Raw genomic sequence first — 46,929 nt, 5'->3', positions numbered from 1 at the left:
AGCGACAGGTTCACCGCCTCGCCTGTCTCCGTGTCGGTCAACCCGGAAGCTCCGGCCACCACGTCCAGCGCATAGGTCAGGGTGCCGGCGCCATCGGCGCCAAACGCCGAATTGAAGTTGGCGGCAAAGTTCTGGGTGTCATTGGTCGCCAGCACCGTTTCGTCCACTGTCAGCGTCGGCTCCGTGCCGGTGGTATTGATGCTCGGCCCGTCGTCCTTGAACACCAGGTTCTGCCCGATGTTGAGGGTCGCCTGGGCGCTGTCGCCGTCCCCGTCGGTCGTGGTCGCCGTCAGCGTCACCAGGTCGTCCGAGGTCAAACTCGTCGAGTCATCCGGATTGGTTGGGTCGGGATGCACCACGGCGCGGAGCTGGTCGAGGGTGACATCACCATTGGCGGCCACGCTGACCGTGAACACCAGCAGGTTGCCGAGGGCCGTGCGGCCTTCGACCACTGCACCGTTGAGCGACAGGTTCACCGCCTCGCCTGTCTCCGTGTCGGTCAACCCGGAAGCTCCGGCCACCACGTCCAGCGCATAGGTCTGCGTGCCGGCCCCATCGGCGCCAAACGCCGAGTTGAAGTTGGCGGCAAAGCTCTGGGTGTCGTTGGTCGCCAGTACCGTCTCGTCCACCGTCAGCGTCGGCTCCGTGCCGGTGGTGCTGATGCTCGGCCCGTCGTCGTCGAAGATCATCTTGGAGCCGATTTCGGTGGTCGTAACAGAGGCTTTGACCAGCGTGAAACCACCGATATCAAAGTCGGCGTGGTCATTGCCCTTGGCAGTGACGGCCGCACCGTTCTCGATAAGCACGCGGTTGTGATCCGCCGTAGTGGTGTATTCAATCTGGTAGCCGGCTTTAATGCCGGTGAGGGTCGCGACCCCTGCAGCAAAGCTGATGGTAATGGCCGGATCATTCACCGATCCGTCTGAATTCTCGATCACCAGCCCGGTGCTATTGTTGATCACGCGAACATTGGTGATGGCCACCGACGAATCGCCTGCGTATCCATTGATGAAATTCACGCCAGGTTCAGCCGCGGTGCTGAATGCGCTGATTTTTACGATAGCGCTCTTGCCGCTTTGCAATTGCACGACGTCGAAATTGGCCGACTTCGTGTTGTAGACGTCGGTAAAGTCGACGTTGGATTCAAGGTCGGCTTCGTTCTGATCCAGGTTGGGAATGGTCACATTCTGCCTGGCACCTGTGACGAACGAAAAGCGGATGCCCTCTTGCTCAACAATCATCTGATTGTTGGTGCCGAAGGTGGTCGGGCCACCCGCCTGGCTGGTATTGATCGTGTCGCCAGTGTTTATGTTGACGCCGCTTGACTGGTCAGCAGGGTCCTTGCCGGTGGCAATGATGGTGGGATCCGTGATCCGCATCACACCGCCGTCATCGACAACGTTCGGGTCCGCCTTCGTGAACATCAGGAACAGGTTCTGACCGGAGGGCGCATTGGCCAGGCTGAACACCAAATCCTCACTGGCTCCGATGAAAACCTTATTCAGCAGATTGAGCGAGTCATCGGCATTCGTCATATCGGGATGCTTGAGCGGTTGGTACTCCACGGTCCAAATCTTGCCGCCCGTGACCGGCGAACCGGTTTCTTCAATGTAGGCAGCGAACACGATCGCACCGGCCGGGCCCCCGGCTCGGCCCACGACGATGTTGTTGTCGTTCGTATCGGTATAGAGAAGGATGCTGGTGCCATCGAGGGTATCGAGTCCGCTGTCCAGGCCATCGAGCGGTGCACCTGAGCTGTCGGTAAAGCTGATATCGGTAATGGTTCCTCCGGGCGCGGCGGTGACGGTGAATGCATCGCTGCCCGTGTTGTCCGCGGCACCGGTATAGCCGCTCAAGGCCGCACCCGTGGCGGTGCCTGCCCCCAGTCCGGCCAAACGGTTAGCGAAGGTCGTGGGCAGGGACGCCACCAGGATGTCGTTGTCGTCAGCGTCCCCCACAGGGGTTGGCGTGGCAGTGGCGTTCTGCAACCCCGCCGTTTCATCCAGGGTCACGTCCTCGCCGGTCGCCACGACGCCCAAAGCGCTGGCTGTAACCGATGTTGTCACCAATGACTCGTTGAGGTCAGTGGTGAGGGGCTGGGTGAATAGAGCGATCTGATCGTTCGTTGACGATGAGTTTTTTTTCTGAGTAGCCATGACATTCTCCAAAGCAATTGCAGTCACCAAGGCCGGACCGCGGACCTTTTTTTGGTACATGCCACAACTATGGATAAACGCCGGGCGATATACATCGGCCGATACTCCCAGACGAGGCAGGAGATTCAGACTACTGGGAAGGGGAGACGGGATGACGCGAAGGAACGGAGTCGAATATTCCGCTTGTGAATGAGGGCATGGTGCGGGTGTTCAAGGTTGCCGGGGCTTTAACCTCCAGCGTGTCGAACTGAGGCTGAACCAGCCTGTCGAACTACATCCGCTCCCTGAAGCTGGGGAAAATGATGAAGTACGAATACGTGCCCGCGTTCCAAAGTGCGCTCTACGCGCCGAAGCCGTTAGCAGCACTGGCTAACGCGTACTGATTCAACGATCCGGCAAAAAAACCTGTCAGACCTCACAATCCTGACAGATGACGTTTTACTTGGACGACGCAATATCACGGCCGCGTGGTGCTGCCGCCACGCCTTCCTCGCGTAGACGATGCAATAACAGCTGCGTGTTGTCCACGCAACCCATGCCTTCAGGCTTACTTTCAACTCCCTCGATAACCAGAAGAAGTTGCGCTTTATTGAGTGCCAGCCGTTGCTGCAGGACTTCGATTTCCTCAACCTTGCGCTTGAGTCCACTGAGCAACTCTTCATGCCGCCAACCGTTCGCATTCATCGGCAGTAATTGTCGGATTTCTTCCAGTGAAAACCCCGCCGCCTGGGCGCCCGTGATGATCTCCAAAACCCACTCCGTATCAGGTGCATAGTCCCGATACCCATTGGCTTTGCGCCCGACAGATGTGATCAGGCCGCTCGCTTCGTAAAAGCGAATCCGTGAAGGCGCCAGTCCGCTGATTTTCGCCAGTTCGCCTATTCTCATATTCCACTCCGAAAAACCATTGACCTTAAAGTTGACTTTAAACCTAAAGTTATTTGGCGACCAAGCTGCGCGGATGTAATGCATTGCTAAAACGCCATGGAATTCAGGGGTGGGCGAAAACCAGACCAGGACCATTCCCTCTGAACTGCCTATTGGATGGGCTGCACGTTATTGAACAAGGGCAAGGTTCAACAAGGGGCACGATCAGGACACGATTGGTCATACCCTCCATTTCATTCGGGAGATGCGAACATGGGTTATGTCACTACGCAGGACGGTGTTGAGATCTTTTACAAAGACTGGGGACCACGCGATGCCCAAGTGATCTTTTTTCATCACGGATGGCCACTCAGTGCGGACGACTGGGATGCGCAGATGCTCTTTTTCCTGGCGAACGGCTACCGGGTCATTGCACACGACCGGCGTGGTCACGGGCGATCCAGTCAGGTCTGGGACGGGCACGACATGGATCACTATGCTGATGACGTCGCGGCCGTGGTCAACCATCTTGGGGTACAAGGCGCAGTTCATGTGGGGCACTCCACCGGCGGTGGTGAAGTCATCCATTACATTGCGCGCCACGGCGAAGACCGAGTGTCGAAGGCCGCCATAATCAGCGCCGTGCCACCCTTGATGGTTCAGACACCGAGCAATCCAGGCGGCTTGCCAAAGTCGGTTTTCGATGACTTGCAGGCACAGCTGAAGGCCAACCGCGCACAGTTCTACCATGACGTTCCAGCCGGGCCTTTCTACGGTTATAACCGCCCTGGTGCAAAACCGTCTGAGGGCATCATCCGGAACTGGTGGCGACAAGGCATGATGGGCTGCGCAAAGGCACACTATGACGGGATCGTGGCCTTTTCCCAGACCGACTTTACCGACGATCTAAAGAGCATCACGACCCCCGTGCTGGTGATGCATGGTGATGATGATCAGATCGTGCCTTATGAAAACTCGGGGCTCTTGTCAGCCAAACTGTTGCAAAACAGCACGCTGAAAACCTACTCGGGCTTCCCGCACGGAATGCCTACGACGAACGCCGATACAATCAACGCCGATTTGCTCGCTTTCCTGCGTGGTTAGTTAACTGGGGGGTGGGTAAAAAACTGCCCCCCAGTTTCTTCAAAGCCAAAAAATCGATGCGTTGAAGATTCGACTAAGTGGCTGAAAACTGAGCTGACCGAGTGTCCGCTTGCGACTCACTTCGTCTATGTTTCCTGTTCCTCACTGGACTAAAAAAATGGGGCTGTTAATCAATTAATTATTTGCCCTGTTCAGGCTGCCCAGCGTAGTCCGGCGACGCTCAGCAGGATCATGGGCAACCCGAAGCGTGAATTCCAGGATGGCGGCATTTAGGGCGGGTAGGGCGAGATTTGGGTTGATTTTGAAACGCAGGCATCGCTCTGGGTGCTCCGGCCTGAAGGTTCGCTGTTTTGGTAATTCACATCACTCAATGCTCATGGGCATGCGAATGGATGGAAAGGGCACCAGGGACCTTGGTGCGTTCGAGCCCCCCACGTTCCAGCCACCGAAGGGTCTGCTCATAGGCACGCTGCAGCAAAGACTCGGTCTGGTCAAAGTTGAAAACCGAGACATCCACCGGGCACAAGGGCGGGACGATGTGCAGACTGGTGACAGTGCGGAAGTGTTCGATGTCGCTCACCAGCTGGCGCATGCTCATCAGATTGACGGTGTGCAGGGCCAAGGCGACCAGTCCTCGGGGAGGTTGCGTCAGGTCGCAACTCACTCCGGTGGGGATTACCACGACGTTGGTGGCTCCCAAGGCTACGGCAGTCGAAATAGGTGTATTGCTTGCCACGCCGCCATCAACCAGAAACTGATCGGCGATTTGTACGCAGGGGAACACCAGCGGAATGGCAGCGCTGGCCAGTAACGCCTGCTCGAGTTCGCCACTGGACAGAACCGTCTCGGCACCACTGAGCAGGTTGGTGGTGACGATGTACAGGGGCAGCACCGCATCCTCAATGCGGTGAATGGGCAGTGCCTGACCCAGCAGCCGATTCAAGGCCGACGGCTGTAACAGATAGCCACGCCGTTTGATCAATCCTCTACAGGTATCGAACCAAGAGAGGGGGAAAATGTCAGTTTTACTCAGCCCGCGCCAGAATCCGGCGAGCGCCTGGACGCCATCGGAATCGGGTCTTGCGGCAAAGTAGGCACCGTTGATAGCGCCTACCGAAGCACCAATCACCATGTCAAACCGAACATTGGCTTCGACCAGAGCCCGCAACATTCCTACCTGCACCGCCCCCAAACTGCCACCGCCAGCGAATACGATTGCGGTTTTGGTCGTCATGGCGGAAGTCTCTGTGCGGAAATGTATCGAATGAGTGTAGCTGGCGGGGCGGCATGACTTCCGGCAGCCCGCCATATGCATTCAGTGCGCGACCTATGAAGCGGCGCTCGCCTCATTGGTAGAATTCAAATAGCAGGCCATCTCCCGTTCGACAACGTCGATCTCATTTAGCCCCCAGTTTGTAAGGGGCGCGGAAAGTTTGCCGGTCGACGCAAAACTCGCCGCCAGCAGACGGGTCATCAGCGTCTTTGCCAAGTCCAGTTGCTCCTGAAGCTCCTGAACCGCGCGATCAGCCTTGTCCAGGCGCTGTCGCAGGGCATCGCGCCCGGCAGTGATCTGTCCGGCACTGGCCATCGTTTCATGTAGGTCGACCATCAATGCCGCTTTTTCTTCCAAAGATTTATCACTCATCAATGTGCTCGTTCGCTCAGGTTCAAGGTCAGGCACGCGCAGGCCTTGCCTCAGTGATATCGGCACGAGAGTTTATTCCTATAGTTTTCTATCGCACTGCTGCGCAAGGTGCCGACCAACGGCAGCGGAACCCATCAGTACCCCCGACCCGAAACGCCTGCTGAACGATTTAGCCTATTTGTTGCGTTGGCCGGTTGAATCCACAACCCATAGCTGACGGTCGGCTTGGCTCAGATTCAGGTTGAGCAAGCCGGTCTCTCGAATCAACACTTCGTAAAAAACGAACAATTCGCAACGAATAAACGATTTTTACTGATGCTACATGCCCGTTAGCATGACCTCTTCCAGCCCATTTACTTCATGCAGAGACAGTCATGCAGAAGGCCATCCAATGCCGCGGTTTCGAGATTACTTCAGCAAGCGCCTGGCCTACCGCTTAAGTCACTGCGCCGCCCGCATTGGGGCGGGTGATCGTGCGGCGCTATATGAGTATCGGCCAACCTTGGATAGTTAAATGACCACCATTAGCGTCGGCCAATCTTGGATGTGGGCCGCCTTTATCGGGTTCGTCCTCGCCATGCTGGCGCTGGATCTTTTCGTTTTCGGCGGGCGCAAGGCGCATCGTGTTTCGGTACGCGAAGCGCTGGCCTGGGTCATCGCCTGGACCAGTTTGGCGTTGGTCTTCTCCTTCCTGCTCTGGTGGTATCTGCGCAGCATGTTCGGCGCCGAAGTGGCCCAGCGTACAACGCTCGAATTCCTGACGGGCTACCTGATCGAGCAGTCGCTGTCGATCGACAACATGTTCGTTTTCGTGATGATCTTCGGCTATTTCGCCGTGCCGCCAGAGTTGCAGCGCCGCGTCCTGCTCTATGGCGTGCTCGGCGCCATCATCATGCGCGCCGGTATGATTTTCGCCGGTGTCTGGCTGGTGCAGGAGTTTGCCTGGCTGCTCTATGTCTTTGGCGCTTTCCTCCTCATCACCGGCGTCAAGATGCTGATCTTCGCCAACCAGCAGCCAGAGCTCGAAAAGAACCCTTTGCTGCGCTGGTTGCGTAGCCATCTTCGCATCACCGACGGTTTTCACGGCGAGCGCTTCTTCGTGCGCCAGAACGGCCTGCGCTGGGCGACGCCGCTGTTCCCGGTGCTGGTGCTGATCGAGGCCAGCGACCTGGTGTTCGCGGTCGACAGCATCCCGGCTATCTTCGCCGTCACCACCGACCCCTTCATCGTGTTCACCTCCAACATCTTCGCCATCATGGGCATGCGCGCACTGTATTTTCTACTTGCCGACATGGCCTACCGTTTCCACTTGCTCAAATATGGTCTGGCCATCGTACTGGTGTTCATCGGCGGCAAGATGCTGGTCGCGCCGTGGTGGCACATGCCGATCCAATGGTCGCTGACCACGGTCGGCGGCATCATCTTGATTTCGGTACTGTTGAGCCTGACTTTGACGAAGAGCAAAACACGGGTTACGGGAGAATAAGGATGAATTTGAGACAAGAACGGGCGATGGCGGCACCGACGCTAGCTGAGCGCGACAGTGATGGTCGACTGATCGGCGTAGTCATCGACCGGTTGAATCTACAACCCAAAGCAGACGGTGGCGACAGGCAAAAGTCGGCCAATAGCGGCCTACCTGAAAATCAAGCTTTCAACAAAGCATCCGCGATTGTTCCTGAAAAAGTCGTCTCTACCGGCCCGGTGAGAAAAACTGATCCCACACCATCCCATTGAACCGTTACAGCTCCGCCGTCACATTCGACCTCAACGCAATTGTCTAACAAGCCACGACGAATTCCGTTAACCGCGGCGCCACAAGAGCAGGAGCCTGAACCCAGAGGGATACCACCCCCGCGCTCCCAAATTCGCAACCGGATGTGCTTTCGGTCAATGATCTGGACGAAATGCACGTTCGTCCTGAGGGGAAACAAGGGGTTGGTTTCAACTCCCGGTCCAATCGTCGCAATCTCAACGGCTGTCAGATCATCCACAAAATAAGTGCAGTGCGGATTTCCCATGCTGCAAGCTGTTGGGTGACCGGCAAGTGGCATCACTAAAGTGTCCATTTCCAAAGCCAGAGGAACATCCGACCAGCCCAAAAGTGGCTTTCCCATGTTTACAGAAATGGCGCCGGTTGAAGTTCGTTCGCAAGTCAGCAGGCCACGGTTGGTTCGCAGTGCTGCCGAAGTCATATTGGATTCACGCATCAGCATATCAGCGGCCCCGCGCGTTGCGCTGCCACAAGCGTCCAGCGTTGAGCCATCTGCATTCCAGAACATCAAACGCGCATCTGCATCATCGCAATCAAACACCACCGCGAGTTGGTTGAAGCCGATTCCTCGGTTCCGATCTCCCATTAGACGAGCCATATTGCTGGTGATTGGATTCGGTGATTTTCGCGAGTCGACGATAACGAAATCATCGCCATTGGCGTGCATTTTATGAAAGCTGAGCGGCATAAATAGACCTGGCAGCAAGACATGTGGTGAGTTGACGTTTTAAAGCGATCTATCCCTATTCGCATGACTTTTGCAAGCTACGTGAAAACTCATGAGGCGAATGTGTTTGGCAGACTGGACACATCGTTGTGTTTGATTCATCACCGGCAGCTTTTGGCCGAATTAGGTCAGTTTCGACAGGCGAAGACTGACCCGATGCAGGGAGTCTCTTTCACTTTTCGAGACTCTCGGTATGGCTGACAGCTACCTGCCGCCCGCGCTCCAGGTTGACGCCGGCCAGGATCAGCAGGCCGACAACGAAATAGCTGCCGGTAATCAGCATCGCCAGGCGGTGATCGCCTCCGGACAGCCAACTGGTCAGGCCGTAAGTCATGGGGCCGAGGATTGCCGACAGTTTGACGGCCAGCCCCCAGAGGCCGAAGAACTCCGCCAGCCGCGTCGGCGGCGCGAGCAGACCGACTATCGCACGTCCGGCCGATTGGCTGGCGCCCATGCACAGACCGGCGAGGTTGGCCGCCAGCCAGAACAGCCCGGGGCCGCGCGCGACCCAGACCAGACCGACCATGCCGAGCCAGCCCAGCAGGGTCAGCGCCAGCGTGGTGCGATGGCCGAGGCGATCCTGCAGCCAACCGAACAGCACGGCACCGATGGAGGCCGTGATATTCACCACGAAGATCAGCAGCAGCGTGTCCTGGGTACTGAAGCCCATGACCTGATTGGCATAGATGGCAGCCAGGGTGATCACCGCCGAGATTCCGGCCTGGTAGCAGACGGTGCAGGCAAGGAAGCGCAGCAGGTCACGATAGCGGTCGGCTTCGCGCAGTGTCTGCGCGAAGCGCGCCAGCGCCGCTTGCGGGATAGGCCTGTCGCTGCTCCCTGTCTGCGGCAGGCTGCGTTCACGCAAGAACAGGAAGGTCGGTACGCTGGCCAACGCGAACAAGACCGCAGTGATCAGCATGCACACCGGCACGAACTGCGCCGCCGTCTGGCCTTGCGCCTGGGCCCAGCTGACGAAGGCCAGGCAGGCACCCAGGCTGACCAGGCCGCCTATATAGCCAAACCCCCAGCCCCAGCCGGACACCTTGCCCAAGGCATCCGCACGGGCGAGTTGGGGCAGGAAGGCGGCAATCAGGTTCTCGCCGCTGCCGAAGCAGTAGTTGGATAGCACGATGAACAGAATCGCAACGCCGAGCTCCCCCGGCCCGGCCAACGCCAGTCCAGCGGTAAAGGTGACGCAACCGATCGTGCTGAACAGCAGCAGGCGTTTCTTGCAGGCGAACGCGTCGGCGTAGGCACCGATCAGCGGAGCGGTCAGGATGATCAGGGCGTAAGAGAGGGATATGGCGCTGGTCCAGGCCAGCGTGCCCCAGGCTTCGCCCTTGGCGACCACGGCGACGAAGTAGGCGTTGAACACGGCGGTGATCACCACGGTCGTGTAGCCGGAGTTGGCGAAATCGAACATCGCCCAGGCCCAGATTTCTCGGCGTGTCACTCCGGGGGCAAGGTTGGCTGGCATGGCAGATCTCTCTGCAGGGGCTGCGTTCTTCAGAAGCCTAGCCCCGGCTCACCCATCCTGCGAGCGCTGCAGCTGATGATGGCATTCCCAGTCGTCTCAGTAGGCGCATAATGGCAATTGGCAAGGATCTACACACAGATTGTTCTGTCATGAGGGGCTGCCGATGCCTCGTCCGCCTCCAGAAACCCGTGCCGTTCCCCGTTGCGATGGGGACGCGGAAAAATTGCTCGAAATTGTCCGGCGCACCGTGGTCGAGCTGCGCCCGCAAGCGGCAGAAGGTTTGCAAGTCACCTTGCACAGCGTGCTGGATCGGGATCTGGGCGTAGACAGCCTGGCTCGAGTCGAGCTCTGGTCACGTATCGAGCACGAATTCGGTGTGCGCTTGCCAGAAAACCTGTTCGCCTCGGCAGACACCCCCACCGACATACTGCGCGTGCTGCACAGCAGGCATGGCGCCGAGGCCGTACGTCCATTGCCCTCCAGCAGCTCCAGCGAGACCCTGATAGCAACAGGGCAGACGCCAGACGCCGCGCGGACCTTGATCGAGGTACTGGACTGGCATGTGCGCCAGCAGCCGCAGCATCTCCACGTGCGCCTACTAGGTGAAAGTGACCAGCAGGAAGATATCAGCTATGGCGCCTTGCACCAGGGGGCCTTGGCCGTTGCCGCAGGGCTGCAACGCAGTGGCTTGCACGCCGGTCAGACCGTGGCCCTGATGCTGCCCACAGGCCGCGACTTTCTCCAGGGCTTTTTTGGCATCCTGCTGGCCGGTGGTGTGCCGGTGCCCATCTACCCACCGCTGCGCCTGTCGCAGATAGAGGATCATCTGCGTCGCCAGGCCGGCATTCTGCGCAACGCCGAGGCCAAAGTGCTGATTACCGTGACGCAAGCGAAGCTGCTCGCCCGGTTGCTCCAGCCGCAGGTCCCGAGCCTGACGCGCATTGCCAGCGTGGCCGAGCTTACAGGCGAGGGGGGCGAGTGTGTCACACCGCCGCGGAAACCGGATGACATCGCCTTCCTGCAGTACACCTCGGGCAGTACTGGCCAGCCCAAGGGTGTGATGGTCAGCCACGCCAATCTGCTGGCCAATCTGCGCGCCATGGGGAGGGCTCTGAAGGTGGGGCCGCAAGACGTGTTCGTCAGCTGGCTGCCCATGTACCACGACATGGGATTGATCGGTGCCTGGCTGGGCAGCCTGTACTACGGCTACAGCCTGATGCTGATGTCGCCGCTGGCTTTCCTGGCACGGCCGGCGCGTTGGCTATGGGCCATCGACCGCTTCCGCGGCACGTTGTCGGCGGCGCCCAACTTTGCCTACGAACTGTGCCTGAACAAACTTGCTGACGACGATCTCGAGGGTCTGGACCTGAGCAGTTGGCGCCTGGCCTTCAACGGTGCCGAACCGGTCAGCCCGCAGACCTTGCAGCGCTTCGCCGAACGTTTCGTTCGCTACGGCTTGGCCCCTACCGCGTTGGCGCCGGTCTATGGGTTGGCCGAGGCTACGCTGGGCGTGGCCTTTCCTCCCCTGGACCGAGGACCGCTGATCGACCGGGTACAGCGCGACGCGTTCCAGGCCCGTGGCAATGCACTGCCCGCCGAAGCGGATGCCAGCGCAACGCTGCGCTTCGTCTCCAGCGGTCGACCACTGCCGGGCCATCAGATTCGTATTGTCGATGGCAGTGGAATCGAACTGCCCGAACGCAGCGAAGGGCACCTGCAATTTCGCGGGCCGTCTACCTCGGCAGGCTACTACCGCAACCCCGAAGAGACCCGCCGGGTGCTGCGCGATGGCTGGTTCGACTCGCTCGATTTCGCCTACATGGCCGGCGGCGAGGTCTACCTGACCGGCCGCGCCAAGGACTTGATCATCCGTGCCGGGCGCAACATCTACCCCTACGATGTCGAAGCAGCGGTCGGCAATCTGCCCGGGCTGCGCAAAGGCTGCATCGCGGTGTTCGGCAGTCCGGAGCCGGCCACCGGCACCGAGCGCCTGGTGGTGTTGGCGGAAAGCTACGAGAAGGACGCTGCTGCGCGGCAACAGCTGCAGCAGGAGGTCAACCGTATCGTGTTCGACCTCACCGGTGTGGCGCCCGACGATATCGTTCTGGCGCCACCGCATAGCGTACTGAAAACCTCCAGCGGAAAGCTTCGCCGTGCTGCCAGTCGTGAACTGTATGAGCGCGGCGAAGTGGGGCGGCCGCACCTGGCCGTTTGGCGCCAGCTGCTGCGCCTGGTGTTGCAGGCCTTGCGCGGGCATTTCGGTCGCAGTTGGCAGACCTGCCGCGCCGCGTTGTATGCCACTTACATCTGGCTGCTGTTCTGGCTGGTCACACCGCTGACCTGGCTGGTCGTTGCGATCCTGCCACGCCAGCGTTGGTGTCGCAGCTTTACCCGTACGGCCTCCCGGCTGTTTCTGCGCCTGGCGGGTGTTCCGTTCAGTGTCACGGGACTCGAGCGCCTGCCTTCCTCCTCGGTGAGCGTGCTGGCTGCAAACCATGCCAGCTACCTCGATGGTGTCATTCTCAGCGCGGCCCTACCGCCGCAGTTCAGCTTCGTTGCCAAGCGCGAATTGGCTGGCCAGTGGATCGCCGGCCGGTTCCTGCGCAAGCTCGGTGCCCGCTTTGTCGAACGCTTCGACCTGCAGCGCAGCGCCGCAGACACCGAGCCCCTGGCCGAGGCGCTGCAGGCTGGCCAGCCCCTGGTGTTCTTCCCCGAGGGTACCTTCACCCGCGAGCCAGGATTGCGAACGTTCCACATGGGCGCCTTCGTGCTAGCTGCGCGTGCCGGCGTGCCGCTGCTGCCGGTCGCAATTTGCGGCACGCGCAAGGTGCTGCGCGACGGTCAGTGGTACCCGCGCCACGGTGCAATCCACGTCAACGTCTGTCCTCCGCTGTTGGCAGACGGGCCGGACTGGATGGAGGCAATCAAGCTGCGGGATGCGACGATAGCGGTGCTGCTAGAGCACCTGGATGAATCGGAACGAGCCCAGCGCCCAGGTTAGGCGACTACTTTGCTGCCGTCGTTTTTCCAGAGCCGTTTATAGAGTGGGCACACGTCAAAATCTAAATCCGCTGTGAGCGCCCGCTTTTGGCTGACTGCTGCCTGTCGCGAAGGGCCGAAAACGACTCAGTCACTCTTGTGCCATCATCACCACAAGTGTCATCTTGATGAATTCTTCAATCTTATCGATGGCTTCCAGGGCACCGCGTACGTTGTTAGCGACACCGGCTGACCCAAACTGCTCGACCCAGCCAGGCGCTATAGCGGAGGGCGGGCCTGCACCCGGCCCAGGGCGGTTTCATGCTCTGGGCGCAGCTGCTGGAATATTTCGACACACTGCTTGAAACGGGCTTTACTGGAACAAGTCGTGCGGATTATCGAGGGCTGCATGTGCTCGGCAGCCAGTACTGGCTGGATGTTGAGTTCAAAAACTACACCCGTTGTGGTTGAGGAGCAGTCCTTGCCCATGTCCCGGTTTCTCTGCGCCATGCTGTTCGCGCTGCTGCTCGTCGGCTGCGCCACCACGCGCTTGCCTCACGAATTCAGCGAGGCGATACCCGCCAGCGATTCGGTGTTCGGGCGCTCGATCCAGGCTCAGGCCGCCGCGCATGAGGGGCGCTCGGGTTTTCGCTTGCTGCCCAACAGCAGTGAAGCATTCCGGGCGCGCGCGGAGTTGATCCGCAATGCGCAGAAAGCCGTCGATCTGCAGTACTACATCGTGCATAACGGTTTCAGCACTCGGGCGCTGGTGCATGAAATACTGCTGGCAGCAGATCGCGGCGTACGGGTACGCATCTTGCTCGATGACACTGCCAGCGACGGCCAGGAAGAAGTCATCGCTACCCTGGCGGTGCACCCGAACATCCATATCCGCGTCTTCAACCCTTTGCATCTGGGGCGCAGCACCGTGGTCACTCGAACCATGGGCCGCCTGCTTGATCTTTCCCAACAACACCGACGCATGCACAACAAACTGTGGCTGGCCGACAACAGCGCAGCTGTCGTCGGCGGACGCAACCTGGGGGATGAATATTTCGACGCCAGGCCCGATCTCAACTTCACCGACATGGACCTGCTGGGCATCGGCCCGGTCGCCGAGCAATTGGGACACAGCTTCGATCAGTACTGGAACAGCGCCTTGAGCCAGTCGATCAGTGACTTCCAGCTCAACAAGCCAACAGCGCAAGACTTGCTCGAAAGCCGCCAACGCCTGGAGCAATCGCTCCAGACCTCACGTATCGAGAGCAAGGCGTTGTACAACCATCTCATGACCTACCAGACTCAACCGCAACTCGAGACCTGGCGCAAGCAGCTGATCTGGGCCCATAGCAAGGCGATGTGGGACGCTCCAAGCAAGGTCCTGGCCAGCGGCGAACCGGCACGCGCGCTATTGATGGCCACACAGCTGCGGCCTGAACTCGATAGCGTCAATAGCGAGCTGATCATGATCTCGGCCTATTTCGTCCCGCAAAAGCCGGGCATGGACTATCTCCTGGGTCGTGCCGATGCCGGCGTTGATGTGCGCCTGCTGACCAATTCACTGGAGGCCACCGATGTGCCGGCGGTGCATGGCGGCTATGCACCGTATCGCAAGACTCTGCTCGAACATGGCGTGAAACTCTATGAGCTGCGGCGCCAGCCGGACGATCCCGGTCTTGGCTCCTCGTTTGGTTTCAGTGGTGGCTCTGACTCCAGCCTGCACACCAAGGCCATGATCCTGGACAGACAGAAAGTGTTCGTCGGCTCGTACAATTTCGATCCGCGTTCAGTGTTCTGGAACACTGAAGTCGGGGTGCTGGTCGATAGTCCCGAACTGGCCGGCTACGTACGCCAGCTGGCGCTTGAGGGCATGGCGCCGGCCCTGAGTTACCAGGCCCGACTGGAAAACGGCGAAATTGTCTGGCTCACCGAGGACGACGACCGCCTGCATACGTTGCGCAAGGAGCCCGGCGGCAAGTGGCGCAGCTTCAAGGCCTGGCTCAGCGACAAGATCGGCCTGGAGAAAATGCTCTAGATCGAAACCCGGAGTACACCCACTGACCTCACGCCCACGTGTGAGCATTCAATCAGTGCGCAGGGCTTGCGTCAGGCCGCCGTGCAATAGGGACTTACAAAGAAGCCTCTCGATAAGGGTGACGCGATCAAGCTGGATGTCTTCTGACGTTTTTGTCTTCACCTGCATGACTCAGGCGCCTTGCAGCAAACGGAGGGTACCTTATGCCCTTATTTTTGAGGGTAATGAATGAAACAAGGACAGGTTCTGCTGTTGGCTTTGTTGATGCTGTTTTTAACGGGGTGCACGACTACACCGCCAAAAGACCAAGGCAATCTCTGCAGTATTTACCGTGAGTATCCCGACTGGTATGAGGACTCGCTGCAAATGCAGAGTGAATATGGGACGCCTCTGCATGTGGCCATGGCGATCATGAAGCAGGAAAGCAGTTACGTGGCGGACGCATTGCCGCCTCGTGACTACCTGCTCTGGGTGATCCCCTGGGGGCGAGTCAGTTCGGCCTACGGTTATGCGCAGGCTCAAGACCCGGTGTGGGGTGAGTACAAGGACAATACTGGCAACGGTGGTTCGCGTGACAGTTTTGACGACGCGATCATGTTTATCGGTTGGTACACCACTGGCACCCAACGTCAGCTCGGAATCTCCAAATGGGACACCTACAATCAGTACCTGGCCTATCACGAGGGGCGTGGGGGCTTTAGCCGCAATACCTATCGCAGTAAACCCTGGCTGATGCAGGTTGCCCAGAAAGTGCAAAAGCAGTCAGAGATTTACAACGCTCAACTTAAAGTGTGTCGCCAAGAGCTGGAAGATGAACGTAGCGGGTGGTTTTAACGCATTTACGAAAAAAAACCCCGCACCTCCTGGGGGAAGATGCGGGGAAAAGTATTGCACATGGTGAGGAAGGTCGGCCTCCTCGAAAGCAGACTGGCTGTATTCGAAGCGTCCGTTAAAGGTGTCACCTGTAAACCTCACCTTGGCCAACGCCCCCTCGACGCATATTTAAAGTCGAGGGAGAGGGGCGAGCGAAATCAATAATTATCAAAGACAGATTAATAAATACGGATATGACGTCGTGGATAGCCTCATCGGTGATGGCGTCGCGAGGTCAAGCCTGTTCCAAAAGAAGTCTGGCGGTGCTGATAGGCAAGGGGTGAGGTGCATTGATCCGGCCTTCCAATCTGATCACGAACGCCAAGGCCTCTGCGTAGCTGCGAAACTCAACGCACCACGCGTTCATCCATACATTCCAGCCTTCCGGTTTGCTCGCTTTCTCGATTTTTATCAGCATCCTGGAATCCCTCCATGTGGTGGTTTAGCCTGGTCTCGAACCGGGGAAAACCGAAGTGCGGTATGTGAATGTTTGTCTGCGTGGCCTGGGTGACGACGCAGGACAAAACAGTAAATCTGCTCAGGAAAGTCAGCCTCTGCAAATGCGGTTTTGATGGCAGTCGAAGCTTTCGTCAAAAACGTCACCTGCGGGCCCTACCATGGCTAACCCTCCTCCTGGCACATTTAAAGCCGATAGAGGGGAGTGTTTGGAAATTAATAATTATCAAAAATGGATTTACGGCGGCGGGGGGGATTCAGACGTTGGAACCGTGTTTGCGTTCGATTGGGCATTCTCTAAAGCAAGGGCTTGCAAGCGAAAGCGGATGCAAGCCCTTGTTTTTTTCTATTCCATTATTTCTATCTTGATCGTGATTGCCTGATGCTTTTCAGGACGTCGGGTCTGCCTTGCGGCGATCGCTGCCGGCCGGGTTGCCGGTATCGATCAGCCTTCTTTCCAGCAGTACGTTTTCCAGGGCCTGGCGGTCTGACGGGTTCATCTGATGTTCTCGCTCCTTGAGTTCCAACAGGATCGGGGTCGACCACTGGCGGTAGGTTTGTTCAGCACTACGATTGAGTGACATGGGTTCCTCCTTGATCAGGCTCCTGCCAATAAAGGCGCCGCACTTCGATACGCCAAAAAACCCTAGTCGACGAAGCCTGTTCCCGCCACTGCTTTACGTCGGACGGCCATTGCCCCAGATGCCCGTAGCGGCAGTGCGCCGTACGTAGTCGCCAAAGTCGCGCGCCGGCCGGCCCAGCGCCCGCTGTACACCATCGGCCACGGGTGTGTTGCGCCCGTCCAGCACAGTCGTGAAGAGATACAACACCAGGTCGATCAACGCCGGGGGAAGCTGTTCCTGTTCCATTGCCTGTCGATAGGCGTCCCGAGGTACGGCCACGAATTCGATCTTGCGACCGGTGGCGCAAGCAATCTCGGTCACGGCCTGGGCAAAGGTCAACGCCCGAGGGCCGGTCAGTTCATAGAGCTGGTTGGTGTGTCCGGGTTGGGTCAGTGCCGCGACGGCACACTCGGCGATGTCTTCTGCATCGACAAAGGGCTCGGCGACCTGGCCGACGGGGAGTGCAAGCTCACCTTGCACAATGGGTTCAAGAAAGTGTGCCTCGCTGAAATTCTGGCAGAACCAACTGGCCCGCAGAATCGTCCAGTCAATCCCGCTGTCCTGTACGACGCGTTCGGCCTGTTGCGCTTCAACTTCGCCGCGCCCGGATAACAAGACCAGTTTGCGGACGCCGCTTTTCACCGCCAGGTCGGTGAACGCCTGGATGGTTTCAACGGCACCTGGAACGGCGAGGTCCGGTTGAAAGGAAATGTAGACGCAATGAACGCCATCGATCACGGCGTCCCAGGTCGATCGATCTTCCCAGTCGAAGGGTGGATTGGCATCGCGCGAACCCCGGCGAACGGGCAAGCCGGCAGCCTCGAGCCGTTGTGTGATGCGCCGTCCGGTTTTGCCGGTGGCGCCGAGGATCAGCGTGATGGGTTGGGCCGTTTTCATCGCGTTCATCTCCATCGATTAATGTGAGTGATGCTCATGTTTAAAAGATGATAGATGCTCATGTTTCGCCGTCAACCCATCAGATCGAATTCCCCGACGTGCGGCATCTGTTGTTGGGCGTAGGGAATGGCGATGCTAAGGTGAGTACATGTCACGTTTTTGATCGGGAACTCACTCGTGCGCAAAAAAACCTCTGAAACCCTCGAACAGCCTGCTGCACAAGCGGTTCGACGCAATCCCACGCAACAGCGCAGCCGCGATCGTCAGGAGCGGATTCTGGCCATGGCCACTCAATTGATCGCGGACAAGGGCAGCGATCAACTCAAGATGAGTGAAATCGCCGAGCGATCCGAGATCTCGATCGGTTCTCTTTATCAGTATTTCCCTGACAAGAGTTCCGTGATCCGTACGCTGGCTGAGCGCTATAACGCTGAAAGCCGTCGTTGCATTGCCGAGGCAATGGAGGCTGTCGAGGATGCCCATGGTTTGCGCGCCGCCTATTCGCAGTTGCTCGATCTGTATTACGAGATCGTGATGGCGACACCGGTGATGCGTGACATCTGGTCCGGTATGCAGGCCGACAAGCAGTTGTTGCAGCTGGAACTGGAGGAGAGCCGGGTTGCCGGAGCCCTGCTGGCCCAGGCGATGCTACGCGTGTATCCCGACTGCGACGAGCAACAAGTCGAGGAGTCCGCGTTTTTGATCTGGCACCTGGGTGAGGCGACCATGCGGTTGGCGGTCACTTGTGCACCCGTTGAGGGGCGAGCACTGGTCGAGGCGTTCAAGCGCATGTCCCTGCGCGAGATCATGCAGCCCGCGCGCAGGGACATCGACTCGCCGTAAAAACCTGACAGCTACTTCATGCTCCCTAAACGAAGGGTTGGCCGCCAAAGCCACGGGGCAATCGTTGCAGGCCGGCCATCGCGGTCAGCCGCTCGGTCCAGGCTGAACGCCAGTCATTGGCGGTGTGCACGGCTTTGGCTTTGCGTGCTGCGCGGCGGGCAGCGTTGCGCTCAGCCTTGCGGGCTTCTTTGTAGGCGTCGGTGTTTCGGCAGCTTCGGCATTTCACCCGGTTGAGTTCGCGGGTCGATACGAGGTTGTTGCCGTGGTGACCGCAGGCCAGGTGCCCGCTGACTTTGAAATGAGTGACCATTGGAACGTCTCCTTCGTGACGTGTGAGCGGTTGACTCCACGTGAGCGGGGACGTTCGATTGGTTTTGCGCAACAAAAAATCCCGGTTCCAGGCCGGGTTGTGAGAAGGGATGGAAATCCAGCAGGCAGCCAAGGGTGTGGAGACGTACGGTCACCGATCATGCTGCCCGAATAGGGCCTTTTCCCGCACCGCGAATTCGTGACGGATCATCTGAACCGGGGCAGAGGCCGGTCGACAGGCTTGAGAGACGACAGCGTGTGCCGGATCAGCGGCGTGTCCTTCTCAATGTCGTTCAGGCGATCACGAATTCTGAGGGCGGTGGGGTGTCCGCCTTGATGATCGACCCAGTCGGCGATTTCCTTGCAGGCGGCAGCCAGGCGAGCCTGACGGGAGTCCAGCAAGGTGAGCAGGGTGGTGATGGACTCTTTTTCGGACATGGGAAGCACCTCCGTTCAAGAAACCTGGGTGTGGCAGCAAAAAGCCCGCCTGGGGCGAGCTTTCTGCCGAAAGGGTTACTGATCCTTCAACTATCTCAGTATAGACCCGTTAAAAAATGGTGACGAGCCGTCAACTTGGTCGGGCTGTCACTTGTGATTGAGCATTCAACTGATGGCAAACACTCACAGCGTCTTCTTCGTTATCGTAGCCATCTCCGATGAAGCCTTGGGTGCGGGTATCGGCGATGCGGTACCAGACTGCGGCATCCGGTGGCAGGTGGTCATATTCACCCGCACGGCGACCATGGATGATGATCTTTTTGCAACGCTTCACGACGAAAATGTCTTCCATGGCGTCTCCGCAGCGGATACGTGTTCAGTTCAACTATAGAAGCCATTGGTGATCGTGCAAAAAATAGGCAGGTCAATTCGTCGATTCAGATGCTGCCAGCGTTTTCTGCAGAAAGTTCGCCAGCCCGACTTCCTCGGCCGAGAGTCCCTTGCGCGCTCTCGGCCTGGGCAGTTGCGCCAAAGCGCCCAGAGGGAAGCCATCCAGCACCGCCGGGTGGATATAGCACTTGCGGCACACCGCCGGGGTGTTGCCCAGCTGCCTGGCAACGTCCTTGACCATCTCCACCAGGTGCCGCCTGGCGTCTGTTTCAGGCTCCCAATGCCGCTTGCGCAGTATCGCCAGAGCCAGAACGCTGCCAGCCCAGGTGCGGTAGTCCTTGGCGGTGAAATCGGCGCCGCTGAGCGTTTGCAAATAGCTGTTGATGTCGGATGAAGTGACGGTGTGCCGGTCACCGTTTTCATCCAGATACTGAAACAGGTTCTGCCCGGGTATTTCCTGGCATCGCTTGATGATCCGGGCCAGTCGGCGGTCTTTCACAGTGATCTGGTGTTCGACGCCACTTTTGCCGCGGAACTGGAACAGGATGGCACTGCCGTTGATCTCTACATGGCGGCTGCGGAAGGTCGTCAGGCCGTAGGAACGGTTGTCCCGGGCATATTGGCTGTTGCCGATGCGGATCAGCGTCGAGTCGAGCAGGGTAATGACCGTGGCCATGACTTTGTCGCGACTGAATCCCGGTGCCGCCAATACGGCTTCCAGCCGTTGGCGCAGTTTCGGCAAGGCCAGCCCGAATTCACGCAGGCGCAAGTACTTGTCGGCGTCACGCACCTCCCGCCAGCGGGGGTGATAACGGTATTGCTTGCGACCCCGGGCGTCGTGGCCGGTGGCCTGCAGATGCCCACGTGGATCGGCGCAAATCCACACCTTGGTATAGGCGGGCGGCACCGCGAGGGTGTTGAGGCGTTCGATTGCGTCGGGGTCGGTGATGCGCTGACCGGCCGGGTCGAAATAGGCGAATTTTCCGCGCAGTTTCCTGCGGGTGATGCCCGGCTGGGTGTCATCGACATAATGCAGGTCAGGTGGCAGTCCATCGGACATGACAAGCGTCCTGGGCAAGGAGTTACGGGGCGTTACAGCCATTGACCTCGCCCCGGTGCAGTCGTGCCTTCGGATTTACGCCAGCACCGCGACCGCTTTGATTTGTGCCCACAGTGGCTGGCCGGGATGGATGTTCAGTTGATCACGGGAATAACGCGTGATCCGCGCAAGCAATGGCGTGCCGGCGGCGTCCAGGCGAATCAGCACGTGGGCGGCGTTGTCGGCGCTCATTTCGCTGACCACAGTGACCGGCAGGCGATTGAGAATGCTGCTTTGCCCAGTATTGTCCAGGCTCAGGCTCACATCTCGCGCCTGGACCTTGCAGCGCAGTGCCTGGCCCGCATCCAGTGGCGTATGAGGCACACGGATGTTGAGGGTAGTGTCGGGCAATTGCAGGCTCAGCAATTGATAGTCGGCGTCATAAGCGCTGACGCGACCTTCGATCACCACACCCGCGTCATCCCCCATTGCCAGCGGCAAGTCGAGGCGTGCCAGGGTCTGGCCGATCGGGCCGCTGGCCAGTGCCCTGCCGTTGCTGAGCAACACGATATGGTCGGCCAGCCGCGCAACTTCATCCTGGGAGTGGCTGACGTACAGCACCGGGATGTCGAGTTCGTCGTGCAGGCGTTGCAAGTAGGGCAGGATTTCACCTTTGCGTTGGGCATCCAGCGCCGCCAGAGGTTCGTCCATCAACAACAGTTTCGGGCTGGTGAGCAAGGCGCGGGCGATGCCGACGCGCTGTCGCTCACCGCCTGAAAGGTGTTGCGGGTGCCGGTCCAGCAAATGGCCGATGCCCAGCAACTCGGTGGCGTGGGCCATGTCGACCCGGCGTTGCGGCTTGGGGATGCGCTTGAGGCCGAATGCCAGGTTGGCCAGCACCGACAAATGAGGAAACAGGCTGGCTTCCTGGAACACGTAGCCCAGCGCGCGCTTGTGCGGCGCGACGAAGATCCGGTTGTCGCTGTCTTGCCAGACTTCATCGTTGACCTGGACAAAGCCTTGCTCGGCCCGTTCCAGGCCGGCGATGCAGCGCAGGCAAGTGGTCTTGCCAGAGCCGGAGTGGCCGTAAAGCGCAGTGACGCCACGGCCAGGCACCTGCAGATCGACGTCCAGGGCGAAGCCCGAATAACGTAGTTTCAGACGCATTTGAATCATCGGTCAGCTCCAGCCCGCTTTGGTTTTACGACTGGAATACAGCGCCAGCAGGACGACAAACGAGAACACCAGCATTGCCCCGGCCAGCCAATGGGCCTGGGCATATTCCATGGCTTCGACGTGATCGTAGATCTGCACCGAGACCACGCGGGTCTTCTCGGGAATGTTGCCGCCGATCATCAACACCACGCCGAACTCGCCGACGGTGTGGGCAAAGCCGAGAATGGCCGCGGTAATGAAACCGGGGCGGGCCAGGGGCAGTGTCACGCTGAAAAAGGTATCCCAGGGATTGGCCCGCAAGGTCGCGGCCACTTCGAGCGGGCGCGTGCCAATCGAGGAAAAAGCGTTTTGCAGCGGCTGGACCACAAACGGCATCGAATACAGCACCGAACCGATGACCAGCCCCGCGAAACTGAACGTGAGGGTGCCAAGGCCCAGTGATTGGGTGAGCTGGCCAAGGTACCCGTGAGGGCCGAGGGCCAGCAACAGATAGAAACCAATCACCGTCGGTGGCAACACCAGGGGCAGGGCGACAATCGCCCCGACCGGACCGCGCAACCAGGAGCGGGTGCGCGACAGCCATAACGCAATCGGAGTGCCGACAATCAGCAGGATGACGGTCGTCAGGGACGCCAGTTTCAGGGTCAGCCAGATGGCGGAAAAATCGGCACTCGATAGCGACATTTAAATTTCGTAACCGTAGGACTTGATGACAGCTGCCGCTTTCGGCCCCTTGAGGTAGTCAACCAGTGCCTTGGCGGCCGGGTTGTCCTTGCCCTTGTTGAGAATCACCGCGTCTTGCTTGATCGGGTCGTGCAGGCTGGCGGGAACGATCCAGGCCGAACCGCTGGTGATCTTGCCGTCCTTATAGATCTGCGACAGGGCGACAAATCCCAACTCGGCGTTGCCGGTGGAGACGAACTGGTAGGCCTGGCTGATGTTCTGGCCTTCGACGATCTTGTCCTTGACCTTGTCGGTCAAACCTTCCCTGGCCAGTACCTGGGTCGCCGCCAGGCCATAAGGCGCGGCTTTGGGGTTGGCGATGGACAGGTGCTGGTACTCGTTCTTTTTCAGCACATCGCCCTTGGCATCGACGTAGCCTTCCTTGGCCGACCACAGCGCCAGCGTACCGACGGCGTAGGTGAAGCGCGAACCCTTGACGGAGTCGCCTTCGGCTTCAAGCTTTTTCGGGGTGCTGTCATCTGCCGAGAGGAACACTTCGAACGGCGCGCCGTTTTTGATCTGGGTGTAGAACTGGCCGGTGGCGCCAAAGGAGGCGACCAGTTTATGCCCGGTGTCTTTTTCGAAATCAGCGGCGATGGCCTGGATGGGGGCGGTGAAGTTGGCGGCGACGGCCACCTGGACTTCGTCCGCCTGGGCTGAGCAGAAGGCGAATACGGCGAGAAGGCTCGCCAGGCAGGTCGGGGCAAAACGTGAGGCACGACTGGTCATGAAACGGCTCCGTTAAAGGCAATGGCGGCAGGTTAATCGTTATGTACAAAAATATATAGCGAATTACCTTTAAACGGAATGTGTTGCCGCAAAATTGTATACAATTTTAATGAGAGTGATGCTCAGGGACGACCTAGCAGTCTCGCTAATCCTTCTTCAGCCAGCTTTCTAGTCAGTGCTTCGGTGGTCAATTCGAACCCGAGTGTAAATGCCTGGCCGGCCCAGAGGTTGCTGAAGTCCGCTTCACCTTTGGCCCGCAACGGCATCAGCGCGCCACCGGCAAGGGGGAAGGCGGGGGCCTTGGCGCTCATGGGCCCCAGCTCACGCATCACCCGATTGAGGATGCCCCGGGCCGGGCGGCCGGTGAACACGTTGGTGACGGCCGTTTCGCTTTCCCGGGCGGTGCGCAAGGCTTTGTGATGGGAAGGGCTGACCTTGGCCTCTGGCGTGAACAGGTACGCCGTACCCACCTGCACCGCCGAAGCACCGAGCATGAAGGCCGCGGCGACGCCTCGTGCGTCAGCGATGCCGCCGGCGGCAATCACCGGCACCTTCACCGCATCGACGACTTGGGGCACCAGGGCGAAAGTCCCCACCTGACTGCTCAGGTCATCGCTGAGAAACATTCCGCGATGGCCCCCGGCTTCGTAGCCCATGGCAATGATTGCATCACAACCATGCTGTTCCAGCCACACGGCTTCTGCGACCGTGGTGGCCGAGGACAGCACCTTCGCGCCGGTGGCCTTGACCCGGTCGAGCAGGGATTTTTCCGGCAGGCCAAAGTGGAAACTCACCACTTCAGGGCGAAACGCTTCGACCACTTCGCAGGCCGCATTATCGAACGGCGCCCGGTTGGACACCGGCGTCGGCGCATCGAAGTCGGCGCCGAGTTCCTGGTAGTAAGGTTGCAACAGGTTTTTCCAGTCCTGCGCGCGTTGCTCATCCGGAGCCGGTGGCCGATGACAGAAGAAGTTGACGTTGATCGGGCGCCGGGTGTGTTGGCGGATGGTTTTGAGCTCTTCGCGCAGTTGATCCGTGCTGAGCATCGCCGCTGGCATCGAGCCCAGGCCGCCGGCATTGCAGGTTGCAATCACCATGGAAGAGTTTGTGGCACCGGCCATCGGCCCCTGAATGATCGGCAGTTCGATCCCGAGCAGGTCAAGAATGCGGGTATCTGGCCATTGGTTCATGTGCTGTGTTCTCCGACGTTGAATCCGGGTAGGGGCGGTAGAACAGGATTTGTAACGCAACGACTGGCGCAAGGCCAGTCGTCATTTCGGCGGGTGAGGCTTATGTGTTATTTCAATTGCACCACCCACAGACTGATTCCATTGAGAGGCCGTAATGTTCAAAGGCATTTTGATCGACAAAGACGACAGCGGTTACCGGGCCACACTGCAAGAGATCCAGGACGATCAGTTACCCGAGGGCAATGTCACGGTGCGTGTGGCCTACAGCACGCTGAACTTCAAGGATGGCCTGGCGATTACCGGCAACAGTCCGGTGGTGCGCAAATTCCCGATGGTGCCGGGGATCGACCTGGCCGGTGTCGTCGAAGTCAGCGGGCATCCGGACTACAAGGTCGGTGACCAGGTCCTGCTCAATGGCTGGGGCGTGGGTGAAGGGCATTGGGGTGGATTGGCGCAGAAGGCTCGCCTGAACGGTGACTGGCTGATCCCGCTGCCCAAGGCGTTTACCGCGGCTCAGGCGATGGCCATCGGTACGGCGGGCTACACGGCCATGCTGTGCATCCTGGCACTGGAGCACAACGGCGTGAAGCCCGGGCAGGGCGAAATTCTGGTGACTGGCGCCAACGGTGGCGTCGGCAGTTTTGCCATCGCCTTGCTGAGCAGGCTCGGCTACCGGGTGGTCGCGTCCACCGGACGGACCTCGGAGCACGACTACCTGACGCAACTGGGCGCCAGCGAAATCATCGATCGCGCCTCCTTGTCCGTGCCGGGCAAGCCGTTGGCCAAGGAGCGCTGGGCGGCCGTCATCGACTCGGTCGGCAGCCACACCCTGGCCAATGCGTGTGCCAGCACCCAGGCCAACGGCACCGTCGCGGCCTGCGGTCTGGCCCAGGGCATGGACTTTCCCGCATCCGTTGCGCCGTTCATCTTGCGCGGCGTGACCCTGGCTGGCATCAACAGCGTGACCCAGCCCAAAGCCAAGCGCGTGGAAGCCTGGAATCGCCTGGCCCGGGATCTGGACTTCAATCTGTTGCCGCTGATCAGTCACGAAATCGGCTTGAGCGAAGCCATCGAAGCCGCGCCACGCTTGCTTGCCGGGCAGTTGCGCGGGCGCGTGGTGGTGGATGTGAACCGCTGATCACTGCGATTCGCGCTGCAGCAATTGACGTTTGCGCTCGACACCCCAGCGATAGCCCGACAGATTGCCATCGCTGCGCACCACGCGATGGCAAGGGATCGCCACCGCCAGGCTGTTCGCGCCGCAGGCCTGGGCCACGGCGCGAACGGCTTTTGGTTGACCGATGCGCTGGGCGACATCGGCGTAGCTGGCAGTGCTGCCCACGGGAATCTCTCGCAGCGCTTGCCAGACACGCTCCTGAAACGCCGTGCCGCGTACGTCCAGCGGCAAATCAAGGCCAATGGCCGGCGCCTCGATAAAGCCGACGACCTGGGCAATCAATTGCTCGAACTCATGATCGGCACCGATCAGGTTGGCACGGCGGAATTTGTCTTGCAGATCACAGACCAGTTGGTGCGGATCATCGCCCAGCAGGATCGCACAAACCCCACGCTCACTCTGCGCCACCAGAATCGCGCCCAGCGAACACTGGCCGACGGCAAAACGAATGTCGTTGTTTTGACCGGCCGCGCGGTAGTCCCCGGGTTTCATTCCCAGCAGTTGGTCTGCCGCTTCATAAAACCGGCTGTTGGAGTTGAAGCCGGCGTCATACAGGGCATCGGTCACCGAGCCGCCGTCCGCCAGTCGCTCGCGTACCTTGCGTGAACGATGGGCATCGGCGTAGCCCTTGGGCGTCAGGCCGGTGACGGCTTTGAACACGCGATGGAAGTGGAAGCTGCTCAGGCCCGCCGCCTCGGCCAATTCGCCCAGGGCGGGCAGCGTTTGCGCGCTTTCGATCTGGCGGCACGCGGCGGCCACGGTGGCGGCATGTTGCGCGGCGAGTTCGCTCTGATCCTTCGTCGCGCGTTTGCTCGGACGATAACCCGCGGCGCGGGCCTGTTCGGCGCTATCGAAGAATTCGACATTGTGTGGCTTGGGCAAGCGCGCGAGGCTGCTGGGGTTGCAGTAGATGCCTGTGGTCTTCACGGCATAGACAAACTGCCCGTCAGCCTTGGGATCGCGCGCAACCACGGCGGCCCAGCGCGGATCGTTTTCAGTGGCGATTTTGGTCGATCGGGTTGTCATGGCGTCACGTCCATTGAGGGGTTGCCTGCACATTAACCGTGGGGCAGTTGCCACACACTCCGGCGCTTGCGGTCAAATTCGAAGGCTTTATCCGGCGGTACGGAAGGTGAAGTTGATGCGTTGCTCGCCCAGTTTCGGATGATGGCCGTCCTTGATCGGCAACACGCCGTGATAACGCAGGCGATCCACGCCACCCCAGACCACGATGTCGCCATGGAACAGGGGCACGCGCTGACTTTTGTCGCTGCGTGCAAAACCGCCGAACAGGAACATCGCCGGCAAACCCAGGGATACCGAAACGATGGGGGCGGCGTAGGAATGTTCGTCCTTATCCTGATGCAATGACATTTTTGCCCCGGGGATATAACGGTTGATCAGGCAGGAATCCGGCGCAAAACCGGTGAACCCTGCTGCCTGTGCCGCCGCTTGTGCCAGTTGGAAAAACACCTCGGGCATCATTGGCCAGGGCTTTGCGGTGTCTGGATCGAGGCGGGTGTACCGATAACCGCTGCGGTCAGTGGTCCAGCCGAATTGGCCACAACTGCTCAGGGCGACCGACATGGTGAAACCGCCGGGTGTGACCATCTGCCGAAACGGCGCGGCCGCCAGCACTTCTTCCAGGGCAGGCAGCAAACGCTCCAGCCAGGGCAGGGCGAAGCCTCTGAGCACGTAGGACTGTTCGCCGATCTGCTCGCACCTGGGCTGTTGCTCGGGTTCTGCATCGGCAAACAGATCGAAAGTCTGCGGATTCATGGGTTCATGACGCATCGTGAAAGATGATTCCAAGGGTATGCCGTTTACCGCTGTGCAGGCGACTCACGCCGTGACGCAGGGTAACGCGGTAGTAACCGCGAGTGCCTTTGACTGGACGCTGGTTGACCGCAAAGATCAGCCCGTCGCCTTTCTTCAGATCGATGACCATCGGGCGTGACTGCATTCGCGGGCGCTGTTCAGTCAGGACAAATTCGCCGCCGGTGAAGTCTTGATCTGGGTCTGACAGCAGGATCGCCACTTGCAGCGGGAAAACGTGCTCACCATACAGATCCTGATGCAAACAGTTGTAGTCCTGCGGACCATATTGCAGCAACAAGGGTGTCGGACGGTTCTGACCAGCGGCATGGCAGCGATCAAGGAAGGCTGGAAGGGTTTCAGGAAAACGCTCCGGCAAGCCCATCTGTTCATGCCAGCGATTGGCGATGGGCACCAGTCGCGGGTAGAGCGCGCTGCGCAAGCGGGCCACGAGTTCCGGTAAGGGGTAGTTGAAATACTTGTACTCGCCTCGGCCGAACCCGTGGCGAGCCATCACCACGTGGGAGCGAAACAGTTCGGTGCGAGGGTACCAGGCGCTGACCTGCCCGCAAGCCTTGTGACTCAGCAGTGACGGGATGACGGCGCAGCCGTCTTGATCAAGTTGCTGCTCCAGCAGGGGCCAGTCCAGCCTGTCCAGATATTGCTCGCTCATTGCCGGGCCTCTTGTTATGGAGGTGGTCAGTCTGCAAGGCAAAAATAAAACTGGCACTCCGCTGCTTGCGGTCGAACTGCGAGCGGGAGCCGACGTCCATTGTCGCTCCAGATCGTGTTACAACGCTTTGCTGACGCTGATGTCGCTGATGACGTCGTCCTGTCCATGAATGGCGTCCAGCGCCGCCTTGGCTTCTTCCTGGGTGCCGTTTTCAAGCTGGGCAAACTCGAAGCGGCGCTCACCGTTGAGTTTATATTTGATGACGTACTTGGTCGTTTGGGCCACGGTTGTATCTGCCTGTCTTGTGTTTCGGGTTCGCTGATCAGCTCAGTTTCGTGCTGGAGCGGCGAATGATTTTGATCGAGTGCGTCAGGGTGGGTTTGCGCGTCACGCTGATAGCGCGGCGGTTGACGGTGTCGATCGTGATGTTCCAGAAACCGGTGCTCGGGGCTGTGATGCGGGCTGGAAACGTGTCGAATGCACCGCCGTGATAGGTGTGACGACCGCCATTCTTGAAGCTGCGGAAGTTGGCGTCGTTCATCAAGCGGATGTTGCACATTTGGGAGCATTGAATGACGACGATGTCGTCTTCATTGAGGTGCTCGCGCTGATGGATAAATTTCATGAGGCGCCTCCAGAAGGGCTTTTTCTACAAAATCAAAACGATAGCATGGGCGATTGGCGCAGTTTATCAGCCCGAAGGCCTTATTATCCGGCCGCTTCGACAATTAAAAACGCTTATTTCACATTTGATGAGCGATAAAGCAGTTTGTCTCGGAGAAAAATCGCAGTTGCGCTGTCCGAGGGTCTTTAATGGAGGTTTGGTATGAAGTGGGGTTTGTGGTTGTTGCCGATGGCATTGACGATCAGTGGTTGCGCGAACGTCTCGGACATCAACGAGTCCTTGCCGACGATGAACGTGATTTCTGGCAAGAAGCCCCATGAATACGCGCAATGTCTGAGCGAAAAACTGGCCGATAGCCGAGGCGCCTTGCAGATCCAGTCGCACAAGGATGGCTTGCGCGTGATCGTGCCGCTCAAGTTTTCCGTGGGGCCGTCTGCCGTGTTTGACATCGAAGAACGCTCCGGCGGCAGCAGCATCAAGCTGCACGAGAGTATGTCCAATGTCCCGGTGCGGCCAAAGGATGTACAGAAGGCTGCCAACGAGTGCATTTCCGGCTGATAGACTATCGACCATCAGCACCGATGCCGCCAAAGCCCTGCTTTGGCGGCATCGTTATTTCTGGAGTCGAACATGAAGCGAGAGCAGGTCCGGGAGCGGCATGCAGAGGGTTTAATCTCTGCCACCCATGTGATTCAGAATCCGGCGGAGCTGGGGGAATGGATCGTGTTTTTCAAGAAAAGCGCCGGGCGCAGCTATTTCCTGGTGGATGACAATGATGAAGTCGAGTCCTTCAGCCGCCTTGATGATCTGATCGATACCGTGCGCGGGCTTGGAATCAAATTCGCCGAAATCCATATGTAGGGCGTGGCGCGTTACCTGCAGATCACCACGACGTTGCGGCTTTTGTAGTTACCGACGTCGGCGCCGAGGGTCTTTTCGCTCTCCTTGAGCGAGGGGGTGCCATCGGTTCCGACAATCTTGTAGCCGGTGCCCGCGCAGGACGCATCGGCCTTTTCGTAGCACGCCGCCCAAGAGTTGGCTTCCCCGGAGCAGTCAATCGATAGACCTTGCTCTCCGTTGGCCAGGTAGGTTTCTTCCGACGTTGCGCAGCCGCTCAGGGCCAATACCGTCAGCAAAGGCAAAACTTTATTCATGGCTTGATCATCGTCAGGGGGGGTGGGCTAAGGCTGAGACAGCGCCGGATTCAAAAGGTTATAGCCAAAGGCCACTTCTTTTTCGGTATTCATAAAAAAGCCCTGCGCCATGGCAGGGCTTTTTGCATCGGGCGTCGATCAGCTCTTGTCTTTGCCGCGTCGCTTGGGTTCCGGGTGCTCAAGTTCCAGCACCGAGGCCACTTCGATTGCCAGGGCTTCGGAAGGGAACGGCCCGGCGATATTTTCACCGGCGACACTGGCCACCCACCATTGGCCGTCTTTCTCCTGATTGATCAGGAATCCGTTGACGCTTTTTACTGCCGACATCTACTTGCCTCGTTGTCTGGTTCAATCGCGCCATGATACCGCCAAACACACTCAAGGGGTGCCGATGGGCGTATGGTGATGGGTTCCGGGCGTTAGAAGCCGTGCATTTGCGCAAGTCTCTGCTATGCATAAGAGGCTGCGCAGCGACCTGCGCACTCCCGCAGGGAACTATCGGCAAGAATATTTCTCTATGTTGGCATCGGTTAGCCAGCGCGGGGCATTGTAAGGTGCACGCCGCCTGATTAGACTGCGCCGAAACTCGTACACACAGCCCTTTCAAGGACTTATATGATCAAGAAATGCTTGTTCCCAGCAGCCGGTTACGGTACTCGCTTCCTGCCAGCGACTAAAGCCATGCCCAAAGAAATGCTGCCGGTGGTGAACAAGCCACTGATCCAGTACGGCGTCGAAGAAGCACTGGATGCCGGCTTGACCGAAATCTCCATCGTCACCGGTCGCGGCAAGCGCGCCCTGGAAGACCACTTCGACATCAGCTACGAGCTGGAAAACCAGATCAAGGGCACCGACAAGGAGAAATACCTGGTCGGCATCCGCAAGCTGCTCGACGAGTGCTCGTTCTCCTACACCCGCCAGACCGAAATGAAAGGCCTGGGCCACGCGATCCTCACCGGCCGTCCACTGATCGGTGATGAGCCGTTCGCCGTGGTACTGGCGGACGACCTGTGCGTCAACCTCGAAGGCGACGGCGTTCTGACCCAGATGGTCAAGCTGTACAAGCAGTTCCGCTGCTCGATCGTGGCCATCCAGGAAGTCGATCCGTCCGAGACCAACAAGTACGGCGTAATCGCCGGCGAGATGATCCGCGACGACATCTACCGCGTACACAGCATGGTTGAAAAACCAAAGCCGGAAGACGCACCGTCGAACCTGGCCATCATCGGCCGCTACATCCTGACCCCGGACATCTTCGACCTGATCGAACAGACCGAGCCAGGCAAGGGCGGCGAAATCCAGATCACCGACGCCCTGATGAAACAGGCCCAGAACGGCTGCGTGATGGCCTACAAGTTCAAGGGCAAGCGTTTCGACTGCGGCGGCGCCGAAGGCTACATCGACGCGACCAACTTCTGCTTCGAGAACTTCTACAAGACGGGCAAGGCGTACTGATCGCTTTCGACCTGACTGTATTGAAAAGCCACCTTCGGGTGGCTTTTTCATTTTCAGGCCCCATATCGACTGCAGCGCTTGCCCAACAAATGTCTGCGGGTATGCTGGTCACCTGCCGAGGAGATTGAAAATGGCCTACGATTTTGACCTTTATGTGATTGGCGCCGGTTCCGGCGGCGTGCGGGCTGCGCGGTTTGCCGCCGGGTTCGGTGCGAAAGTGGCCGTGGCCGAAAGCCGCTATCTGGGCGGGACCTGTGTGAACGTCGGCTGTGTGCCGAAAAAATTGCTGGTCTACGGTGCGCACTTTGCCGAAGACTTCGAGCAGGCTTCCGGTTTTGGCTGGGGCCTGGATGAGGCGCAGTTCGACTGGCCGACGTTGATCGCCAACAAGGACCGCGAGATCAATCGCCTCAATGGCATTTATCGCAACCTGCTGGTCAACAGCGGCGTGACCTTGCATGAGGGCCACGCGAAGATCGTCGACCCGCATCAGGTCGAGATCAATGGCGAGCGTTTTACCGCCAAGAACATCCTGATCGCCACCGGCGGCTGGCCGCAGATTCCGGAGATTCCGGGGCATGAGCATGCCATCAGTTCCAACCAGGCGTTCTTCCTCAAAGAGTTGCCCAAGCGGGTGCTGGTGGTGGGCGGTGGCTACATTGCGGTCGAGTTCGCCGGGATCTTCCACGGCTTGGGTGCCAAGACCACGCTGCTGTATCGCGGCGAACTGTTCCTGCGCGGCTTCGATGGTTCCGTGCGCAAGCATTTGCAGGAAGAGTTGACCAAGCGCGGCATGGACCTGCAATTCAACGCGGACATCGAGCGCATCGACAAGCTGGCCGATGGCAGCCTGAAAGTCACGCTCAAGGATGGTCGCCAGCTGGAAGTCGATTGCGTGTTCTACGCCACGGGTCGTCGTCCGATGCTGGACAATCTGGGGTTGGAAAACACCGGGGTCAAACTCGACAGGAAAGGCTTTGTCGAGGTCGATGAGCTGTATCAAACTTCCGAGCCGTCGATCCTGGCGCTGGGCGATGTGATCGGCCGTGTTCAGCTGACGCCGGTGGCCCTGGCTGAAGGCATGGCGGTGGCGCGACGCTTGTTCAAGCCAGAGCAGTATCGTCCGGTGGATTACAAGATGATCCCGACGGCGGTGTTCAGCCTGCCGAACATCGGCACTGTCGGTTTGACCGAGGAAGAGGCTCGCGAAGCCGGTCACGAGGTGCAGATCTTCGAAAGCCGCTTCCGGCCGATGAAGCTGACCCTGACCGAATGCCAGGAGCGCACGCTGATGAAACTGGTGGTGGACGCCAACACCGACAAGGTCCTGGGTTGCCACATGGTCGGCCCAGAAGCCGGTGAAATCGTCCAGGGCCTGGCGATTGCCTTGAAGGCCGGCGCCACCAAGCGCGACTTCGACGAAACCATCGGGGTGCACCCGACGGCCGCCGAAGAGTTCGTCACCATGCGTACGCCGGTCGCCGGTTAAGCGTCCTTCGCTGCGTCTGCCGCTGCCGCAAGGGTCGCGGCCAGACGTACGCGTTCTTCCAGATCCGTCCGGGTCTTGGCCAGATCCATTTCCAGTGACCTGTTGAGCTGCGACTGCTCATCGACGTTCTGCTTGAGTGCCTGGCTTTCCAACAGGGCGACGCGCAGGCGTTCCTGGAGGAGGGTGCGCTCACCGTCGACGCGGGTGGCCTGTTCCAGCAACTGATCCTGACGGGTATTGCTTTGCTTGAGCTGTTCTTGCAGCAGGCTCAGTTCGCGCAGCGTGCCGCGGTTTTCAGTCAGCAAGCGTTCGTTGTCGCGGTGCAACTGGGTGATTTCATCCTGGCGTACCAGTGCGCTTTGTTGCGCCTGACGCAGTTCCATCTGTATCTGTTGCACCTGGCCTTCGTGGCGACTCATTTCCTGTTCGCGCTGTTCCTTGACCGCATTGCGGTAGTGCTCCAGTGCGTCGCGAGTGTGCAGGTGCTTTTCTTCAAGGGAGCGGATCTGCTCGTCCTTGTCTTTCAAGCGCAATTCGAAATCGGCTAGCGCCTGATTCAACCCGGCGTTGCGGGTTTGCTCCGTTTGCAGCATGACTCGGGTTTCTTGCAGGGCCTCGGATTCCTGAGTCAGCGCCAGGCTTTGAAACTCGTATTGCTGGTGCAGTTCGCTGTTGTCCTCTTGCGCTTCACCGAGCTGGTTTTCCAGCGCCTTGCGTTGTTCTTCGTACTGCGCGCGCGCCTGGTCGATGGGCTCTTGCGCCTGCTCCTTGAGTCTTTGCGCGAGCCGCGCCACCAGTGCCATCAGTTCGTCGTCGATCGGTTCTGTCGGCGCCTCGACAGGTTCGGCCCGGTCATCGAGCTCCTTGAGGTAGCGATGAATCGTGGTTTTCGAGCCGGTATTGCCCATCTCGATCCGTACGGCATCGATGCTGGGGTTTTCGCCGCGGGCGAGGATCGCCAACCGAGCGGCTTGAACCACCGCTTTATTTACACCGCCGCGTGCCATGAGATCTCCCGGGTTTTGATGATGTGGTACGTACCACGTAAATACACATTGTACCATTCAATAGAAAAAGTTAAATGCTGAATGTGATTAACACGGGATATACTGGTATTACCCCGTGTGATCGAAATTTCTAGGTATTCCTCGCACTGTTTCCGTACTCCAACCCTGTAGGAGCAAGCTTGCTCGCGAAAAACCCGAGAACGCCCCGGGGCACCTGCCAACCAGCGTTATCGTTGACGACCATCGCGAGCGAGCTCGCTCCTACAGCGTTTTGTGTTTTTCGCGCCAGCGGCCGATGCCCCTTGTAGGAGCGAGCCTGCTCGCGAAAAACCCGAGAACGCCGCGGGGCACCTGCCAGCCAGCGTTATCGTTGACGATCATCGCGAGCGAGCTCGCTCCTACAGCGTTTTGTGTTTTTAACGCCAGCGGCCGATACCCCTTGTAGGAGCGAGCTTGCTCGCGAAAAACCCGAGAACGCCGCGGGGCACCTGGCAGCCAGCGTTATCGTTGACGACCATCGCGAGCGAGCTCGCTCCTACAGTCGGTTAAAACAGGTTCATTTCCTATGAGCGATATGGATCGCTATCTGCAAGCAGCGACTCGCGACAACACCCGTCGCAGCTATCGGGCGGCCATCGAGCACTTCGAAGTCACGTGGGGCGGTTTTCTGCCGGCAACCGGCGACAGCGTGGCGCGCTACCTGGTGGCCCATGCCGGCGTGTTGTCGATCAACACGCTGAAACTGCGTTTGTCGGCATTGGCGCAGTGGCACAACAGCCAGGGCTTTGCCGATCCCACCAAGGCGCCGGTGGTGCGCAAAGTTTTCAAGGGTATTCGCGCGCTGCACCCGGCCCAGGAAAAACAGGCAGAACCCTTGCAGCTTCAGCACCTGGAACAGGTGGTCAGTTGTCTGGAGCAAGAAGTGCAGACCGCCAGGGCCACAGGCGACCGACCGGGTTTGCTGCGGGCAAGGCGCGACATGGCCCTGATCCTGTTGGGCTTCTGGCGTGGCTTTCGCAGTGATGAGTTGTGCCGGCTTCAGGTGGAACACGTGCAGGCCAGCGCCGGTTCCGGCATCAGTCTCTATCTGCCACGTAGCAAGAGTGATCGCGATAACCTTGGCAAGACCTATCAGACACCGGCCTTGCAACGGTTGTGTCCGGTGCAGGCTTATATCGACTGGATTACCGAGGCGGCACTGGTGCGTGGGCCGGTGTTCCGTGGCATCGACCGCTGGGGGCATCTGGGCGAGGAGGGATTGCACGCCAACAGCGTGATTCCGTTATTGCGTCAGGCGTTGGCGCGAGCAGGTATCGCCGGTGAACTTTACACCAGTCATTCCTTGCGTCGCGGCTTTGCCACCTGGGCGCATCAAAGTGGCTGGGATTTGAAGTCGCTGATGAGCTATGTGGGCTGGAAGGACATGAAGTCGGCCATGCGCTACATCGAAGCCAGTCCGTTTCTCGGCATGGCGCGTATCACGGAAAAGCCCGTCTCACCCTAGATACCGTTTTCTTCTATTAATACAGCTGGCTAATAGCGAAAGCCAATCAGCAGCATCAGGTTTGCCAATGAGCCTTCCGTTCGTCGAGTGGGTAAAGTTCTTTCCATCAACTTCTTAACCCCCTGACGGAGAGTCAACGATGCCTATCATCAACAGCCAAGTTAAACCGTTCAAAGCTGACGCATTCAAAAATGGCGACTTCGTAAAAGTCTCGGACGCAGACCTGAAAGGCAAGTGGTCTGTGGTGTTCTTCTACCCGGCCGACTTCACCTTCGTCTGCCCGACTGAGCTGGAAGACCTGGCTGACAACTACGACGCGTTCCAGAAGCTGGGCGTCGAGATCTACAGCGTTTCCACCGACACTCATTTCGCCCACGCTGCCTGGCACAACACCTCGCCAGCCATCGGCAAGATCCAGTACACCATGATCGGCGATCCGACCCACGCGATCTCCCGCAACTTCGACGTACTGATCGAAGAAGCAGGCCTGGCTGACCGTGGCACCTTCGTGATCAACCCTGAAGGCCAGATCAAGATCGTTGAACTCAACGACGGCGGTGTAGGCCGTGACGCTTCCGAGCTGCTGCGCAAGATCAAGGCTGCCCAGTACGTCGCTGCTCACCCAGGTCAGGTTTGCCCAGCCAAGTGGAAAGAGGGCGAGGCCACTCTGGCGCCGTCCCTGGACCTGGTCGGCAAGATCTAAGTCTGTGATCGCACCATCAGGGCGGAACTCCGCACCTACTCGGTAAGCTGCACCGCCCAATAAAAACGCCCGGGCGAGATTCGCTCGGGCGTTTTTTTATGCCTGCTCTAAATGAATCAGTCAAAAGGAAATCGCCCGTATGTTGGACGCCAATCTTAAAGCCCAGTTGAAATCGTACCTGGAACGGGTCACCCAGCCGATCGAGATCGTTGCCTCCCTCGACGACGGTGCGAAATCCCAGGAAATGCTTGAATTGCTGAAAGACGTTGCCAGTCTTTCCAGCCAGATTACTTTGCTCGACAACGGTGACGATGCACGCAAACCATCGTTCTCGATCAATCGCCCGGGTGCCGATATCAGCCTGCGTTTCGCCGGCATTCCGATGGGCCACGAATTCACTTCGCTGGTGCTGGCCTTGCTGCAAGTCGGCGGCCACCCTTCGAAGGCCAGTGTCGATGTGATCGAACAGATCCGGTCGCTCAAAGGCGAGTTCAACTTCGAGACTTACTTCTCGCTGTCCTGCCAGAACTGCCCGGACGTGGTCCAGGCGCTGAACCTGATGGCGGTACTGAACCCGAACATTCGCCATGTCGCCATCGACGGCGCGCTGTTCCAGGCTGAAGTCGATGAGCGCCAGATCATGGCGGTCCCCAGCATCTACCTTAACGGTGTGAACTTCGGCCAGGGTCGCATGGGTCTGGAAGAAATCCTCGCCAAGATCGACACCAGCGGCATCGAACGCCAGGCCGAGAAGATCAGCGCCAAAGAAGCCTTTGACGTGCTGGTGGTCGGCGGTGGCCCGGCCGGTGCTTCGGCGGCAATCTACGCGGCCCGTAAAGGCATTCGCACCGGTGTCGCGGCCGAACGTTTTGGTGGCCAGGTGCTGGACACCATGGCCATTGAGAACTTTATCTCGGTGCAGGAAACCGAAGGCCCGAAACTGGCCGTGGCCCTGGAAGAACACGTCAAGCAGTACGACGTGGACATCATGAACCTGCAGCGTGCCGACAAACTGGTACCCGGCAAGAATGGCGAGCTGCACCAGATTCACTTCGCCAGCGGCGCCTCGTTGAAGGCCAGGACCGTGATTCTGGCGACCGGTGCGCGGTGGCGTGAAATGAATGTTCCCGGTGAGCAGCAATACCGCAACAAGGGCGTGGCGTACTGCCCGCATTGCGACGGTCCGTTGTTCAAGGGCAAGCGCGTGGCGGTGATTGGCGGCGGCAACTCCGGCGTCGAAGCGGCCATCGACCTGGCCGGTATCGTGTCCCATGTCACGCTACTGGAGTTCGATGTGCAGTTGCGAGCCGATGCGGTATTGCAGCGCAAGTTGCACAGCCTGCCGAACGTCACCGTGATCACCAGTGCGCAAACCACTGAGGTCACCGGTGATGGCCAGAAGGTCAACGGCCTGCGCTACAAGGATCGTCAGAGCGACGAATTGCGCAGCGTGGAACTGGAAGGGATCTTTGTGCAGATCGGTCTGTTGCCCAACACCGATTGGCTCAAAGGCACCATCGAATTGTCGCCCCGTGGCGAGATCATCGTCGACGCTCGCGGTGAAACGTCGGTGCCGGGTGTGTTCGCTGCCGGTGACGTGACCACGGTGCCGTACAAGCAGATCGTGATCGCAGTGGGCGAGGGTGCCAAGGCTTCCCTGAGCGCTTTCGATCACTTGATCCGGACCTCGGCTCCGGCATAAATCGGACGCTGAAAACAAAAAACCTTGTAGGAACTCGCTCGCGATGGTCGTCAACGATAACGCTGGTTGGCAGGTGCCCCGCGGCGTTCTCGGGTTTATCGCGAGCAGGCTCGCTCCTACAGAGGGGTATCGGCGCCGGCTCTGAAAACACAAAACCCCATGATTGATCATGGGGTTTTGTGTTTCACACATTCCAAATGTGGGATTTGTTGTGCGGGTTACAGCGGTGCTGGCTGAATGATCTCTACCCAATAGGCGTCCGGATCCTTGATGAACGCCAGGCTCTTCATGCGGCCATCGCTCAAGCGTTTCTGGAAATCGCAGCCCAGTGCTTCAAAGCGCTCGCAGGCGGCGACGATGTCCGGCACCGAGATGCAGATGTGGCCAAAACCGCGCGGGTCGGTGTTGCCATTGTGGTAGGCGAAATCCGCATCGTTCTCGGTGCCGTGGTTGTGGGTCAGCTCCAGGATGCCTGGGATCGATTTCATCCACTCGGTGCGCGCGGTGGCGTCGGCCGGGATCTGGTTCTTGTCCACCAGCGCCAGGAAATACAGGCTGAACTCGGCTTCCGGGAAATCGCGTTTTTCCACCAGGGTAAAACCCAGGATGCGTGTGTAGAAATCCAGGGACTTGGTGATGTCCTTGACCCGCAGCATGGTGTGGTTGAAGACAAATTTCTGTGTAGCGGCGTCCGGTTGGGCGGTGACGCCGGGGAAGGTGTTCAATTCGTGCAGGCTCATGGGCCCTCCGGGAAATATGTGGGCTAACGAATGGCGACAATGATACGCAACGGTTCGGACATCACCAAACCCAAACAGTCGGCTATTGCCTGACAGCCGGCCTGGGCCCAGACTTTACGGCTTGAACCTTGAGTGCCCATTGCAATGATTCGATTCCGTAACGTGCTGTTCATCCTGCTAAGCGTGCTTTCGCTGGCTGGCGCTGCTCGCGCCGATGCGCCAGTGGTGACCTGGCCGCAAGGCTGGCAGGTCGAAGACGTGCCTGAATCGGCGTCGGGGGTCAGTCGCCAGCGGGCGGTGAAAAATGATCAGGATGGATCGCCGCTCATGGTGATGGAACTGACCATGAGCCCGGTGCAAAGCGATCACAAGGTAAACCTCGAAGGCGTACTGCTGGAGATGCGCAAGTCGGTTCAAAAAGACTTCTTTCAGGGCGGATATCAAAGTGTCTGCACGCGCATTCATTCGACTACGTTGAGTCGATTGGTCGCGCTGGAAACAACCTGCACCATCACGCAAAACGGCAGGCATGTGCTTTCTCAAACATTGGTGGCTGCGGTGGATGCCGATAAGGCCTATGTTCTTTCCTACGCAGGGCAGGCCGAGGCTTATAAGGCGAGCCAGGATGAAATAGACGCTGCCCGTAACAGCTTGAAACTTTAGTAAGCGCCAGTGCTTTTTCGATGCATGAAAAATATTTTAGATATCCAAATGGATTAAGCACAAAGTTGATGGCAGTTAGTAATTGTCGGGTGCCGGCCCCGGGCATTTAGATAGCCCATGAAAAAGCCCTGCATAAGCAGGGCTTTTTTTGTCGCCGCGAGAGTTAGCCGCGCAACCAGGAATCAACGGTGGCTGCACCGTACTGTTCTTTCCAGGCTTTCAGGCCGCGGTGGTTGCCGCCCTTGGTTTCAATCAGCTCGCCGGTGTGCGGGTTCTGATAAACCTTGACCACACGGGCGCGGCGGGTTTTAGGGGCGGCTGCCTGCAGCAGGCCAGATTTTGCCGGGTTAGGATCGAGAATGGCGATGATGTCGCGCAGGCTCTTGCCATAGGTTTTCATCAAGCCCTGGAGCTTCTCTTCGAATTCGATTTCTTTCTTGAGCCCGGCATCGTTCTTCAGGGATTCCAACTGCTTGAGCTGTTCTTGAAGGGCCTTTTCGGCTGCACGAAATTCAGCGAGTCTGGACAATATCTTTACTCCAATAGTGTGTTTGGTTGATGCCAACCGCAAACAAAGCTATAAGCCAAGAGCCTTGAAGCGACTCGGTGATAGTGGCTCACCTGCCAATTTAGCGCAGGCATCAAAAATTGTAGTAGTTAATTGGCCAAGAGTAAATCCTGTCTTTTTCTTCATGTAACGTCAGAAGTGTTTTGATTCAAATTGGTGCGGCTAATCGTTTGTTTTGGCGATTGAATTCGCGAGTTAATGGTCGCTTAATGCACTAATGAATTCCGCGCCGGGCATGGGTTTGCCGAACAGATAACCTTGCAGGAAGTTGACCTGGTGAACGCTCAGGTAATCACTCTGTTCGCGGGTTTCGACACCTTCGGCCACCAGGGCAAGGTCGAGTTTGACCGCCAGTTCGATGATGCTGTCGAGGATGTGGCTCGACAGTGTGTCGACGCCGATCATGGCGACAAAACTCTGGTCGATTTTCAGAAAATCGACATTGAACTGCCGCAGGTAGCCAAGGCTTGAGTGGCCGGTGCCGAAGTCGTCGATGGCGATTTTCACGCCCAGTTCGCGAAGTTGTTCGAACAGTTGCAGGGTGATGGCCGTGGGCTCGATCAATTCACGTTCGGTCAGTTCCAGTACCAGATGGATCGAACCTGGCTCGAACGCATCGAGAAACTCGCGGCAATCCTTGACCAGTTCCAGGTCCTGGCAATGGCTGGCGGTGATGTTGATGCCAATGTGAAACGGCTTGTTGAAGCTGGCCGATTGCGGTGCGAGCAGGGCGGCGGTTTGTCGCATCAGTGAGCGGGTCATCGGCACGATCAGCCCGGAGTGCTCTGCAAACGGAATGAACAGATCCGGACGCACCAGGCCTTCCTTTGGATGTTGCCAGCGCATCAGCACTTCAGCGCCGGACCAGCTTTTGCTGTCGCCATGCACCACGGGCTGGAAATACGGAATGAACTCTGAAGCTTCCAGTGCCCGCTGCATTTCCTGGGTAGGTGCCGAGGAGCGCTTTTGCAGGACGTGACCAATAGCCCCGGCAATCACACCGAAGAAAATCAGCAGACTGAGCAGCGGCGGATATTCGCTGCGTATGTATCGCCAGATTTCGCCTTTGGGAAAACCGGCTTCCACGGCAAAAGCATAGTGCCCGGAGGTCAAGTGACTTTGCGCAACGGGCAGGTCAGGCGCAGTGCCGGTATGAACCTTGCCATCGGCGGATATCCAGTCCGGGCCAACTTGCAGCACCAGTAAGGTATTGCGACCGATCAGGCGCAGGGTATTAATCAAGTGATAACCATCGAGGGTCGACAGTGCGCCTTTTTTTCCTTCGCTCACCCGGTACACCAGCACGGCGGTGTTGGGCGTTACCGGATTGCCGCTCAAGAGCCATAAGGCGCCCAGGGTGTAGTCACCGGGGTTGACCTTCTCCTGGTAGTCGCCGAACAGAGAGCTGCAATAGAGGTTGTTGTCCCACACCAGATTGGTTGAACGCACGAAGGGGCGGCGAGTGACCTGCTCGCGCAGCGCCAGTGTGACTTCACCGCAACTCTGGCCTGCCAGCGGCAGCAATTCACGAGCAGCCTGGGCGTTGTTGTCGAGCATCAGGTCGAACTGACGAATCGCTTCTTCGGCGGTTTGTTCGGCGTCTTGTTTGAGCGCACGCCCGGCTTGCATGTAAAGAATGGCGGCCCCCAGCAGCACCGGGAGCAAGCCACTGATCAGAGTAACGGCAATTCTTGTGCTGCGACTGCGGGTTTTGGCTTTCAGCGGCATTCGCGAGTCCTGTCACGAAGATGTAAGGCTCTCAATTGATGGCGGGGCAAAACGCCTCCCATGAAGAGTTCGGGTATGGGCCATGATAGTTGGCCGTTGGCGGTTATGCCGCTCAACGCAAATCAAGGCTTTCGGCCAGCCTGATAAAGGCCAGCGTCGCGGGTGATGCCTGGCGTCGATCGAGCACCGCCAGGCCGACCTGGCGCAACACCGCCGGCGACAGAGTTTTTTTCACGCAGCGGCGGTCAATCTGATTAGGCAATGAACCTTCGGCAACCACCGTCACCCCGTCGCCACGAGCGACGACATCCAGGGTGCTGATCAACTGCGAGCAGCGATAACGGATATTGGGCGTCAGTCGGGCCACTGTGAACAGACGTGAAACCAGCTCCGAAGAACCGGCCTCGGTCAGCACGAACGGGAAGTCGCACAGATCCTTCAGGCTCAGGCTGTCGTGAGCCGCCAGCGGATGGTCGGCGGGCAGCAACGCGACCATCTGATCTTCGATCAGCGCGACCGTGTCGAAACGCTCCTCGGGCAATACCACAAAGCCAATGTCGATCCGTCGTTCCTCCAGCCACTGGAGTACCTGACGGTCGGGGCCTTCGTCGATATGCACCTCGATGCCGGGATGGGCGGCGCGGTACTGCTGCAGAATCAACGGCAGCAATTTGATCGATGAAGTCGGGCCGAAGGAGCCGATTCGCAGCGTGCCGCGTTTCATGCCCCTGGCATCGGCCGCTTCCTGGCGCAGGGTGTTGGCCAGGCCGAGCATCGCCCGGGCGCGCAGCAACAACTGCTGGCCAATGTCGCTCAGTTCGACCTGGGTTTGATGCCGGCGCAGCAGTTCGACACCCAACTCCAACTCCAGGGACTTCAAGGCATGGGACACCGCCGATTGGGAAATGCCCAGGCGATTGGCCGCTGCCGTGAAGCCGTGGAGTTCGGCCACGAGGGAGAAAATCTCCAGTTGAGTGAGGGTCATGAGTGTTTGCTCATTTTACGATGACTGGGTATTAACTGAATGATACGGCATCTCTCCGACATCCGGTCCTGGAATCTATGACGATCTGCGAGCAAAGCCTGTCAAAACCATCGGATCTTCCGGTGTATCTGAAACTGGCGGCGGTCACCATGGTGTGGGGTGGCACCTTCGTTGCCGGACGCTATCTGGCCGCTGGCCTCAGCCCGCTACTGGCTGCCAGCCTGCGGTTTCTGCTGGCCAGCGTGGCGTTGCTGCTGTTTATACGCATGGCACGCACACCGCTGGTCCGGCCCAGCCCCCGGCAATGGCTGCAATTGTCATTGCTTGGCTTTTTCGGGATATTTTTTTACAACCTGTGCTTCTTTTATGGCCTGCATTACATCAACGCTTCACGGGCATCCTTGATCGTGGCGCTGAATCCGGCGGTGATCGGCCTGGCTTCCTGGTTGCTGTTCAAGGCGCGTTTGAATCGGGCGAAAGTCGTCGGCATTGCGATCTGCGTGGCGGGCGCGAGCATGGTGATCGTCAGTCGCGACCCGCAACTACTGGCCGGCGGCGCCGATGTCTGGCTCGGCGATTTGCTGATTTTCGGCTGTGTCCTCGGCTGGGGTGTCTACTCGCTGTTTTCCAAAGAGCTGAATCACACCCTGGGTCCGGTGCAAACGGTGACCTATTCGATCCTGCTGGGCACCGTCATGCTCTGGATGACCTGCATCGTGCGCGGCGAGGTGAGTGTCGCCGCGATCGCCCAGCTGGGTGCGCAGCAATGGTTGAGCCTTTTGTACCTGGGCGTGCTGGGGTCGGCGCTGGCGTACATCGGCTACTACGACGGCATTCGCAAAATCGGCGCGACCCGTTCCGGGGTGTTCATTGCCTTGAACCCGTTGACGGCGGTGATCCTTGGCGCACTGCTGCTGGATGAGCCGCTGACGCTGGCCATGTGCCTGGGTGGCGGGCTGATACTGGCGGGGATTTTCCTCTGCAACAAACCCCTTGCGCAGGCATGGAAAAAGGGGATTTGATACAGAAGGCGGACAAACTGATTTACGCTGTGTAGAATCGGGTTACGCATACAATAATAATCGTCTTCTGGCAGCAGAAGCCTCGCCCGCAAGAGCCTTGGGTCGAAAATGAAGATATTCGGGTTTCAACTGATCTACGGTGACTTTCTCGCCCGCAGTGTGCGGGGCATCTCCTGTGCGCCACCCACCGGTCTCAGCATTGCTTACAACTAACCTTTGTTAATTGATAAAAAAATGATGAGGCGCCGACCATGGCAGATTTATACGAAAACCCAATGGGCCTGATGGGCTTTGAATTCATCGAGCTCGCATCGCCGACCCCGAACACCCTGGAGCCGATCTTCGAGATCATGGGCTTCACCAAGGTGGCGACCCACCGTTCCAAGGACGTGCACCTGTATCGCCAGGGCGCGATCAACCTGATCCTCAACAACGAACCCCACAGCGTGGCTTCGTATTTCGCGGCCGAGCATGGTCCGTCGGTGTGCGGCATGGCGTTTCGCGTCAAGGATTCGCAAAAAGCCTACAAGCGTGCCCTGGAACTCGGCGCCCAGCCGATCCACATCGAAACCGGCCCGATGGAACTGAATCTGCCGGCGATCAAAGGCATCGGCGGCGCACCGCTGTACCTGATCGATCGTTTCGGCGAAGGCAACTCGATCTATGACATTGACTTCGTGTTCATCGAAGGTGTCGACCGCCATCCGGTCGGTGCCGGCCTGAAGATCATCGATCACCTGACCCACAACGTGTATCGCGGTCGCATGGCCTACTGGGCCAACTTCTACGAGAAGCTGTTCAACTTCCGCGAAATCCGCTACTTCGACATCAAGGGCGAATACACCGGCCTGACCTCCAAGGCCATGACCGCACCCGATGGCATGATCCGCATCCCGCTGAACGAAGAGTCGTCCAAGGGCGCCGGGCAGATCGAAGAGTTCCTGATGCAGTTCAACGGCGAGGGCATCCAGCACGTTGCGTTCCTGTCCGATGACCTGATCAAGACCTGGGACCACCTGAAAAGCATCGGTATGCGCTTCATGACCGCGCCGCCGGAGACCTACTACGAAATGCTCGAAGGCCGTCTGCCGAACCACGGCGAGCCGGTGGACCAACTGCAGGCGCGGGGCATTTTGCTGGACGGTTCGTCCGAGTCGGGCGACAAGCGTCTGCTGCTGCAGATCTTCTCGGAAACCCTGATGGGGCCGGTGTTCTTCGAGTTCATCCAGCGCAAGGGCGACGACGGTTTCGGCGAAGGCAACTTCAAGGCGCTGTTCGAATCCATCGAGCGTGACCAGGTGCGTCGTGGTGTTCTCTCCACCGACTAAGCCGTTACACCGATAAAAACTGTGGGAGCGAGCTTGCTCGCGATAGCGGTAGTTCATTCAACATTAATGTTGACTGACACACTGCAATCGCGAGCAAGCTCGCTCCCACATTTTGTTTTGCGTGTGCTTAAGGTCTGCGCTGCCGGACCAGATGCTTGAACCCTTCAAACACCAGCACCAGCACGGCCATCCAGATCGGGATGTACGTCAGCCATTCCCCGGCCTTGATGCTTTCTCCCAGCAGCAACGCCACGCCCAGCAGCAACACCGGTTCGACATAGCTCAACAAGCCGAACAGGCTGAATGGCAGCAGGCGGCTGGCAATGATGTAGACCACCAATGCCGATGCGCTGATCACGCCGAGCATCGGGATCAGCAGCGATAACCATGGATGCTGTTCAAACACACCAAAACCTTGCGCGCCGCTCTGGACGAACCAGACTGCCACCGGCAGCGTCAATGCCATGTCCAGCCACAAGCCACCGAGGTTGTCCGCCGCCAGTCGTTTGCGCAGGACGAAGTAGGCCGGATAACCCACGCAGACCAGCAAGGTCGCCCAGGAAAAACCACCGACCTGATACACCTCGTTGACCACCCCCAGGCAGGCGAACACCACCGCGACTTTTTGCAGATAGGACAGGCGCTCGCCGTAGGCCAGGCGACCGGTCAAGACCATGGTCAGCGGCAGCAGGAAATAGCCGAGTGATACGTCGAGGCTGTAGCCGTTCAACGGTGCCCACATGAACAGCCACAATTGCACGCCGAGCAGGGCAGAGGAGGCAATCAGCGCGCCCATCAGTTTCGGATTGGCCATGGCGCGCCGAACGATCTCCAGCACGCGTTTCCACTCCCCGGACACCACCATGAACACGGTCATGCACGGTACGGTCAGCAGCATGCGCCAACCGAAGATCTCCACACCGCTCAAGGGGCTGAGCAGCGATGTGTAGTAATACATGACGGCAAACAGCACCGAGGCTGAAACCGATAGAGCGATACCTTTAGACAAGCTGTCCTCGCGAGGTTGAAGGTGAAACGGGGGGCGGAGGATACGTGGTTTTTGTGCTGAATATTGTCCGGATGATCAATATTTCCAACATCCCCTTGTAGGAGCGAGCCTGCTCGCGATGAACGACCAGACACCGCGGGCAGGCAGGCTCCCCGCGTTATCGTTGACCACCATCGCGAGCAAGCTCGCTCCTACAGTGGTTTATGTTTTTTCAGTTAAACGGTCTGCGGCCGGAGACAAAATGGCTCACATCATTGAACCCCGGTGTCGACGCATGCCCCGGTGTCACCAGCGAATCGATGAACGCCTCATCCTCGGCCGTGATCGTCACCGCCTGCGCCTTAGTGTAGGCATCCCATTGCTCTTGCGTGCGCGGCCCGACAATGGCCGAGGTCACGGCGCTATTGTTCAGCACCCAGGCGATCGCGAACTCGACGATGCCGACGCCGCGCTGCTGGGTGTATTGCTGGAGTTGCTGGGCGATGCGCAGGGATTCGACGCGCCATTCGGTTTCCAGGATGCGTTTGTCCTGGCGTCCGGCACGGCTGTTGGCATCAGGTTTCACATCCGGTGCGTATTTGCCGCTGAGCACGCCGCGCGCCAGCGGGCTGTAGGGCACCACGCCAAGGCCGTAGCTTTGCGCCGCCGTGATCTGCTCGGTTTCTGCCTGACGGTTGACGATGTTGTACAGCGGCTGGCTGATCACCGGCCGGTCAACGCCCAGTTTGTCGGCCACGCGAATGACTTCGGCGATGCGCCAGCCACGGTAGTTGGACAGGCCCCAGTAGCGGATTTTCCCTTGGCGGATCAAGTCACCGATGGCCGATACCGTGACCTCCAGCGGCGTATTGTGGTCTTCGCGGTGCAGGTAATAGATGTCGAGATAGTCGGTGCCCAGGCGCGTCAGGCTGGCATCGATGCCGTTGAACAGGTGCTTGCGGCTCAGGCCGCTGCGGTTGGGAACGCCGTCCACGGGACCGAAGCCGACCTTGGTGGCCAGCACCCATTCATGGCGGCGGCTGGCGATGGCCTCACCGACGATTTCCTCGGAACGGCCGTTGGTGTAGACGTCGGCGGTGTCGATGAAATTGATGCCCTGGTCCCAGGCCTTGTCGATGATCCGCAGGGAATC

Annotated in this window: 50 protein-coding genes and 1 pseudogene (1 of these 51 cut by a window edge); 20 read left to right on the top strand and 31 right to left on the bottom strand. The window is 58.8% G+C overall.

Annotated elements, in window-relative coordinates:
* The coding region (locus tag AC1RP7_RS25075) for a DUF5801 repeats-in-toxin domain-containing protein (RefSeq protein ID WP_493184002.1) at positions 1 to 2,156 on the bottom strand (2,156 nt) is incomplete at its 3' end.
* Between the two features lie 260 nt (positions 2,157 to 2,416).
* Here AC1RP7_RS25075 and AC1RP7_RS25070 point away from each other — a divergent pair.
* Positions 2,417 to 2,539: pseudogene (locus AC1RP7_RS25070) on the top strand (acetoacetate decarboxylase (ADC)); the annotation flags it as partial.
* Between the two features lie 55 nt (positions 2,540 to 2,594).
* Here the strand turns inward: AC1RP7_RS25070 and AC1RP7_RS25065 are convergent.
* Positions 2,595 to 3,044, bottom strand: coding sequence for a MerR family transcriptional regulator (locus tag AC1RP7_RS25065; protein ID WP_218498210.1), 450 nt, complete (start codon positions 3,042 to 3,044; stop codon positions 2,595 to 2,597).
* A 252-nt stretch (positions 3,045 to 3,296) separates the two neighbouring features.
* On the opposite strand from AC1RP7_RS25065, the gene AC1RP7_RS25060 reads away from it, so the two are divergent.
* Positions 3,297 to 4,127, top strand: coding sequence for an alpha/beta fold hydrolase (locus AC1RP7_RS25060; protein ID WP_154947244.1), 831 nt, complete (start codon positions 3,297 to 3,299; stop codon positions 4,125 to 4,127).
* A 367-nt stretch (positions 4,128 to 4,494) separates the two neighbouring features.
* Here AC1RP7_RS25060 and AC1RP7_RS25055 read toward each other — a convergent pair whose 3' ends face one another.
* Both AC1RP7_RS25055 and AC1RP7_RS25050 read right to left on the bottom strand, forming a co-directional pair.
* Positions 4,495 to 5,361, bottom strand: a complete 867-nt coding sequence (locus AC1RP7_RS25055; RefSeq protein ID WP_057714630.1) for a patatin-like phospholipase family protein — start codon at positions 5,359 to 5,361, stop codon at positions 4,495 to 4,497.
* 93 nt (positions 5,362 to 5,454) lie between these two features.
* On the bottom strand, positions 5,455 to 5,772 hold the full coding sequence (locus AC1RP7_RS25050) for a hypothetical protein (protein WP_493181001.1): 318 nt from the start codon (positions 5,770 to 5,772) through the stop codon (positions 5,455 to 5,457).
* A 514-nt stretch (positions 5,773 to 6,286) separates the two neighbouring features.
* On the opposite strand from AC1RP7_RS25050, the gene AC1RP7_RS25045 reads away from it, so the two are divergent.
* The gene (locus AC1RP7_RS25045) at positions 6,287 to 7,258 is read left to right on the top strand and encodes a TerC family protein (protein WP_493181000.1); all 972 of its coding nucleotides are present in this window, start codon (positions 6,287 to 6,289) and stop codon (positions 7,256 to 7,258) included.
* A 160-nt stretch (positions 7,259 to 7,418) separates the two neighbouring features.
* Here the strand turns inward: AC1RP7_RS25045 and dapF are convergent, their stop codons facing one another.
* The gene (dapF, locus tag AC1RP7_RS25040) at positions 7,419 to 8,234 is read right to left on the bottom strand and encodes a diaminopimelate epimerase (protein WP_079246744.1); all 816 of its coding nucleotides are present in this window, start codon (positions 8,232 to 8,234) and stop codon (positions 7,419 to 7,421) included.
* A 211-nt stretch (positions 8,235 to 8,445) separates the two neighbouring features.
* On the bottom strand, positions 8,446 to 9,750 hold the full coding sequence (locus AC1RP7_RS25035; protein ID WP_493180999.1) for an MFS transporter: 1,305 nt from the start codon (positions 9,748 to 9,750) through the stop codon (positions 8,446 to 8,448).
* Between the two features lie 163 nt (positions 9,751 to 9,913).
* Between AC1RP7_RS25035 and AC1RP7_RS25030 the strand changes: the two genes are divergently transcribed.
* The 4 genes from AC1RP7_RS25030 to AC1RP7_RS25015 all read left to right on the top strand — a co-directional run bounded on the left by AC1RP7_RS25030 (position 9,914) and on the right by AC1RP7_RS25015 (position 15,598).
* Positions 9,914 to 12,751, top strand: a complete 2,838-nt coding sequence (locus AC1RP7_RS25030) for an AMP-binding protein (RefSeq protein WP_493180998.1) — start codon at positions 9,914 to 9,916, stop codon at positions 12,749 to 12,751.
* 299 nt (positions 12,752 to 13,050) lie between these two features.
* A complete protein-coding gene (locus AC1RP7_RS25025; protein WP_159390070.1) occupies positions 13,051 to 13,200 on the top strand; it encodes a hypothetical protein in 150 nt (49 codons plus the stop codon).
* 16 nt (positions 13,201 to 13,216) lie between these two features.
* Entirely contained in the window at positions 13,217 to 14,764 is a 1,548-nt protein-coding gene (locus tag AC1RP7_RS25020) for a phospholipase D-like domain-containing protein (RefSeq protein WP_493180997.1), read from the top strand.
* Positions 14,765 to 14,992: 228 nt separating this feature from the next.
* Positions 14,993 to 15,598 (top strand): transglycosylase SLT domain-containing protein, encoded by a 606-nt coding sequence (locus AC1RP7_RS25015; protein ID WP_218498170.1) that lies wholly within the window; start codon positions 14,993 to 14,995, stop codon positions 15,596 to 15,598.
* 274 nt (positions 15,599 to 15,872) lie between these two features.
* Here the strand turns inward: AC1RP7_RS25015 and AC1RP7_RS25010 are convergent, their stop codons facing one another.
* A complete protein-coding gene (locus AC1RP7_RS25010) occupies positions 15,873 to 16,055 on the bottom strand; it encodes a hypothetical protein (protein WP_057714641.1) in 183 nt (60 codons plus the stop codon).
* Between the two features lie 199 nt (positions 16,056 to 16,254).
* On the opposite strand from AC1RP7_RS25010, the gene AC1RP7_RS25005 reads away from it, so the two are divergent.
* Positions 16,255 to 16,476: a hypothetical protein gene (locus tag AC1RP7_RS25005; RefSeq protein WP_131726862.1), complete on the top strand. Its 222-nt coding sequence runs from the start codon at positions 16,255 to 16,257 to the stop codon at positions 16,474 to 16,476.
* A gap of 6 nt (positions 16,477 to 16,482) precedes the next feature.
* Here AC1RP7_RS25005 and AC1RP7_RS25000 read toward each other — a convergent pair whose 3' ends face one another.
* On the bottom strand, positions 16,483 to 16,677 hold the full coding sequence (locus AC1RP7_RS25000; RefSeq protein WP_090455493.1) for a hypothetical protein: 195 nt from the start codon (positions 16,675 to 16,677) through the stop codon (positions 16,483 to 16,485).
* 93 nt (positions 16,678 to 16,770) lie between these two features.
* Positions 16,771 to 17,613, bottom strand: coding sequence for an NAD(P)H-binding protein (locus AC1RP7_RS24995; RefSeq protein WP_493180996.1), 843 nt, complete (start codon positions 17,611 to 17,613; stop codon positions 16,771 to 16,773).
* Positions 17,614 to 17,790: 177 nt separating this feature from the next.
* Here AC1RP7_RS24995 and AC1RP7_RS24990 point away from each other — a divergent pair, with 177 nt between their 5' ends.
* Positions 17,791 to 18,456: a TetR/AcrR family transcriptional regulator gene (locus AC1RP7_RS24990; protein WP_493180995.1), complete on the top strand. Its 666-nt coding sequence runs from the start codon at positions 17,791 to 17,793 to the stop codon at positions 18,454 to 18,456.
* A gap of 25 nt (positions 18,457 to 18,481) precedes the next feature.
* Here AC1RP7_RS24990 and AC1RP7_RS24985 read toward each other — a convergent pair whose 3' ends face one another.
* From AC1RP7_RS24985 to AC1RP7_RS24950, 8 genes are all read right to left on the bottom strand, one after another.
* Complete coding sequence (locus AC1RP7_RS24985; RefSeq protein WP_057714648.1) at positions 18,482 to 18,766, bottom strand: hypothetical protein; 285 nt, start codon at positions 18,764 to 18,766, stop codon at positions 18,482 to 18,484.
* Between the two features lie 206 nt (positions 18,767 to 18,972).
* Entirely contained in the window at positions 18,973 to 19,203 is a 231-nt protein-coding gene (locus AC1RP7_RS24980; RefSeq protein ID WP_057714650.1) for a hypothetical protein, read from the bottom strand.
* A 130-nt stretch (positions 19,204 to 19,333) separates the two neighbouring features.
* Positions 19,334 to 19,555 carry a hypothetical protein gene (locus tag AC1RP7_RS24975; protein WP_493180994.1) on the bottom strand — a complete coding sequence of 74 codons (222 nt, stop codon included), beginning with the start codon at positions 19,553 to 19,555 and terminating at the stop codon, positions 19,334 to 19,336.
* 72 nt (positions 19,556 to 19,627) lie between these two features.
* Entirely contained in the window at positions 19,628 to 20,653 is a 1,026-nt protein-coding gene (locus tag AC1RP7_RS24970; protein ID WP_493180993.1) for a DNA topoisomerase IB, read from the bottom strand.
* A gap of 75 nt (positions 20,654 to 20,728) precedes the next feature.
* Positions 20,729 to 21,808 carry a molybdenum ABC transporter ATP-binding protein gene (gene modC / locus AC1RP7_RS24965; protein ID WP_154909155.1) on the bottom strand — a complete coding sequence of 360 codons (1,080 nt, stop codon included), beginning with the start codon at positions 21,806 to 21,808 and terminating at the stop codon, positions 20,729 to 20,731.
* Between the two features lie 3 nt (positions 21,809 to 21,811).
* Entirely contained in the window at positions 21,812 to 22,492 is a 681-nt protein-coding gene (modB, locus tag AC1RP7_RS24960) for a molybdate ABC transporter permease subunit (protein WP_090455483.1), read from the bottom strand.
* Positions 22,493 to 23,260, bottom strand: a complete 768-nt coding sequence (modA, locus tag AC1RP7_RS24955; RefSeq protein ID WP_493180992.1) for a molybdate ABC transporter substrate-binding protein — start codon at positions 23,258 to 23,260, stop codon at positions 22,493 to 22,495.
* 122 nt (positions 23,261 to 23,382) lie between these two features.
* Positions 23,383 to 24,450 (bottom strand): NAD(P)H-dependent flavin oxidoreductase, encoded by a 1,068-nt coding sequence (locus AC1RP7_RS24950; RefSeq protein WP_493180991.1) that lies wholly within the window; start codon positions 24,448 to 24,450, stop codon positions 23,383 to 23,385.
* Between the two features lie 154 nt (positions 24,451 to 24,604).
* Here AC1RP7_RS24950 and acuI point away from each other — a divergent pair, with 154 nt between their 5' ends.
* A complete protein-coding gene (gene acuI / locus AC1RP7_RS24945; protein ID WP_493180990.1) occupies positions 24,605 to 25,588 on the top strand; it encodes an acrylyl-CoA reductase (NADPH) in 984 nt (327 codons plus the stop codon).
* Here the strand turns inward: acuI and ada are convergent, their stop codons facing one another.
* The 5 genes from ada to AC1RP7_RS24920 form a co-directional block, all read right to left on the bottom strand.
* The gene (gene ada, locus AC1RP7_RS24940) at positions 25,589 to 26,653 is read right to left on the bottom strand and encodes a bifunctional DNA-binding transcriptional regulator/O6-methylguanine-DNA methyltransferase Ada (RefSeq protein ID WP_493180989.1); all 1,065 of its coding nucleotides are present in this window, start codon (positions 26,651 to 26,653) and stop codon (positions 25,589 to 25,591) included. It lies immediately after the preceding gene.
* An 87-nt stretch (positions 26,654 to 26,740) separates the two neighbouring features.
* Positions 26,741 to 27,421, bottom strand: coding sequence for a DNA oxidative demethylase AlkB (gene alkB, locus AC1RP7_RS24935; protein ID WP_429521105.1), 681 nt, complete (start codon positions 27,419 to 27,421; stop codon positions 26,741 to 26,743).
* A complete protein-coding gene (locus AC1RP7_RS24930; RefSeq protein ID WP_493180988.1) occupies positions 27,411 to 28,115 on the bottom strand; it encodes a 2OG-Fe(II) oxygenase in 705 nt (234 codons plus the stop codon). Before AC1RP7_RS24930 ends, alkB begins: the two co-directional genes overlap by 11 nt.
* A gap of 117 nt (positions 28,116 to 28,232) precedes the next feature.
* Positions 28,233 to 28,400, bottom strand: a complete 168-nt coding sequence (locus AC1RP7_RS24925) for a hypothetical protein (protein WP_090455470.1) — start codon at positions 28,398 to 28,400, stop codon at positions 28,233 to 28,235.
* A gap of 37 nt (positions 28,401 to 28,437) precedes the next feature.
* Positions 28,438 to 28,740 (bottom strand): DUF1883 domain-containing protein, encoded by a 303-nt coding sequence (locus AC1RP7_RS24920; RefSeq protein ID WP_007912251.1) that lies wholly within the window; start codon positions 28,738 to 28,740, stop codon positions 28,438 to 28,440.
* A 201-nt stretch (positions 28,741 to 28,941) separates the two neighbouring features.
* Between AC1RP7_RS24920 and AC1RP7_RS24915 the strand changes: the two genes are divergently transcribed.
* The gene (locus AC1RP7_RS24915) at positions 28,942 to 29,298 is read left to right on the top strand and encodes a hypothetical protein (RefSeq protein WP_057714660.1); all 357 of its coding nucleotides are present in this window, start codon (positions 28,942 to 28,944) and stop codon (positions 29,296 to 29,298) included.
* Between the two features lie 72 nt (positions 29,299 to 29,370).
* A complete protein-coding gene (locus AC1RP7_RS24910; protein WP_008053025.1) occupies positions 29,371 to 29,601 on the top strand; it encodes a hypothetical protein in 231 nt (76 codons plus the stop codon).
* An 11-nt stretch (positions 29,602 to 29,612) separates the two neighbouring features.
* Here AC1RP7_RS24910 and AC1RP7_RS24905 read toward each other — a convergent pair whose 3' ends face one another.
* Positions 29,613 to 29,894: a hypothetical protein gene (locus AC1RP7_RS24905; RefSeq protein WP_493180987.1), complete on the bottom strand. Its 282-nt coding sequence runs from the start codon at positions 29,892 to 29,894 to the stop codon at positions 29,613 to 29,615.
* A gap of 138 nt (positions 29,895 to 30,032) precedes the next feature.
* Positions 30,033 to 30,221 (bottom strand): hypothetical protein, encoded by a 189-nt coding sequence (locus AC1RP7_RS24900; RefSeq protein WP_007985505.1) that lies wholly within the window; start codon positions 30,219 to 30,221, stop codon positions 30,033 to 30,035.
* Positions 30,222 to 30,509: 288 nt separating this feature from the next.
* On the opposite strand from AC1RP7_RS24900, the gene galU reads away from it, so the two are divergent.
* Both galU and gorA read left to right on the top strand, forming a co-directional pair.
* A complete protein-coding gene (gene galU / locus AC1RP7_RS24895; protein ID WP_056724500.1) occupies positions 30,510 to 31,349 on the top strand; it encodes a UTP--glucose-1-phosphate uridylyltransferase GalU in 840 nt (279 codons plus the stop codon).
* 130 nt (positions 31,350 to 31,479) lie between these two features.
* Positions 31,480 to 32,838: a glutathione-disulfide reductase gene (gorA, locus tag AC1RP7_RS24890; RefSeq protein WP_493180986.1), complete on the top strand. Its 1,359-nt coding sequence runs from the start codon at positions 31,480 to 31,482 to the stop codon at positions 32,836 to 32,838.
* Here gorA and AC1RP7_RS24885 read toward each other — a convergent pair.
* Positions 32,835 to 33,845, bottom strand: a complete 1,011-nt coding sequence (locus AC1RP7_RS24885; RefSeq protein WP_493180985.1) for a DNA-binding protein — start codon at positions 33,843 to 33,845, stop codon at positions 32,835 to 32,837. The genes gorA and AC1RP7_RS24885 overlap by 4 nt on opposite strands.
* A 565-nt stretch (positions 33,846 to 34,410) precedes the next feature.
* Here AC1RP7_RS24885 and AC1RP7_RS24880 point away from each other — a divergent pair.
* The 3 genes from AC1RP7_RS24880 (at position 34,411) to ahpF (ending at position 37,754) form a co-directional block, all read left to right on the top strand.
* Positions 34,411 to 35,349: a site-specific integrase gene (locus AC1RP7_RS24880; protein WP_492625298.1), complete on the top strand. Its 939-nt coding sequence runs from the start codon at positions 34,411 to 34,413 to the stop codon at positions 35,347 to 35,349.
* A 139-nt stretch (positions 35,350 to 35,488) separates the two neighbouring features.
* Positions 35,489 to 36,052 (top strand): alkyl hydroperoxide reductase subunit C, encoded by a 564-nt coding sequence (gene ahpC / locus AC1RP7_RS24875; RefSeq protein ID WP_007975937.1) that lies wholly within the window; start codon positions 35,489 to 35,491, stop codon positions 36,050 to 36,052.
* Between the two features lie 139 nt (positions 36,053 to 36,191).
* On the top strand, positions 36,192 to 37,754 hold the full coding sequence (gene ahpF, locus AC1RP7_RS24870; protein WP_218498157.1) for an alkyl hydroperoxide reductase subunit F: 1,563 nt from the start codon (positions 36,192 to 36,194) through the stop codon (positions 37,752 to 37,754).
* Positions 37,755 to 37,972: 218 nt separating this feature from the next.
* Here ahpF and gloA read toward each other — a convergent pair whose 3' ends face one another.
* On the bottom strand, positions 37,973 to 38,494 hold the full coding sequence (gene gloA, locus AC1RP7_RS24865; protein ID WP_057714666.1) for a lactoylglutathione lyase: 522 nt from the start codon (positions 38,492 to 38,494) through the stop codon (positions 37,973 to 37,975).
* A 144-nt stretch (positions 38,495 to 38,638) separates the two neighbouring features.
* Here gloA and AC1RP7_RS24860 point away from each other — a divergent pair, with 144 nt between their 5' ends.
* Positions 38,639 to 39,157: a DUF4946 domain-containing protein gene (locus tag AC1RP7_RS24860; protein ID WP_493180984.1), complete on the top strand. Its 519-nt coding sequence runs from the start codon at positions 38,639 to 38,641 to the stop codon at positions 39,155 to 39,157.
* Positions 39,158 to 39,320: 163 nt separating this feature from the next.
* Here AC1RP7_RS24860 and AC1RP7_RS24855 read toward each other — a convergent pair whose 3' ends face one another.
* From AC1RP7_RS24855 to AC1RP7_RS24845, 3 genes are all read right to left on the bottom strand, one after another.
* Complete coding sequence (locus AC1RP7_RS24855) at positions 39,321 to 39,686, bottom strand: histone-like nucleoid-structuring protein, MvaT/MvaU family (RefSeq protein WP_008051761.1); 366 nt, start codon at positions 39,684 to 39,686, stop codon at positions 39,321 to 39,323.
* A 234-nt stretch (positions 39,687 to 39,920) separates the two neighbouring features.
* The gene (locus tag AC1RP7_RS24850; protein ID WP_493180983.1) at positions 39,921 to 41,453 is read right to left on the bottom strand and encodes an EAL domain-containing protein; all 1,533 of its coding nucleotides are present in this window, start codon (positions 41,451 to 41,453) and stop codon (positions 39,921 to 39,923) included.
* A gap of 112 nt (positions 41,454 to 41,565) precedes the next feature.
* Positions 41,566 to 42,438, bottom strand: coding sequence for a LysR family transcriptional regulator (locus AC1RP7_RS24845; RefSeq protein WP_493180982.1), 873 nt, complete (start codon positions 42,436 to 42,438; stop codon positions 41,566 to 41,568).
* Positions 42,439 to 42,515: 77 nt separating this feature from the next.
* On the opposite strand from AC1RP7_RS24845, the gene AC1RP7_RS24840 reads away from it, so the two are divergent.
* Complete coding sequence (locus AC1RP7_RS24840; protein ID WP_493180981.1) at positions 42,516 to 43,460, top strand: DMT family transporter; 945 nt, start codon at positions 42,516 to 42,518, stop codon at positions 43,458 to 43,460.
* A gap of 251 nt (positions 43,461 to 43,711) precedes the next feature.
* The gene (gene hppD / locus AC1RP7_RS24835; RefSeq protein ID WP_493180980.1) at positions 43,712 to 44,788 is read left to right on the top strand and encodes a 4-hydroxyphenylpyruvate dioxygenase; all 1,077 of its coding nucleotides are present in this window, start codon (positions 43,712 to 43,714) and stop codon (positions 44,786 to 44,788) included.
* Positions 44,789 to 44,915: 127 nt separating this feature from the next.
* Here the strand turns inward: hppD and rarD are convergent, their stop codons facing one another.
* Both rarD and AC1RP7_RS24825 read right to left on the bottom strand, forming a co-directional pair.
* The gene (gene rarD, locus AC1RP7_RS24830) at positions 44,916 to 45,797 is read right to left on the bottom strand and encodes an EamA family transporter RarD (RefSeq protein ID WP_057714672.1); all 882 of its coding nucleotides are present in this window, start codon (positions 45,795 to 45,797) and stop codon (positions 44,916 to 44,918) included.
* Between the two features lie 211 nt (positions 45,798 to 46,008).
* A protein-coding gene (locus AC1RP7_RS24825; protein ID WP_493180979.1) for an aldo/keto reductase crosses the window boundary here: on the bottom strand, positions 46,009 to 46,929 show its 3' portion. The gene runs 90 nt beyond the window's last position; the window shows 921 of its 1,011 coding nt (coding positions 91–1,011); its start codon lies off the right edge, out of view; it ends in the stop codon at positions 46,009 to 46,011.

This window comes from Pseudomonas sp. GW822-FHT01E03 (assembly GCF_058802985.1).
Note: the sequence above shows the minus strand (reverse complement) of the source record. Positions and strands in the feature narration are given on the sequence as shown.

What these genes read in the sequence shown, in the direction of transcription:
- AC1RP7_RS25065 (WP_218498210.1), bottom strand. Translation starts at nt 3,044, where the DNA reads ATGAGAATAGGCGAACTGGCGAAAATCAGCGGACTGGCGCCTTCACGG.
- AC1RP7_RS25060 (WP_154947244.1), top strand. Translation starts at nt 3,297, where the DNA reads ATGGGTTATGTCACTACGCAGGACGGTGTTGAGATCTTTTACAAAGAC.
- AC1RP7_RS25055 (WP_057714630.1), bottom strand. Translation starts at nt 5,361, where the DNA reads ATGACGACCAAAACCGCAATCGTATTCGCTGGCGGTGGCAGTTTGGGG.
- AC1RP7_RS25050 (WP_493181001.1), bottom strand. Translation starts at nt 5,772, where the DNA reads ATGAGTGATAAATCTTTGGAAGAAAAAGCGGCATTGATGGTCGACCTA.
- AC1RP7_RS25045 (WP_493181000.1), top strand. Translation starts at nt 6,287, where the DNA reads ATGACCACCATTAGCGTCGGCCAATCTTGGATGTGGGCCGCCTTTATC.
- dapF (WP_079246744.1), bottom strand. Translation starts at nt 8,234, where the DNA reads ATGCCGCTCAGCTTTCATAAAATGCACGCCAATGGCGATGATTTCGTT.
- AC1RP7_RS25035 (WP_493180999.1), bottom strand. Translation starts at nt 9,750, where the DNA reads ATGCCAGCCAACCTTGCCCCCGGAGTGACACGCCGAGAAATCTGGGCC.
- AC1RP7_RS25030 (WP_493180998.1), top strand. Translation starts at nt 9,914, where the DNA reads ATGCCTCGTCCGCCTCCAGAAACCCGTGCCGTTCCCCGTTGCGATGGG.
- AC1RP7_RS25025 (WP_159390070.1), top strand. Translation starts at nt 13,051, where the DNA reads ATGCTCTGGGCGCAGCTGCTGGAATATTTCGACACACTGCTTGAAACG.
- AC1RP7_RS25020 (WP_493180997.1), top strand. Translation starts at nt 13,217, where the DNA reads ATGTCCCGGTTTCTCTGCGCCATGCTGTTCGCGCTGCTGCTCGTCGGC.
- AC1RP7_RS25015 (WP_218498170.1), top strand. Translation starts at nt 14,993, where the DNA reads ATGAAACAAGGACAGGTTCTGCTGTTGGCTTTGTTGATGCTGTTTTTA.
- AC1RP7_RS25010 (WP_057714641.1), bottom strand. Translation starts at nt 16,055, where the DNA reads ATGCTGATAAAAATCGAGAAAGCGAGCAAACCGGAAGGCTGGAATGTA.
- AC1RP7_RS25005 (WP_131726862.1), top strand. Translation starts at nt 16,255, where the DNA reads ATGGCTAACCCTCCTCCTGGCACATTTAAAGCCGATAGAGGGGAGTGT.
- AC1RP7_RS25000 (WP_090455493.1), bottom strand. Translation starts at nt 16,677, where the DNA reads ATGTCACTCAATCGTAGTGCTGAACAAACCTACCGCCAGTGGTCGACC.
- AC1RP7_RS24995 (WP_493180996.1), bottom strand. Translation starts at nt 17,613, where the DNA reads ATGAAAACGGCCCAACCCATCACGCTGATCCTCGGCGCCACCGGCAAA.
- AC1RP7_RS24985 (WP_057714648.1), bottom strand. Translation starts at nt 18,766, where the DNA reads ATGGTCACTCATTTCAAAGTCAGCGGGCACCTGGCCTGCGGTCACCAC.
- AC1RP7_RS24980 (WP_057714650.1), bottom strand. Translation starts at nt 19,203, where the DNA reads ATGTCCGAAAAAGAGTCCATCACCACCCTGCTCACCTTGCTGGACTCC.
- AC1RP7_RS24975 (WP_493180994.1), bottom strand. Translation starts at nt 19,555, where the DNA reads ATGGAAGACATTTTCGTCGTGAAGCGTTGCAAAAAGATCATCATCCAT.
- AC1RP7_RS24970 (WP_493180993.1), bottom strand. Translation starts at nt 20,653, where the DNA reads ATGTCCGATGGACTGCCACCTGACCTGCATTATGTCGATGACACCCAG.
- modC (WP_154909155.1), bottom strand. Translation starts at nt 21,808, where the DNA reads ATGATTCAAATGCGTCTGAAACTACGTTATTCGGGCTTCGCCCTGGAC.
- modB (WP_090455483.1), bottom strand. Translation starts at nt 22,492, where the DNA reads ATGTCGCTATCGAGTGCCGATTTTTCCGCCATCTGGCTGACCCTGAAA.
- modA (WP_493180992.1), bottom strand. Translation starts at nt 23,260, where the DNA reads ATGACCAGTCGTGCCTCACGTTTTGCCCCGACCTGCCTGGCGAGCCTT.
- AC1RP7_RS24950 (WP_493180991.1), bottom strand. Translation starts at nt 24,450, where the DNA reads ATGAACCAATGGCCAGATACCCGCATTCTTGACCTGCTCGGGATCGAA.
- acuI (WP_493180990.1), top strand. Translation starts at nt 24,605, where the DNA reads ATGTTCAAAGGCATTTTGATCGACAAAGACGACAGCGGTTACCGGGCC.
- ada (WP_493180989.1), bottom strand. Translation starts at nt 26,653, where the DNA reads ATGACAACCCGATCGACCAAAATCGCCACTGAAAACGATCCGCGCTGG.
- alkB (WP_429521105.1), bottom strand. Translation starts at nt 27,421, where the DNA reads ATGCGTCATGAACCCATGAATCCGCAGACTTTCGATCTGTTTGCCGAT.
- AC1RP7_RS24930 (WP_493180988.1), bottom strand. Translation starts at nt 28,115, where the DNA reads ATGAGCGAGCAATATCTGGACAGGCTGGACTGGCCCCTGCTGGAGCAG.
- AC1RP7_RS24920 (WP_007912251.1), bottom strand. Translation starts at nt 28,740, where the DNA reads ATGAAATTTATCCATCAGCGCGAGCACCTCAATGAAGACGACATCGTC.
- AC1RP7_RS24915 (WP_057714660.1), top strand. Translation starts at nt 28,942, where the DNA reads ATGAAGTGGGGTTTGTGGTTGTTGCCGATGGCATTGACGATCAGTGGT.
- AC1RP7_RS24910 (WP_008053025.1), top strand. Translation starts at nt 29,371, where the DNA reads ATGAAGCGAGAGCAGGTCCGGGAGCGGCATGCAGAGGGTTTAATCTCT.
- AC1RP7_RS24905 (WP_493180987.1), bottom strand. Translation starts at nt 29,894, where the DNA reads ATGAATAAAGTTTTGCCTTTGCTGACGGTATTGGCCCTGAGCGGCTGC.
- AC1RP7_RS24900 (WP_007985505.1), bottom strand. Translation starts at nt 30,221, where the DNA reads ATGTCGGCAGTAAAAAGCGTCAACGGATTCCTGATCAATCAGGAGAAA.
- galU (WP_056724500.1), top strand. Translation starts at nt 30,510, where the DNA reads ATGATCAAGAAATGCTTGTTCCCAGCAGCCGGTTACGGTACTCGCTTC.
- gorA (WP_493180986.1), top strand. Translation starts at nt 31,480, where the DNA reads ATGGCCTACGATTTTGACCTTTATGTGATTGGCGCCGGTTCCGGCGGC.
- AC1RP7_RS24885 (WP_493180985.1), bottom strand. Translation starts at nt 33,845, where the DNA reads ATGGCACGCGGCGGTGTAAATAAAGCGGTGGTTCAAGCCGCTCGGTTG.
- AC1RP7_RS24880 (WP_492625298.1), top strand. Translation starts at nt 34,411, where the DNA reads ATGAGCGATATGGATCGCTATCTGCAAGCAGCGACTCGCGACAACACC.
- ahpC (WP_007975937.1), top strand. Translation starts at nt 35,489, where the DNA reads ATGCCTATCATCAACAGCCAAGTTAAACCGTTCAAAGCTGACGCATTC.
- ahpF (WP_218498157.1), top strand. Translation starts at nt 36,192, where the DNA reads ATGTTGGACGCCAATCTTAAAGCCCAGTTGAAATCGTACCTGGAACGG.
- gloA (WP_057714666.1), bottom strand. Translation starts at nt 38,494, where the DNA reads ATGAGCCTGCACGAATTGAACACCTTCCCCGGCGTCACCGCCCAACCG.
- AC1RP7_RS24860 (WP_493180984.1), top strand. Translation starts at nt 38,639, where the DNA reads ATGATTCGATTCCGTAACGTGCTGTTCATCCTGCTAAGCGTGCTTTCG.
- AC1RP7_RS24850 (WP_493180983.1), bottom strand. Translation starts at nt 41,453, where the DNA reads ATGCCGCTGAAAGCCAAAACCCGCAGTCGCAGCACAAGAATTGCCGTT.
- AC1RP7_RS24845 (WP_493180982.1), bottom strand. Translation starts at nt 42,438, where the DNA reads ATGACCCTCACTCAACTGGAGATTTTCTCCCTCGTGGCCGAACTCCAC.
- AC1RP7_RS24840 (WP_493180981.1), top strand. Translation starts at nt 42,516, where the DNA reads ATGACGATCTGCGAGCAAAGCCTGTCAAAACCATCGGATCTTCCGGTG.
- hppD (WP_493180980.1), top strand. Translation starts at nt 43,712, where the DNA reads ATGGCAGATTTATACGAAAACCCAATGGGCCTGATGGGCTTTGAATTC.